Here is a 47,437-nt window from a genome sequence, read left to right as displayed (position 1 = left end):
ATTACCCATAAGTATATTGTAGTAGTGATAAGGAAATAGTGACCGGAAATACGGGATATCAGGCATGGTGGAGCAGAGAGTATGAGGTCCATGTTTAATAAGGAGTTCTTTAAGTGTTCCCAGTTTACGCACATTAACAGATGTACTTTTTCCCTCGTTATTAATATAGCTTTTTGCAATATAAAAAGACTCCGAATTTTTTTGACACAAAAAAAAGCAGGTTCTATGCGGCCTGCAAGGTATTTTTCTATTATTCAACGGTCAAACTCCCGGAGACGGCAGAAGTATGGAAATGCAAGCCTGTATTTATTGACAGAACCTATGAAATACGGTAGAATCAACCTTAAAAAAGAGTAATCCCCTACATGGGGAGATAGGAGTTGAGTTTTTTGAGTTCTGGTGATGGGATACAGCTATTGATTTTGATACTTCTGCTTTTGATGTCGGCTTTCTTTTCTTCGACGGAGACGGCGCTGACGACGGTCAACAAGATCCGGGTGCGGACGCTGGCGGAGAATGGCGATAAGCAGGCAGAGTATGTATTGAAGATCATAGAGGATCCGAGCAAAATGCTGAGTGCGATTCTGATCGGCAACAATGTGGTAAACCTGTATGCGTCTTCTCTTGCGACGGTTCTTGCCACCCACATCTGGGGTAACAAGATCGTAGGGATTGCGACGGGCATTCTGACGCTTTTAATCCTGATTTTCGGCGAGATCACGCCGAAGACGGTTGCGACGATACAGGCTGAGCGGATTGCATTTCGGTTCGCTAAAATCATTTATTATATCATGACGGTGCTGACACCGGTCATTTTTGTGGTCAACCAGCTCTCGTTTTTAGTGTTGAAGCTGCTTCGCGTGGATGTGAAGGCAAAGGGCGAGTCCATCACGGAGGATGAGCTGCGGACGATCGTGGAGGTCAGCCACGAAGAGGGCGTCATCGAGTCCGAAGAGAAGAAGATGATCAACAATGTGTTTGATTTTGGGGACGCCGTGGCGCGCGATGTCATGCTTCCGAAGGTCAACATGACGTTTGTGGACGTGGATGCGACGTATGACGAGCTGATGGAGGTATTCCGCAGTGAGAAATACACGCGTTACCCGGTCTATGAGGAGACGACGGACAATGTCATCGGTGTTCTGAACATCAAGGATATTTTCTTAAAAGGCGGGGAAGAGGGCTTTTCTGTCCGGAAATATCTGCGGAAACCTCTCTATACATATGAGTTTAAGAAGGTTGCTGAGCTGATGCGCGAGATGCGGAAAGCAGCGATCAGCATCGTGATCGTGCTCGACGAGTACGGTTCGACGGTCGGTCTTATCACGCTGGAAGATATGCTGGAGGAGATTGTCGGAGATATCCGGGACGAGTACGATGGAGACGAGGAAAAGTCCATACAGCGCATCGCCCCGCGGGAATACATGGTAGACGGTTCGGTCAAACTTGACGATCTGGATGAACGCCTGAATCTGGAACTCCAGTCAGACGAATATGATTCCATTGGCGGACTGGTGATCGGACTTTTGAACCATCTTCCACAGGAAAAAGAAGAGGTTGTGGTGGAAAACGTCCGCCTCGTCGTCGAATGTGTGGATAAGAACCGGATCGATAAGATTCATCTGTACCTGTTAAGCCCGTCGGAGGCGGCGTTAGCTAAACATACCGCCGATGGTGCCGCTTCCGGCGCAGAGGGCGAAGGAAAGCAGCAGGGATGAGGCAGTCTCCTTGAGGGACTGTCGGATCGCAAAAGACAGGGCTAGAAAAATAAGAAAATAAAGGGCGCCGGCACAGAATCCCCAGAGGAACCGGCGCCTTTTTGCTTTCTTTCCGGCGACGAGTCCTGCCAGAAAGCAGGCGAGAATGTAGATGCCGCGCACTCCTAGCGTGATTTCCTTTTCACCCCACTGAAACCGGTACATCCCAAACGCGAGCAGAAGCAGAAAGACAGCGGTTGCCGCGTAGGAGAAGAGGGAAGAACGGAGCAGAATCTGGATAGCTGATTTTTCCATGATAAAATACCTGTGTGCATTCTTTTTCTATTCGTATGAACAAAGAAGGACAAATATGCCTGCAGAATGAAACATTGTTACAAACAAGCGTTACTGTTCACGCATACGTGCCCAGTAACGGAATTTGCCGTGGCTTCGCATCTCAATACGGCAAATTCCTGCTGCCACCACGTTTTCTTACGGCACTTTCGGTTCCAAAAGTGCCTACCCGTGAACAGTTCCAAAAAAGCCGGAATCTGTGAGAAACACGGTAAATTGAAATGCTTGCACAAGCGGGCAACATATGATATAATCTGTAGGACTTTATATACTAAAAAAATGAAGGAGGACATAGAGATGAAACACGTAAAGACACTGAGCGCAAGCACACTGAAGAACAGCATGAAGAAAGGCGGCTGCGGCGAGTGCCAGACATCCTGCCAGTCTGCATGTAAGACATCCTGTACTGTAGGTAACCAGAGCTGCGAGAACCAGAACCGCTAATTGGCAGTACAAAACAAATGAGGCGTTTTCTGATAAATCAGAGCTTTTCATGAGTGGGAGAGCTGGAGTCTGAGAAAACGCAGAGTTGACACAGGGAGGCAGACAAGACGGAGCGCGGTCCGAGGAGAGGACTGCATATGTTCCGGGTTGTCTGCCTGCCTATGTCTTATAGAAGGAGAAAGACAGTGATTCATCAGTATATAAATAATGGATATTATATCGTACTGGATGTCAACAGTGGCTCCGTCCATTCGGTCGATCCGCTTCTGTACGATGTGATTTCCTTTTTATCGGAGCGGATTCCGGATAGCGAGAAGCCGTTTCAGATTGCCCAGTCCCTGAAAGACGAGACGGCGGCAGCATTAAAAGAGAAATACAGCCAGGAAGAGATCAGAGAGGCGTTTGAGGACATTCAGGAGCTCATCGATCAGGAAGAACTCTTTACCGCTGACATTTACAAAAACTTCGTTATGGATTTCAAGAAGCGCCAGACGGTTGTCAAGGCACTCTGCCTGCATATCGCGCATGACTGCAACCTTGCCTGTCAGTACTGCTTTGCAGAAGAGGGCGAGTATCATGGACGCAGAGCGCTGATGACATTTGAGGTCGGCAAGAAAGCGCTGGATTTCCTGATTGCCAATTCTGGAAACCGCCGGAACCTGGAAGTCGATTTCTTCGGCGGCGAGCCGCTGATGAACTGGCAGGTGGTTAAACAGTTAGTCGAGTACGGACGTTCCCAGGAAGAGGCGCACAACAAGAAATTCCGTTTCACACTGACCACCAACGGCGTTCTGTTAAACGATGAAATTATGGAATTCTGCAACCGCGAGATGTCAAACGTCGTGCTCAGTCTGGATGGACGAAAAGAGGTCAACGACAAGATGCGCCCATTCCGCAACGGAACCGGAAGCTACGACCTGATCGTGCCGAAGTTCCAGAAATTTGCAGAGAAGCGCGGAGACCGCGATTATTTCGTGCGTGGTACCTTCACACACAACAACCTGGATTTTGGCAAAGATGTTCTGCATTTTGCCGATCTTGGATTCAAGAAAATGTCGGTTGAGCCGGTCGTAGCACCGGATGAAGAGCCTTACGCGATCAAAGAGGCGGATCTTCCGCAGATTCTCGAGGAATATGACCGTCTGGCAGCAGAGTATGTCAAGAGACACAAAGAGGGACGCGGCTTCACGTTCTTCCACTTTATGCTTGATCTGACACAGGGACCGTGCGTGGCAAAACGTCTGTCCGGATGCGGTTCAGGAACTGAGTATCTGGCAGTTACCCCGTGGGGCGACCTCTATCCGTGCCATCAGTTTGTAGGAAACGAAGATTTCCTGCTCGGCAACGTGGATACGGGCGTGACCAACACGGCAGTCCGCGACGAGTTCAAGCTCTGCAATGTCTATGCGAAAGACAAATGTCGGGATTGCTTTGCCAGATTTTACTGCAGTGGCGGCTGTGCGGCCAATTCCTACAACTTCCACGGTTCCATCACGGATGCGTATGATATCGGGTGCGAGATGCAGAAAAAACGTATCGAGTGCGCGATCATGATAAAAGCTGCTCTTGCAGACGGCTCTGACGAGTAGAGAACAAGGAGAGAGAGGAATGAAGAACAAAAAAGGAAAAAGCTTCCTGGGGATGCTGCTCCTTCTGATTGCCATCGGCGTATTCGGCTATTTCGGCTATTCGACGATGAATCAGATCAAGCTGGGTCTTGACCTGGCTGGCGGTGTCAGCATTACCTATCAGGCGAAAGAAGAAAATCCGTCTTCCGAGGATATGGCGGATACGATCTACAAGCTCCAGCAGCGTGTACAGAATTACAGTACCGAGGCGGAGGTTTACCAGGAGGGTAATAACCGTATCAACGTAGATATTCCGGGTGTATCGGATGCCAACGCGATTCTGGAAGAGTTAGGAAAACCGGGTTCCCTGATTTTCGTGGACTCTGAAGGAAATCAGATCCTTGATGGTAAACAGGTTGCCAGCGCGAAAGCCGGCATGACCGAGGATAAGGCGACCGGTTCCAAGGCGTATGTCGTTTCTCTGACCTTTACCGAGGAAGGTAAACAGGCATTTGCTGAGGCGACCACGAATGGCGTCGGAAAACCAATTTATATCATTTATGATAACCAGATTATTTCTGCTCCGACCGTCCGTGAGGCGATCACAGGCGGACAGTGCCAGATCGACGGCATGGCGGATTATGAAGAGGCAAATAATCTTGCGTCCACGATCCGTATCGGTTCCCTGTCCCTGGAGCTGGAAGAGCTGCGTTCCAACGTAGTTGGCGCGAAGCTGGGCCAGGAGGCGATCTCCACCAGCTTAAAGGCAGGTCTGATCGGATTTGCCATTGTCATTGTATTTATGATTGCCGTATATCTGCTTCCGGGTCTGGCTGCATCTCTGGCTCTGTGCCTGTATGTCGGTCTGATCCTGATCCTGTTAGTTGCATTTGAGGTGACTCTGACGCTTCCGGGCGTGGCTGGTATCATCCTGTCGATTGGTATGGCGGTGGATGCGAACGTTATCATTTTCACCCGTATCAAAGAGGAGATCGGTCTGGGAACATCCGTCAAGAATGCGATCAAGGCAGGTTTCGCCAAGGCACTTTCCGCGATCATCGACGGAAACGTAACCACCCTGATTGCGGCAGCGGTTCTGTTCTGGAGAGGTTCCGGTACCGTCAAGGGCTTTGCGGCGACGCTGGCAATCGGTATCGTGCTTTCTATGTTCACGGCGCTGTTTGTAACCAAATTTGCCCTGAACTGCTTCTATGAGATGGGCTTTGAGGATGCGAAATTCTACGGATGCCGCAAGGATATGAAGACGCGTCCGTTCCTGAAATTCCGCAAGCTTTACTTTGCTCTGTCGCTCGTGATCATTCTGGCAGGCGTCGGTAGCATGGTTCACAATCAGTCTTCGATGGGTGTGCCGCTCAACTACAGCATGGAGTTCAGAGGCGGTACTTCTACAAACGTTACCTTTAACGAGGATATGTCTCTGGAAGATATTTCCTCCCAGGTGGTTCCGGTGGTAGAAAAGATTACCGGCGAAGCTGGCACACAGACCCAGAAGGTAGCCGGAAGCAACGAGGTTATCATCAAGACACGTACCCTGAACATGGACGAGCGCGAAGAGTTAAACCAGGCGCTGGCGGATCAGTTTGGTGTGGATAAAGAGAAGATCACAGCCGATAGTATCTCCGGTGCAGTCAGCCAGGAGATGAAGCGCGATGCGATTGTGGCGGTTACGATTGCGACGATCTGCATGTTGATCTACATCTGGTTCCGTTTCAGCAATATCACGTTCGCGGCGGGCGCGGTTCTTGCCCTGATGCACGATGTACTGGTTGTCCTGACCTGCTATGCGATGCTGCGCTGGTCGGTTGGTTCGACGTTCATCGCCTGCATGCTGACGATTGTCGGTTACTCAATCAACGCGACGATCGTTATCTTCGACCGTATCCGTGAGAATATGAAGCTTCTGGGCAATAAAGAGTCCGCTGAGACGATCGTCAACACCAGTATCAGCCAGACCCTGACGCGAAGCATCAACACGACGCTGACGACCTTCGTCATGGTCCTGATTCTTTACATTCTGGGTGTATCTTCCATCCGTGAGTTTGCTCTTCCGCTGATGGTAGGTCTGATCTGCGGTACGTATTCGTCCGTATGCCTGTCCGGCTCTGTCTGGTATGTGCTGAATAAAAAGCGCATGGAGAAGAATGCCAAACCGGCTGGCAAGAAGGCAAAGGCAGAGAAGTAAAAAGTATAGGAAAAAAGATGGAATACAAGATTTTATACAAAGATGGCCGCGCAAAACGCGCGGAAATGAAAACGGTCCACGGAACCATCCAGACGCCTGTTTTCATGAATGTCGGCACGGTGGCGGCGATCAAGGGCGCGGTTTCGACCGATGATCTCCGCACGATCGGCACGCAGGTGGAACTTTCCAATACCTACCACCTCCATGTCCGTACCGGCGACAAGCTGATCCGACAGTTTGGCGGTCTGCACAAATTTATGAACTGGGATCGCCCGATCCTCACGGATTCCGGCGGATTTCAGGTGTTTTCCCTGGCGGGACTGCGGAAGATTAAAGAAGAGGGCGTTTATTTTAACTCCCACATCGATGGTCACAAGATTTTCATGGGACCGGAGGAAAGTATGCAGATTCAGTCCAACTTAGGTTCGACGATCGCGATGGCATTTGATGAGTGCCCGCCGAGTCTTGCCGATCGGGACTATGTACAGAAATCAGTGGAGCGCACGACGCGCTGGCTGGCGCGCTGCAAGGATGAGATGGCACGCCTCAATGCACTGCCGGATACGGTCAACCGGGAACAGCTCCTGTTTGGTATCAATCAGGGTGCGATTTACGAGGATATCCGTATCGAACACGCGAAGGAAATCAGCAAAATGAACCTCGATGGCTATGCGGTCGGAGGTCTGGCAGTTGGCGAGAGCCATGAGGAAATGTATCGGATTCTGGATGCAGTCGTTCCGCACCTGCCGGAGGACAAGCCGACTTATCTTATGGGCGTTGGAACACCGGCAAACATCCTGGAAGCGGTAGACCGGGGCGTCGATTTCTTTGACTGTGTGTACCCGTCCCGGAATGGACGCCACAGCCATGTATACACGAACCATGGCAAATTAAATCTCCTGAACAGCAAATATGAGCTGGATCCGCGCCCAATCGAGGAAGGCTGCGGCTGCCCGGCATGCCGTTCTTACTCCCGCGCATATATCCGCCACCTGTTTAAGGCGAAGGAAATGCTGGGGATGAGATTATGCGTCTTGCATAATTTGTATTTTTATAATAAAATGATGGAAGAGATTCGCGACGCGATCGAACATCACTGTTATGCTGAGTATAAAGCAAAGAAACTTGCAGGCATGATGGGTGAATCGAACTAAAGGAGGAAATATACCACATGAGCAGCACAAGCGGAATGATCGTTTACCTTGTATTTATCATTGCCATCTTCTATTTTATGGCAATCCGTCCACAGTCCAAGGAAAAGAAAAAACAGGCAGAACTGATGGCAACCGTAGCAGTAGGCGACAGCGTTCTGACATCCAGCGGCTTCTACGGCGTGATTATCGATATGACCGATGATACTGTAATCGTAGAGTTCGGAAGCAACAAGAACTGCCGCATCCCGATGCGTAAGGATGCAATCGTTCAGGTTGAGAAACCGGAAGTCTAAGAAGAACGGTAAGAAAGTGAGAGGATCGCAGCTCCCGATGGGGGCGGCGGTCCTTTTTTTGTGTAACAGGAAATTCCTTGGAATTCCCTATTACACAAAAAGGCACTAACGTGCCAATGATGCGCACTCGCGCGAAGCAGAAACATGTCGCAAGCGACCGCGCTCGGCGCGAGAATGTGCCAAGGCACATTCTTTTTTATTTTACAGATAACCCCAGGTTATAGAATAAATTCCAAATTACTATATGGGGAATACCGGTTTTCCTTCGTCAGAAGATTGCAAAATAGGACGGAATCCGATATGATAAAAAGTAACCGTTTGAAACAAGGGAGGTATTTTATTATGAATTGCAATATTACTGTGATTCCGGGCGACGGAATCGGACCGGAGATTGTGAGAGAGGCATGCGGCGTGCTGGACAAGGTGGGCGCCGTCTACGGTCATACATTTAATTATACAAAAATCCTGATGGGCGGCTGTTCCATCGACGAGTACGGCGTACCGCTGACCGATGAGGCACTGGAGACCGCGAAAAAGAGTGATTCCGTCCTGCTCGGTGCAGTCGGCGGCAACGTGGGAAATTCCCGCTGGTACGATGTAGCTCCGAACCTGCGTCCGGAGGCCGGTCTTCTTGCCATCCGTAAAGGTCTGGGACTGTTCGCGAATATCCGCCCGGCATACCTCTACAAAGAGCTGGCAGATGCCTGCCCGTTAAAGAAAGAGATCATCGGCGACGGCTTCGATATGGTTATCATGCGTGAGCTGACCGGCGGTCTGTACTTCGGTGACCGTTACACGAAGGAGATTGATGGCGTGACGACCGCGGTAGATACCCTGACCTACAATGAAAATGAGATCCGCCGGATCGCAATCAAGGCATTCGATATCGCGATGAAGCGCCGCAAGAGCGTTATTAGCGTCGATAAGGCAAACGTACTGGATTCCTCCCGCCTGTGGAGAAAGGTAGTCGAGGAAGTTGCTAAAGATTATCCGGAAGTTACCCTGACCCATATGCTGGTTGATAACTGCGCGATGCAGCTTGTCATGAATCCGGGACAGTTCGACGTGATCCTGACTGAGAACATGTTTGGCGATATCCTTTCTGACGAGGCAAGCATGATTACCGGCTCCATCGGTATGCTGTCTTCGGCCAGCTTAAACGAGGGCAAATTTGGTCTCTACGAGCCGAGCCACGGTTCCGCACCGGACATCGCGGGCAAGGACATCGCAAACCCGATCGCAACTATTCTTTCCGCAGCGATGATGCTCCGCTATTCCTTCGATCTGGATAAGGAAGCAAAAGCCATCGAGGATGCCGTACAGCAGGTACTGACCGAGGGCTACCGTACCGTGGATATCATGGCGGATGGCTGCAAGCAGGTTGGAACCGTTGAGATGGGCAGGCTGATCTGTGAGAGAATTAAATAGAAAGATTGCAAAAATTTCATAAATGCGATAAAATCAAAGATAAACGTAAAAACCGCCCCTGTCACCAGGGGCGGAGGTCGTCGAAAGAGATAGAAGGAGACGAAAAGATGAAAAGTGATGCAGTAAGAAAAGGGATGCAGCAGGCACCTCACCGTTCTTTGTTTAATGCACTCGGTATGACGGAAGAGGAGATGAACAAACCTCTCGTCGGTATCGTAAGTTCTTATAATGAGATTGTTCCGGGACACATGAACCTGGACAAGATTGTAAATGCCGTGAAGCTGGGTGTAGCGATGGCTGGCGGCACACCGGTTGTATTTCCGGCGATCGCAGTCTGTGATGGTATCGCTATGGGACATGTCGGCATGAAATATTCTCTGGTTACCCGTGATCTGATCGCAGATTCCACCGAATGTATGGCGCTGGCACATCAGTTCGATGCGCTGGTTATGGTTCCAAACTGTGATAAAAACGTACCGGGACTTCTGATGGCAGCAGCCCGCGTCAATGTACCGACTGTATTTGTCAGCGGCGGTCCGATGTTAGCCGGTCATGTAAAGGGACAGAAGAGAAGTCTTTCCAGCATGTTCGAGGCAGTTGGTTCCTACGCAGCAGGCACCATGACGGAAGAAGATGTGAAAGAATTCGAATGTAAGGTCTGCCCGACCTGCGGTTCCTGTTCCGGTATGTACACCGCCAACAGCATGAACTGCTTAACAGAGGTACTCGGCATGGGCCTTCAGGGCAACGGTACGATCCCGGCAGTTTACTCCGAGCGAATCAAACTGGCAAAACACGCTGGTATGAAGGTTATGGAGATGTATGAGAAAAACATCCGTCCGAGAGATATTATGACAGAAAAGGCATTTTTAAATGCACTGACCGTGGATATGGCACTCGGATGTTCTACCAACAGTATGCTGCATCTTCCGGCGATTGCACATGAGGCAGGCGTAGACCTGAACATGGAGCTGGTCAATGAGATGAGCAAGCGCACCCCGAACCTGTGCCATCTGGCACCGGCAGGTCCGACCTATATGGAGGATCTGAACGAGGCAGGCGGCGTGTATGCGGTTATGAATGAGCTGTCCAAGAAGAACCTTCTGAATCTGGACTGCATGACCGTAACCGGCAAGACCGTTGGCGAGAATATCAAGGGCTGTGTCAACAAGAATCCGGAGGTTATCCGACCGATCGACAATCCGTACAGCCAGACTGGCGGTATTGCGATCCTGAAAGGAAACCTGGCACCGGATACAGGCGTTGTAAAACGTTCTGCCGTTGCACCGGAGATGCTGGTACATCAGGGACCAGCGCGTGTATTTGACTGTGAGGAAGACGCGATTGCAGCGATCAAGGGCGGCAAGATCGTGGCTGGCGATGTTGTTGTCATCCGTTACGAGGGACCGAAGGGCGGTCCGGGCATGCGTGAGATGCTGAACCCGACTTCTGCCATCGCAGGTATGGGACTTGGTTCCAGCGTAGCTCTGATCACAGACGGACGTTTCTCCGGCGCATCCAGAGGTGCATCCATCGGACACGTTTCTCCGGAGGCGGCAGTCGGCGGACCGATCGCGCTGGTTGAGGAAGGCGATATTATTTCCATCGATATCAACAATAACTCCCTGAACGTACTCGTATCCGACGAGGAGCTGGCAGAGAGAAGAAAGAAATGGCAGCCGAGAGAACCGAAGGTTACGACCGGATACCTGGCACGTTACGCAGCGCTTGTAACAAGCGGAAACCGGGGCGCAATCCTGGAGGTTCCGAAGACACAGAAGTAATCATTGCGGGCTTCAGACAGGTGCTTTTGAGACGGAAAGTACTGCTTGATGCCAAAAGGCAGTGGATGGGACGATTTATCAGGCTGCCCCTACGGAGAGCTTGACAGCGCGACAGACGCTTTCGGAAGCTTTGCGGGGATATGTACTCTCGGAGTTTTTCAGCCCCGCTTTTGCGGTTGATGAAAGCCCGGGAGTATATGCATTTAAAATGGTTTAAGGAAGGAAAGCAGGTTAGACAGATGAAGACATTGACAGGAGCAGAGATTGTCATTGAATGCTTGAAAGAGCAGGGGGTAGACACGGTGTTCGGTTATCCGGGCGGCGCGATCCTCAACATTTATGATGCACTTTATAAACACAAGGATGAAATCACCCATATTTTGACCTCTCATGAACAGGGAGCGTCCCACGCGGCAGACGGCTACGCGAGAGCAACCGGCAAGGTCGGTGTGTGTATGGCGACATCCGGTCCGGGAGCTACGAACCTGGTTACGGGTATTGCAACAGCTAACCTGGATTCCATTCCGATGGTAGCCATCACCTGTAATGTAACGACAGGCCTTCTTGGAAAAGACAGCTTCCAGGAGATCGACATTCTGGGTGTTACCATGCCGATCACGAAATATAATTTTATCGTAAAGGATGTCACGAAGCTGGCAGATGTGATCCGTCGTGCGTTCGTGATTGCTAAGAGTGGCCGTCCGGGTCCGGTTCTGGTGGATATCACCAAGGATGTGACGGCAGCGGCCTGCGAGTACGAGCCGAAGGAACCGCAGCCGATCGAGCGCGAGACAGAGCTGATCCGTGAGGAAGACATGGAAAAGGCGATCGAGATGATCAAGGCGGCGAGAAAACCGTTTATTTTTGTCGGCGGCGGTGCAGTGGCGTCAGATGCTGCCAATGAATTAAGTGCATTTACACATAAAATTCAGGCACCGGTGGGTGACAGCCTGATGGGTAAAGGTGCATTTGACGGAACCGATGTCCTTTATACCGGTATGATCGGTATGCACGGAACCAAGACATCCAACCTCGGTGTGGCAGAGTGCGATCTGCTGATCGTTGTAGGCGCGCGTTTCAGTGACCGTGTTGTGGGCGATCCGAACCATTTTGCAACCAATGCAAAGATTTTACACATAGATATCGATCCGGCGGAGATCAACAAAAATATACAGACCGATGCGAGCATTATTGGCGATGTCAAGATTATTCTGCGTAAGTTAAACGCGCGTCTGGATCCGATGAACCATGACGAGTGGCTGAGTCACATTGAGCGTCTGAAAGATATGTACCCGCTCCGCTACAATAAGGAAGTTCTGACCGGTCCGTATATCATGGAAGAGATCTACAAGGTAACCGGCGGCGATGCGATCATCTGTACCGATGTCGGACAGCATCAGATGTGGGCGGCACAGTATTATAAATACAAACGTCCGAGACAGCTTCTGACCTCCGGCGGTCTGGGCACCATGGGCTACGGTCTGGGTGCAGCGATTGGTGCGAAGATGGGCTGTAAGGATAAGACGGTTATCAATATTGCCGGAGACGGCTGTTTCCGTATGAACATGAACGAGATTGCGACGGCAACTCGCTACAATATTCCGGTTATCGAGGTTGTATTTAACAACCATGTTCTGGGTATGGTGCGCCAGTGGCAGACCCTGTTCTATGGAAAACGCTATTCCCAGACGGAGCTTTACGATCAGATGGATTTCGTCAAGGTGGCAGAGGGCATGGGCGCGAAAGCATACCGTATCACGAAGAAAGAGGATGTGGAGCCGGTGCTGCGCGAGGCGATCAGCTTAAATATCCCGGTTATGATCGAGTGCCAGATCGGCAGCGATGACAAGGTATTCCCGATGGTTCCGGCTGGAAAACCGATCGAGGAAGCGTTTGATGAGATTGACTTACGCATCGAATAGTTGTAAAATGGGGGCTATTATCACATTTTTGTGTAAGACAGGAGGAGATTTATTATGAGCAGAGTCTATAACTTTTCGGCAGGTCCGGCAGTGCTTCCGGAGGAGGTACTGAGAGAGGCAGCGGCAGAGATGCTGGATTACCAGGGAAGCGGTATGTCCGTCATGGAGATGAGCCACCGCTCCAAGGATTTCCAGGCCATCATTGATGATGCAGAGAAGGATCTGCGCGAATTGATGCAGATTCCGGACAATTACAAAGTATTATTCGTACAGGGCGGCGGCAATATGCAGTTCGCCATGGTTCCGATGAACCTGTTCAAAAATAAGGTGGGGGATTACATCATCACCGGACAGTGGGCAAAGAAAGCATATCAGGAGGCAAAGATGTTTGGTACCGCCAACGCGATTGCATCCAGCGCTGACAAGACCTTTTCCTACATCCCGGATTGTTCGGACCTTCCAGTGGATGAGGACGCAGATTACGTGTATATCTGCTTAAATAACACTATTTACGGAACCGTATACCACGAGCTTCCGAACACCAAGGGCAAGACACTGGTAGCAGACATCTCCTCCTGTTTCCTGTCAGAGCCGCTGGATGTGAGTAAGTTTGGTATTCTCTGGGGCGGTGTCCAGAAGAACGTAGGTCCGGCTGGTATGGCGATCGTCATCATCCGCGAGGATCTGATCACTGAGGATGTTCTTCCGGGAACACCAACCATGCTGCGCTACAAAACATACGCAGACAATGACTCTCTGTACAACACACCGCCTACATACACCATCTATATGTGCGGCAAGGTATTTAAATGGCTCAAGAAAATGGGCGGTTTAAGTGCCATGAAGGAGCGCAACGAGAAGAAGGCGAAGATCCTTTACGATTTCCTCGATGAGAGCAAGCTCTTCAAGGGTACTGTTGAGAAAAAGGATCGTTCCCTGATGAATGTACCGTTCATCACCGGCGATGCAGATCTGGATGCCCTGTTTGTCAAGGAAGCCAAAGAGGCAGGCTTTGTGAACTTAAAAGGTCACCGTACCGTCGGCGGTATGCGTGCCAGCATCTACAACGCAATGCCGATCGAGGGCGTTGAGAAATTAGTTGCTTTCATGCGTGAATTTGAGAAAAAACATACAAATTAGTCAATTTTAAAATTTATGCCATTGCTGCGGCGAAAGGGAGGGGGAATCCGTTCCTTTCTGCTGCAGCAGTGGACTTTTTAAAACAAAAACAGCCCGCGTATGGGAAGATTTGAAATTTTGAAAGAAAAGAGAGTTAAAAAATGAGAAAAATCCATTGCCTGAACCCGATTTCCAAGCTGGGAACCGGTTTACTGACCGAAAATTATGAGATGACTGACAACCTGGCGGAGGCAGAGGGCATTCTGGTCCGCAGTGCTGCTATGCATGATCTAGAACTTCCGAAGGGACTGCGTGCCGTTGCACGTGCCGGAGCGGGCGTCAACAACATTCCGCTTGACAAGTGTGCGGAGGCTGGTGTTGTCGTATTCAATACACCGGGCGCTAATGCAAACGGCGTCAAAGAGCTGGTGCTGGCTGGCATGCTGCTGGGAGCCAGAGACGTAGTCGGCGGCATCGACTGGTGCAAGGAGCAGAAGGACAATGAAAATATTTCCAAAGATATGGAGAAGGCGAAAAAGAAATTTGCCGGTCATGAGATCCGCGGCAAAAAGCTTGGCGTTATCGGACTGGGCGCCATCGGCGCAGAGGTTGCAAACGCAGCTGCAGCGCTTGGCATGGAAGTATACGGCTATGACCCGTTCATTTCTGTCAAAGCAGCGTGGATGCTTTCCAGAGACGTAAAGCACATCACATCTGTTGATACGATCTATCAGGAATGCGATTACATCACCGTTCATGTACCGCTGCTTGACAGCACCCGCCAGATGATCAACAAAGACAGCCTGGGACAGATGAAGGACGGCGTGGTTATCTTAAACTTTGCGCGTGACCTTCTGGTAAATGACGACGATATGGCAGAGGCGCTGGCTTCCGGTCGTGTAAAACGCTATATCACCGATTTCCCGAATGCAAAAGTAATGCAGATGCCGAACGTCATCGCAACCCCACATCTGGGCGCATCCACAGAAGAATCCGAGGATAACTGTGCCGTGATGGCAGTCAAAGAGCTGATGGATTACCTGGACAATGGTAATATCAAGAATTCCGTCAACTTCCCGAATTGCGATATGGGCGTGTGCACAACCGTAGGTCGTCTTGCACTTCTTCATAAGAACGTGCCGAACATGATCGGACAGATTTCCTCGATCCTGGCATCGACTGACATGAACATCGCAAACATGACGAACAAGAGCCGTGATAAATACGCTTATACGCTGGTTGATCTGGAGACCAAGGCAGACGCGGCGACGATTGAGAAGCTGAAAGCTATTCAGGGTATGATGCGCGTGCGCGTGATCAAATAATAAGTTTTATTGAAAACAGCCGGAGAAAGTGCGGTTTTGGGTGCACCTTTTCCGGCTGTATTTTTATGGATTGCAGAATGTTTTTATTGAAGAATCTCTGCATGGCTTTTTAACGTGATAATTATATGTATATATTGGTGAGAAACTGTCAGTGGCGGGTTATATTAAGCGACAGGATTGACTTGGTAAGAAAACTTTGTCATGGGGTGGAAAATTGATCGATACTAGGATCTTTCATTTCATAAACACGCGTCCATTCTTTGGTGCCTTCTTTCTTGACGGTCTCGGAGCGGTTTATCGCCAGAAAACGGATCAGTTCATAGCAGTCAATCCAGATTTCGTTGTTTCCTTCTTTCTGGGATTCGTCAAAAATGAGCTGCAATCCGAAATGCAGGTGCGGTTCAGCGATGTTGTTGGTGTTTTCAGTGCTGCTGTAGCCGGTGTGCCCGAGATAACCAATCACGTCCCCGGCGGTGACAAGGCTGCCCTCTTTTAGGTTTGACTGGTAGGGGTAGTCTTTGCGTAAATGTGCATAATAGTAGTATCGTTTCCCGTCAAAGCTGCGGATGCCGATGCGCCAGCCGCCGTACTGGTTCCAGCCGAGCGCCTCGACGCGCCCGGATTCCACAGCAATCACAGGCGTTCCCGTCTGCCCCATCATATCATGCCCGAGATGCCGTCTCCGGTAACCGTAGCTGCGGGAGACACCGAAATCGTCATAGTGGCTGTAGGGAAAGTTTTTCGCTAGTGGGAGAAACGCTTTCAGACCATATTTGGTAACCCAGACTTTTTCCTCACCGGAGGGAGTCAGGGGGACAGCGTCGGGATCGGAGAGAGTGGGGGCTGGGGTTTCGAGAGAAGTTTGTGTGTTGGATGAGGCTGAAGTTTCTGGTGAAGCTTGACTGGCTGAGTCGATTGTGTCTGTACCAGTTGTGGTTGCTGTTGTTGGTGGTGGTGTCGTTGCGTAGGAAGTATTGGCAGCCGGATCCCCTTCCTGTATCTGCGCGTCCGCCAGTGCAAAAGCCGGTGCTTCCGATTTCGGAATCTCAATTTCATACAGTCCGACCATTCCATCCAGAACCGCGCCGTAAGCCTCACGATAATAGGCAAAAGAGGTCATATTTTTCGTCAATTCTTCCACTGTAACGCCATTTTGGAGCTGTTCGGCAGCTTCCGTCATATCGGACGCCTGATAATGCGAAAAATCGCCCCCGTAGCGCGCCCCCAGGTAGGCGAGCAGATCGACCCAGTTCAGGTGGAGATCCTGCTGGCAGGTATCAACATCATAGCGGAACGCCTGTGTCATGGCGTCGGCGGTCACATCGAAATCCACCCAGCGGATAAAATGTTCCGACGCATTCCCGACCGTGACCTGACGGCTGTTCGGACGCTGGAAGGACCAGCTGACAAAGAGCGCCGCAATGGCGCAGATTTCCAGTGCAATGATAACAGAACTTCGTTTCAAGACAGATCCCTCCTGTGCGATAGTATTTAAATGCGAAGCCACGGCAAATTCCGTTACTGGGCACGTATGCGTGAACAATAACATTTTTGCAATCTGATAAGATTGTATGAGAGGATGGGAGAAAGTATGAGTCCATCTTTGGAAAAATTATGAGAAAAAGCGTTTGAGGCGAGGAAAAAGGATGGGCTGATTCAGGCAAACAGATTATACAAACAGATTATATCAGAGAGAAAAGTGATAGAAAAAATAGAAGAAAATAATAGATGACCTGCAGAGAAATAAAAAAGAGAGTAAATCATATATACAAGGAGGTACATGAAATGGAAAAGAAGGAAGAAAAGAAAAAGCCGTCCGGCTCATTCTCAGAAGTCTGGGACAAGCGCGGACAGGAGACGGATGCAGCCAATGATTTCCGGAAGAAAATCGAGATGGAGATCACCGAGGCACGCCCGGGCTATGCAGTTGGAGAGATTGTATTGAAACCGTGGCATATGAATATCTTAGGTATCGTGCACGGCGGCGTCCTGTATTCACTGGCGGATACCGTGGGCGGCACCGCAGCGATGACCGGGCGCGACTACGCAGTCCCGACCGTGGATGGCACGATCCATTATCTGAAAGCTGGAAAAAACACATCTAAAATCATCGCCCGGGCGCAGGAAATACAGAATGGTTATGCATTTTCGGTGTGCGAATGCAAGATTTATGATGATAAGGAGACGCTGCTGGCATCGGCGACGATGACGTATTATCATTTGAGGAAGAGGTAGAGCTGCAAGATACAATCACAGCTCTATCACACTCCCATCCTCCGGTACCAGCAAATTCCCATGATAATAGGCTTCCCCTTCAGCGCGGTACAAAGCAGCGCGTTCCGGATAAGTCTTATCTTCAGTGTGCCACAGAATCAAATGCCGCGCACCGAGGCGTTCGGCGAGTTCGCAGGCATCTTTGACGGTGCTGTGGTGTTTTTCATAAGGGGAGAAGATTTCCCGGTCACGGTAGAGGCAGAAGGCTTCGTGGAAGAGCCAGTCGGCGCCTTTGGCAAATTCTTCGCAGAGCGGGTTCAGCGGTTCGTCGCCCGGGCAGCAGACGATCTTGCCGTCTGGCAGCACAGCGCGGAAGCCGAACTGGCGCGCCTTGGTCGAATGAATGTCAAAGAAGGTGACCTCCATATCGAGAATCTGCCGGGTTTCTCGGTCAGAAATCGGGATGAGCTGGATCGGATCGCCGATCAGGTCGCAGAATTTCTTCTGGAGTGTCAGGCGGCAGAAGGTCTGAATCGTGTCGATCAGGCCGTCGTGGCAGTAAATATGAAAAATTCCCTCATAATTTCCCTTTTTGATGGCAGTGCCAATCATCCGGATCATCCAGATCACGCCGAGAATGTGGTCGGTGTGTTCGTGTGTCACGAAGAGATGATGGATGCGGTTTAATGGAACCTGCATTTCTTCCAGAATCCGCAGGATGCCATTGCCGCCGCCGGCGTCTGTCATGAAATATTCCTCGCCGGAGCGGATGGCGAAGCAGGTATTATAATAACGTGTCATCGTGGCGTTGCCGGTGCCAAACACGTAGAGAGTGTGTGGTTCTGTCATGAATGTTCCTCCTGTATTTATGTATGGAAAAAAATGTTTCTGTTCACGGGTAGGCACTTTAGGAACTGAAAGTGTCGAAAATATATTTTGACCCTGATCTGAATCTATGCTACTATAAATCTATCAAAAAGGCAAATGCAATGTAGATAATGTGCTGTTTACCCAAAGCGAGCGCGACGATAACGAGTCACGACAATATCCGGGCAGACAGCGCAGTTTGGGAGCTGATAACATGAGGGATTTAGCATATTTGAAGCTGCTTTCGCGGGAGTATCCGAATATCCGGGCGGCGGCGAGTGATATTATTAATTTACAGGCAATCTGTGGACTTCCGAAGGGCACGGAATATTTTTTCAGTGACCTGCACGGTGAGCATGAGGCGTTTATTTATCTGCTCCGCAGTTCGTCGGGTATTATCCGGGAGAAGATCCGCGAGACATTTGGACATATTATTTCGGAGGAGGACGAGGTACGGCTGGCGAACCTTATCTATTATCCGGAAAAAATGATCAATCAGATCAAACAGGCGAACGAATACACGGAGGACTGGCAGAAGACGGCGGTCTACCGTCTGGTGCAGATCTGCCGGGAGGTTTCGTCGAAATACACCCGTTCCAAGGTGAGAAAAAAGATGCCGAAGGAATTTTCGGGTGTGATCGATGAGCTTTTATATGTCGATAATACCGATGACAATAAGACGGAGTATTACAGCGAACTCATCAATACCCTGATTGACGTCCGGGTGGCGGACAGCTTTATTGTCGTGATCTGCAGCCTGATCCGGAGTCTGACGATCGATAATCTTCATATCTTGGGCGATATATTTGACCGTGGTCCGAGACCAGATATCATTCTGGAGGAACTGATGCATTTCCATGATGTGGATATCCAGTGGGGCAATCATGATATTTCGTGGATGGGCGCGGCGACGGGCAACCGGGCGTGTATCTGCAATGTTTTGCGTATGGCGCTCGGTTACAATGGATTTGATGTATTGGAGGACGGCTACGGAATTAACCTGCGCCCGCTGTCGATGTTTGCGGAGCGCGTGTACCGGGACGATCCGTGTACCTGTTTTCTGCCGCAGATTCTTGACAAAAATATTTACGATGCAGTGGATCCGAAGCTGGCGGCGAAGATGCACAAGGCGATCGCGGTGTTACAGTATAAGGAAGAGGGGCAGATCATCAAGCGCCATCCGGAGTACGGGATGGAAGAGCGGATACTTCTGTCAGCGATTCGTTATGACCGCGGCACGGTCACGATCGATGGAAAAGAGTATCCGATGCGCGACATGAATTTCCCGACGGTGGATCCGGCGGATCCGCTGCGGCTGACGGACGAAGAGGAAGAGCTGCTTCACACGCTGGAGCTGTCGTTCCGCCACAATGCGCGGCTGCATGAGCATGTCCGTTTCCTATATTCCAACGGAAGCATGTATAAATGCTGCAATTCCAACCTGCTCTATCACGGCTGTATCCCGATGACGGAGAATCGGGAATTTGACGGTCTGATGGTGGGCGGCAAGATGTACCGCGGCAAGGAATTGATGGATTTTATTGACACACAGGTTAAAAATGCCTATTTTCTTCCAGAGGACGCGCCGGAGAAGGAGGCGTGCCGCGATTTTATGTGGTATCTGTGGAATGGTGCGAAATCGCCGGTATTTGGAAAGGACAAAAACCGCAGCTTTGAGCATTATTTCATCGAGGATCCGGAAGTGATGAGAGAGACGATGAACCCGTATTACCAGCTCAGTGAGGAAGAAGAGACCTGCGATATGATTTTGAAGGAATTTGGGCTTCCGACGAAGGGCTCGCATATCATCAACGGGCATATGCCGGTGAAGATTAAGAGTGGAGAGACACCGATCCGGGCTGGCGGCAAGCTCTTCATCATTGACGGCGGGCTGTCGAAAGCCTACCAGGAGCGGACGGGAATCGCCGGATATACGTTGATTTTCAATTCGCACCATCTCGCGCTTGCGGAACACAAGCCATTTGACCCGGAGCGCGAGCGGACGCCGAAGGTATATATTGTGGAGAAAATGCAGAAGCGCATCACAGTGGCGGATACCGATGAGGGCAAGGAGCTGGCGGGCCGCATCGAGGATCTGAAAGAGCTCTTGAAAGCGTACCGGAGCGGACTTTTGAAAGAGCGCGTACGCTGAGGCAGTTGAAAGGGACGGGAACTGGAAGCTTGTTTCTTTCGGCTGGGTGAAACGGAAGAAACGGGACGGTTTGAGGAATAAGGAGACAAGATGAGAAAGACAGAGTTTTTACAGGAGCTTCGGGAGGCGCTGGACGGCGAGGTTTCGGCTTCAGTCATCCAGAGCAACATAAGCTATTACGATCAGTATATCAGCCAGGAGGCGGCGAAAGGGCGCAGGGAGGAAGAAGTGATCGAGGAGATCGGCAGCCCACGCCTGATTGCGAAAACCATTATCGACAGCAGCGAGGGCGCCGGGGAGACCGGCCAGGGCGGTTCGTACACTTCGGGAAACGCTGCCGGGAGCGGGCGCACAGCGTCCTCCTACAACGGCGGTTTTTCGGAGCGGGACGACAGCGGTCTGCCGCCGAACTTCCATTACATTGATTTGAACAAATGGTACTGGAAGGTGATTCTCAGCGTGGTGGTTATCGCGATCTTATTTGTGCTGTTTGCACTGGTCGGAGGTATTTTCACCATCCTGATTCATCTGGCGGGACCGATTCTTCTGATTTGGCTGATCTATACATTTATTAAGAATATTTGGAAATAGAAAAGAACCCCTGCCGCCGGCTGTGAGGGATGACCGGAGCGGGGGTTCTTTTCTTGTTTTCTCGCAAACATATGGAGGTTTATTGAGTTGAAAAATGTTGTATTATGGAACATTTCAGAGGGAGTTTCCATAATACAAAAAAAGCACTTGTCATGCCGTCTTTGGCAAACAAATGCTTTTTAGCTGGGCTACAAGGATTCGAACCTTGAAAATGACGGAGTCAGAGTCCGTTGCCTTACCATTTGGCGATAGCCCAATGAATTGAACGATTTGTATTATACTGTAAGGGAACAGATTCGTCAACTACTTTTTTCGCTTTTTTGATAATTTTTTTTGTTTGGGCGGCTGCTGTGGCAGAAACCGCGCCATGCGTCCGGCAAATTCTGCAATATTCTGGGTCTGTAAGTAGACAACGTGGTTCGAATCGGATATAATGAGTTTCATGACAGAATGTTAAGGCAGTATAGGACGAAACGGCAGATGGCGGATGCGCGGAGATGGTGCGGAGAGCCGGAAGCCGGAAAGGAAAAGAGAGCGATATGTATACATTTGACAGCCGGGTCCGGTACAGTGAGACGGATGAAGAGGGAAATCTTTCTGTGGTGGGAATCATGAATTATCTTCAGGATTGTTCGACGTTCCAGTCGGAGGATCTGAAACTCGGGATTTCCTATCTGAATGAGGAAAAACGGGCGTGGTGGCTGAGCGGATGGCAGATAGAGATTCTCAGACAGCCGCATTTTGGCGAGCGGATCCGTATTTCGACCTGGCCGTATGGGTTTAAGGGAATCTATGGCTACCGGAATTTCACGATCGAGGATGAGATGGGAAACCCGCTGGTGCGGGCGGATTCGACCTGGTTTTACTACGATCTGGAAAAAGGATGCCCGGTGCGGGTGCCGGAAAGCCAGTTGGAGGGCTACCAGATTGAAGATAAACCGCTTGCAATGCCGCCAGCGCCGAAGAAAATCCGCCTGCCTGAGACGTATGAGACGGAGGCGCCGGTCACGGTGGAACGCCATCATCTCGATACGAACCGGCACGTGAACAATGCACAGTATGTGGCGATTGCGCGTGAATTGCTGCCTGTGGACTTTGCACTCGGAGAACTGCGGGTGGAGTACCGGAAGGCGGCAGTGCTTGGGGATGTGATGTACCCGAAGCTGGCGCAGGTGCCGGAAGGATACGTGGTATCGCTGCAGGATGCGGAAGGTCAGGTGTATGCGAATTTGTGGCTGGCAAAGACTGGTTTGTAAAGAGTTTGTATGTAGCAGTGAAGAAACTGAATCATTGCAGCCGAAGAAAGATTCGGCGTGGATTGTCTGCCAGTGAATGAAAAATGCAACCGTTAAATAAAAAAAGAGATCGGCAGAAAAGAGAGGACGAATGACATGATTGAACTGGGAAGAGTACAGGAACTGATGGTAGTGCGGGAGAAAAACTTCGGCGTGTATCTGGGACAGAAGAAAGATGACGCGGCGGCGGTCCTGCTTCCGAAGAAACAGGTGCCGGAGGGCACAAAAGTGGGCGATAAGCTCAAGGTATTTATTTATAAAGATTCCGAGGATCGCCTGATTGCGACGACCTCGATGCCGAAGCTGGAACTGGGCGGGATGGCGGTTTTGAAGGTCAAGGATGTATCGAAGATCGGCGCCTTTCTCGATATGGGGCTGGAAAAAGATCTGCTGCTCCCGTTTAAAGAGCAGGTATATCCGGTTCGCGCCGGGGAAGAGTGCCTGGTAGCGCTGTATATCGATAAGAGCGGTCGTCTGGCGGCGACGATGAAGGTATATTCGTATCTTTGCAGTGATGCGCCGTACAAGAAGGACGAGTGGACCGAGGGACGCGTCTATGAGATCAATGAAAATCTGGGCGTGTTCGTGGCAGTGGCAGACCGCTATTTCGGTCTGATTCCGAACCGTGAGCTGTATGGAAAATGCCGTCTGGGCGAGGTTTTAAAGGTACGCGTGACGAAGGTGCGCGAGGATGGAAAAATGGATTTGAGCCTGCGCGAGGTGGCGTACCGTCAGATGAATGCGGATGCCGAGGCGGTGCTGGCACGTCTGAAAGAAAAAAACGGCGTTCTGCCGTTCAATGACCGCGTGGAGCCGGAGATTATCCGCCGCGAATTTAATCTAAGCAAAAACGCGTTCAAGCGTGCGGTTGGACACCTTTTAAAAGAAGGAAAAGTAGAGGTAAACGAAGATTCTATCCGTTTAAAATAAAAGACAAAGGAGAGATTTGACATGAAGAAAGTAATCAGCACAACCAATGCACCGGCAGCGATCGGCCCGTATTCCCAGGCAATCGAGGTAAATGGAATGGTATTTGCATCTGGTCAGATTCCGGTCAATCCGGCAACCGGCGAGATCCCGGAGGGAATCGAGGCTCAGGCAGAGCAGGTTTTAACCAATGTAAAGAATCTTCTGGCGGCAGCAGGTGCTTCCATGGAGCAGGTTGTAAAGACCACCGTATTTATCCAGAACATGGATGATTTTGGAAAAGTAAATGAAATCTATGCGAAATATTTCGAGGGTGCATGCCCGGCACGTTCCTGCGTCGAGGTATCTAAACTTCCGAAGGGCGTCCTGATGGAGATGGAAGCGATCGCAGCAAAATAAGAATGAATCGCATATTTGGAAAATTTCGCCGGAAAAACAAGTTCCAGTCTGTGAAAATCCCGGCGTGTGAGGGCAAAATGACGAAAAAATTCACTTTTTTTCGTCCGCCCTCTTTTTTTTTTCGTCACTTTGCTTTAAAATAAAGGGAAAGATCTGTCCAAGATTCAGATGGGGAACGGTTATAGTCCACAGGCACAGATTGCCGGAGGGGTAACAAACGGGTTTGGGGAATGACAGGTTGAAAGACCCGGAAACACAGCTGGACGGAGGATAAAAGAAAAGGAGAGAGGAATATGATTTCGAACCAGATACTCCAGACAAACATTGAGGGGTTAAAAGGAATTACGCGTGTCGATCTCTGTATCTGTGATACGGAAGGCAAGGTGCTGGCATCCACATTTACTGGCGCTGAGGAATATGAGAGTGCAATTCTGGCTTTCGTAGACTCTCCGGCGGACAGCCAGGTGATACAGGGATATCAGTTTTTCAAGGTGTTTGACGATCACCAGTTAGAATATATACTTCTTGCCAAGGGCGGAAGCGACGACGTATACATGGTCGGCAAGATGGCGGCATTTCAGGTTCAGAACCTGCTGGTAGCTTATAAGGAGCGCTTTGACAAGGACAATTTTATCAAGAACCTGCTGCTTGACAACCTGCTTCTGGTTGACATTTATAACCGTGCGAAGAAGCTGCACATCGAGACGAACGTCAAGCGGATCGTATTTATCATCGAGACGCAGCATGAGAAGGATGTGAATGCACTTGAGACCGTCCGCAGCCTGTTCTCGACCAAGACGAAGGATTTCATCACGGCAGTGGATGAGAAGAACATTATTCTAGTCAAGGAAGTGAAGCCGGGCGAGACGTACGACGATCTGGAAAAGACAGCCACATCGATCGTAGATATGCTCAATACCGAGTCCCTGACACGTGTCAGCGTGGCATTCGGTACGATCGTCAACGAGATCAAGGATGTATCGCGTTCTTATAAAGAGGCGAAGATGGCGCTGGATGTAGGAAAGATTTTCTACAGCAGCAAAAATGTGGTCGCATACAGCAAGCTGGGAATCGGACGTCTGATCTATCAGCTGCCGCTGCCGCTGTGCCGGATGTTTATCAAGGAAATTTTTGATGGCAAATCGCCGGATGAGTTTGATGAGGAGACTCTTACGACAATCAACAAGTTCTTCGAGAACAGCCTGAACGTATCAGAGACTTCCCGACAGCTTTACATCCACCGCAATACACTGGTATACCGCCTGGATAAGCTCCAGAAGAGCACGGGATTGGATCTGCGGGTGTTTGAGGATGCGATCACATTTAAGATTGCCCTGATGGTTGTAAAATATATGAAATACATGGAAAACCTGGATTATTAAGCCAAATTGCTGTGGCGGGGAGGAAGATTGCCTTTGCCGCAGCAATTTCATTTGGAGAATTGAAAAAGAGGATTTACGCATGATAGAGGTTAAAAATCTCACCAAGACGTACAAGACGGGGAATAAAGCCTTAAAGGGAATCAATATTCAGATTCAGGACGGCGAGTTTGTTTTCATCATGGGACGAAGCGGTTCCGGCAAATCGACGCTTTTAAAGCTTCTTTTGAAGGAGCTGGAGCCGACTTCCGGCCAGATTATCGTCAACGATATGGATCTGGAAAAGATGCCGAGACGCTACATCCCGAAGTACCGCAGACGGCTGGGAATGGTGTTTCAGGATTTCCGTCTGTTGAAGGATAAGACGGTATATGAAAATGTCGCGTTTGCACAGCGGGTCATCGGTGTGTCGTCCCGTGAGATCAAGAAAAATGTGCCGGAAATGCTCCGGCTGGTAGGGCTTTCTTCAAAATATAAAGCATACCCGAACCAGCTCTCGGGCGGCGAGCAGCAGCGTGTTGCGATTGCCCGTGCGCTGATCAACTCGCCGGAGATACTTCTGGCGGACGAGCCGACGGGAAACCTGGATGTACATAATTCCATGGAGATCATGGAGCTTCTGGAGGAGATAAACCGGCGCGGGACGACGGTGCTTGTGGTAACACACAGCCGGGAGATCGTAGCAGAGATGGGAAAACGTGTGATCACGCTGACGCGCGGCGTGCTGACGGGAGATCAAAAAGGCGGTATCTGGCATGAAAATTAGTACATTGATTTACTGCACCAAGGAGGGCATGCGCAATATCATCCGGAATATCTGGTTTTCACTGGCGTCGGTGGCGATTATTTCGGCATGTATTTTCCTGTTCTGTATGTTTTTTGGCTTGATTGCCAACGTACAGTATATGGTGCGGAATGCAGAATCTACAGTAGGAATCACGGTTTTCTTCAATGAAGATATGAGTGAGGACGATATACAGAAAATCGGGGATGAGATACGCGCCCGCGATGAGGTCAAGGAAGTAAAGTATGTTTCTGCCGAGGAGGCATGGGAGAATTTTAAGAAAGAATATTTTAAGGGAGTCGAGAATCTGGCAGAAGGATTTGCGGATGACAACCCGTTAGCCGGTTCGGCGTCCTACGAGATCTATCTGAAAGACATTGACATGCAGGATGACATGGTTGCATGGCTTGGCACGGTGCAGGGAATCCGGAAGATCAATTATTCGAGTGATACGGCGTCCGGGCTTTCGAGCTTCAACAAGATGCTGGGACTTTTGTCGGCGGTGATCATCGCTATTCTGCTGGCAGTTGCTATCTTCCTTATCAGCAATACGATCACGACGGCAGCTGCATTTAGACGGGAGGAAAACCGGATCATGCGCCTGATCGGTGCGACGAATTTCATGATCCGTGCGCCGTTCGTTGTACAGGGTGTGATGATCGGTCTGGTTGGCGCGCTGATTCCGCTGGCGATCACGTATTTTCTGTACCGCCAGGCGGTTGTATATATGATGGAACGGTTTGATATCTTGTCGAACCTGATTGAATTTATCCCGATTCAGACCATTTTCCCGAGCATGGTAGCCGTGGCGATGGCGCTGGGCGTGGGAATCGGTTTTGTCGGAAGTTTCTTTACGATCCGCAGACATTTAAAGGTGTAAGAAACATTGGCGGCTGCTGTAGGAGAATGCGGCGGCAGCGGAAATTTGCGGTAAAAAGGATGAGAACATGAAAAAACAGGGATTGAAAATACGTGCGGCTCTGTTCCTTGTGACGGCGGCGCTGGCGTCTTCCCCAGTGCTGACCTCGGTGGCGGCAGCGACGAAAAAGGATGTAAGCAGCGCCAAGGATAAGAAAAGCGCCCTGGAACAGGAGAAAAAGAAGACCGAGGAGGCGATCAAAAGCCTTCAGGGGCTGAAAAGTAACACCGAGAGCTATGTCAAGGAGCTGGACACGAAGATGAATGATCTGCAGTCGCAGGTCACGAAGCTGGAAAATAATATTTCCAGCAAGCAGAAAAGCATCGATGAGACGGCGGTAAAGCTGGAAGAAGCGCAGAAAACCGAAAAAAAGCAGTATGCTTCGATGAAAATGCGTATCAAATATATGTATGAGAAGGGCGACAGCAGCTACTTAAATCTGCTTCTGGAAGCCCGTTCGCTCTCGGAGCTTTTAAACCGGGCAGAGTATGTTTCAAAGATTTCGGAGTATGACCGGAAGATGCTCGACCAGTATGTGGCGACGAAAGAGTCCATCGCGGACAGTAAGAAAAAGCTGGAGACGGAGAAGGCGGAGCTGCAGGAGATGAAGACGCAGACGGAGGCAAAGCAGGATTCGGTCCAGCTTCTCCTGAATGAGAAAAATAAAGAACTCCAGAACGTCAACGCGCAGATCGGCGAGAAATCAGCGCAGGCGAAAGCGTATGAGGACGATATCAAGGCGCAGGAAGCCAAGATCGTGCAGATGGAGGCGGAGATTAAGAAGAAGGAAGCGGAAGAGGCGGCGAAAAAAGCGGCAGAGGAAGCTGCCAGAAAAGCCGCCGCAGCGGGAAAGACGAATAATTCGACCGCGAAAGGGAATACTGGCAGTACGACTACTACTTCGACGGGAAGTTCTTCGCTGCGCTGGCCGTGCCCTGCAAGCGGACGCATTACATCTGGATTCGGAAAACGTAAATCACCGACGGCGGGCGCGTCCTCGAACCATAAGGGCATTGATATCAGCGCTTCGACCGGCAGCAGCATCGTGGCAGCCGCCGGAGGAACGGTTTCGATTGCAACCTACAGTTATTCGGCTGGAAATTATGTTGTGGTCAACCATGGAAATGGACTTTCAACCGTGTATATGCACTGTTCCCAGCTTCTGGTATCGGCAGGGGATACGGTAAAAGCCGGACAGACGATCGCGAAGGTAGGTTCGACCGGATATTCGACAGGTTCTCATCTGCATTTTGCAGTCCGCAAGAACGGAAGTTATGTAAACCCTTCGAGCTATGTAAGTCCGTAGTGTGGAAAGTATCAGGTGGCTGCAAAAGATGAAATCCGGGTAACTGTTCAGTAGGTCTGCGCATTTACTGCGCTGACCGTACGAAAACATGGACCAGCAGGCAAAAATCCCATTGCCGTAGGCAATTTTTGATGGATTTTTGCGCGTGACTGTGAAGGTACTGAACAGTTACAAATCCGGAAGGAATAGACAGGAATCAGGAGGCATAAGAGATGGACAGTAAAAATAAATTCTGGCGCGGTGTGATGGTCGGTGTGCTGGTGACAGCACTGGTGTGTCTGATCACGGTCGGTGCTTCGGCGGGGATTTACATGTTTGGACGCCGTGTGATCGATAACCAGACACAGGTACAGGTACAGACTGAGGGAACACCGTCGCAGGCACAGGAGCCGGTCAATTTTGAGAATGTCACGAAAAAGCTGGAGCAGATACAGGATATTATCGATAAAAAGTACCTGTTTGAGGAAAAAATTGATACATCCGAGGAGGAAGCCGGCATTTATCAGGGCTTTTTGAGTGGTTTAAATGATCCGTATGCGGTTTACTATACGCCGGACGAGCTGACAAGCTTCCTGGATGAGACAAATGGTTCTTACTGCGGCATCGGCGCTCTGGTATCCCAGAATGTCCAGACCGGCGTCAGCACGATCGTGCGCGTCTTTGAGGGCAGCCCGGCCGAGGAGGCAGGCATCCTTCCGGGTGATGCGCTTTATAAGGTAGACGGCACCGAGGTGATTGGCATGGATCTGTCGCTTCTGGTCAATAATTACGTCAAGGGCGAGGAAGGCAGCCAGCTGACGATCACGGTTTATCGTGAAAATAGCGACGAGTACAAGGATATCACCCTGACCCGCCGACCGATCGATGTGCAGACGGTGTCAGGCAAGATGCTGGATGAAGAGATCGGATATATTTCCGTTGCGGAGTTTGACCGTGTGACTGCCGATCAGTTTAAATCCAAGATCGAGGAACTGCAGGGCGAGGGCATGAAGCGCCTGATCATCGATCTGCGGAACAACCCGGGCGGCGAGGTGACGACGGTTGTCTCAATGGCGGATTATATCCTGAAGGATGGCGGACGGATCCTGACCGTGGCAAATAAGAAGGGCACGGAGGAGACATACGACGCTGAGGATGGACACAGCCTGGAGATCCCGATGGTTGTGCTGGTAAATGGCAATTCCGCCAGCGCGTCGGAGGTATTTACCGGTGCGATGAAGGATTACGGCGTGGCGACGATCGTCGGAACGAAGACTTTCGGTAAAGGTATCGTGCAGACGCTGATGCCGCTTTCGGATGGAAGCGCGATTAAGCTGACGACCGACCATTATTATACGCCGAATGGAAATGATATCCATGGAAAAGGCATCGAGCCAGATCTCGAGGTGGAGCTGGATGAAGAGGCGGCGCAGGAAGTCGTGATTCCAGAGGAGAAGGATAATCAGCTGCAGAAGGCGGTTGAGGTTGTGAAGGGAAAGTAACTTCTTATTTACACGACCCCGAAACTTACGGCACTTTCGGTTTCAAAAGTGCCTATCCGTGAACAGTAACTTTAAAAGTATCGAGAAAAATAAGTGCGTTAGATCCTGAAACAGCTTGAAAAAGTGGCAGTTTCAGGATTTAACGCTTAAAGTCGTGTCTGTTTTGGCTTTTTGAGAAAGACGATGAGTGAAGAATCTGGTATTTTTGATACTATAGAAAAAGAGGGAGAAATAGAATTATGTATGTAATTGCAGGACTTGGAAATCCGGGAAGAGAATATGAGGGAACCCGCCACAATGTGGGATTTATGACGCTGGATGCGCTGGCAGACAAGTATAACATTGATGTCCGGGAGAAAGCATTTAAGGGACTGATCGGAAAAGGCATGATCGAGGGAAATAAGGTCATTCTGGTAAAGCCGCAGACGTATATGAACCTGAGCGGCGAGTGCATCCGTCAGGTGATGGATTATTATAAGGTAGATCCAGCGGAGTTTATCGTGATTTATGACGATATCAGCCTGGTTCCGGGCGGCATCCGGATCCGCAAAAAAGGCAGCGCGGGCGGCCACAATGGAATCAAAAATATCATCGCCCATCTGGGAACACAGGAATTTCCACGCGTGCGGATCGGTGTGGGCGAGAAGCCGGCGCGCATGGATCTGGCAGACTATGTGCTGGGACATTTTCCGAAAGAGGAAGCCGAAACGATGACGACGGCGTTTAAGGACGGTGCGGCGGCAGTCGTGGATATGATGACAGAGGGCGTTGAGGCGGCGATGAACCATTTTAACGGCGCGGCGCGCGGGGAGAAGGAGAAGCTAGAGAAGCAGAAGGCGGAGAGGAAGGAGGAAGTCAAGACACAATGAGCGATTTATTTGCAAATCCGTTAGAGGAGATGATCGAGTTCCAGGATCTCAAGACGGATTTACAGCGCGGACAGGGACCGCTTCTTGTCACGGGATGCCTGGATTCGCAGAAGGTGCATCTGCTGTCCGAGCTTTCGGATCTGACGCCCTGGAAGCTGATTGTCACCTACGATGATTCGAGGGCGCGGGAGATCTGTGAGGATTACCGGTGCTTTGATACGGATATTTCGCTGTACCCGGCGAGGGATCTGCTGTTTTATACGTCGGATATCCACGGAAACCTGCTGACGAAACAGCGGATTCAGGTCATGCGGCGGGTTCTGGAGAGTTCCGGCGGCGTGGTGGTCACGACGATCGACGGGCTGATGGAACATCTGCTGCCGCTTGCGTGGATGAAAGAGCGGAGTCTCACGATCGGGGCAGAAGATGTGGTCGAGGTCGGGAAGCTGACGCACGCCCTGGCAGAAATGGGATATGAGAAGGTTGCGCAGGTTGAGGGATCAGGGCAGTTTTCGGTGCGCGGCGGTATCATTGACATTTTCCCGCTGACGGAGGAGGTGCCGTACCGGATCGAGCTGTGGGGCGACGAGGTCGATTCGATCCGTACCTTCGACCCGGAAAGCCAGCGCTCGATCGAGCAGGTGGACGAGGCAGTGATCTATCCGGCGACGGAGATGGCGCTGACGCCGGAGCAGATTCAGGATGGAACCGAGGCGATCGAGAAAGACCGCAGGAAATACGTGAAAAAGCTCCGGGATGCTATGAAGACGGAAGAGGCGTACCGGATGGATTCGGCTGTCTCGGAGGTCTTAGAGGGGCTTCGCGAGGGCTTCCGGGTGCATGGGCTGGGAAGCTATATCCGGTATTTCTGCAAGGAAACGGTATCGTTTTTAAACTATTTTCCAGTCGATGAGCTGACGATTTTCCTGGATGAGCCGCTGCGCTTGAAGGAAAAAGCAGAGACGACCGAGACGGAGTTCCGGGAGAGCATGTCGCACCGTCTCGAGGGCGGCTATCTGCTTCCGGGGCAGACTTCCTTCCTCTATTCGGCGAAGGAGACGCTGGCGATGGCAATGCGTCCGCGCACTCTTTTACTGCTGGGGCTGGATCAGAAGCTCTCCGGCATGACGGTTAAGAAAAAATACAGTCTGAGCGTTAAAAATGTCAATTCCTACCAGAATGGATTTGAGCTTTTAATCAGCGATCTGGCGCGCTGGAAGAAGGAAAAATACCGGGTGGTATTGTTGGCTGGTTCGCGGACGCGCGCGAGCCGTCTGGCGGGCGATCTGCGGGAGTATGATTTAAGTGCCTTCTGCCCGGATGAGGGCGAAAACACCGTGAAACCGGGTGAAATCCTGGTGACTTACGGAAAGCTGCATCGGGGATTTGAATATCCGCTGATTAAGTTCGTCGTGATCACCGAGGGAGACATGTTCGGCGGCGGACGGGGGCGGAAAAAGAAGAAAAAGACCTCCTACCAGGGTAAGAAAATCCAGAGCTTTTCCGAGCTTTCGATCGGCGATTATGTGGTGCATGAGAGCCACGGACTCGGCATTTACCGGGGCATTGAGAAGATCGAGCAGGACAAGGTCGTCAAGGATTACATCAAGATTGAGTACCGCGACGGCGGTAATCTTTACCTTCCGGCGACACGCCTGGAGGGAATCCAGAAATATGCCGGTTCGGATGCCAGGACGCCGAAGCTCAATAAACTGGGCGGAATGGAATGGAATAAGACGAAGAGCAAGGTGCGCGGTGCGGTCCGTGATATTGCAAAGGATCTCGTCGAGCTTTATGCAGCGCGTCAGCGGAGCGAGGGCTACCAGTATGGACCGGATACGGTCTGGCAGAGGGAATTTGAGGAAATGTTCCCGTTTGAGGAGACGGAGGATCAGCTGGAGGCGATCGAGGCGACAAAAAAAGACATGGAAAGCCGCCGCATCATGGACCGCCTGATCTGCGGAGACGTTGGATACGGCAAGACGGAGATCGCGCTCCGGGCGGCATTTAAGGCGATTCAGGAGGGGAAGCAGGTTGTGTATCTGGTGCCGACCACAATTTTGGCGCAGCAGCATTACAATACCTTTGTGCAGAGGATGAAGGATTTCCCAGTGCGGGTCGATATGCTGTCGCGTTTCCGCACGGCGGGCGAGCAGAAAAAAACGCTGGAAGATCTGAAAAAAGGGCAGGTGGACGTCGTGATCGGAACACACCGCGTCCTTTCTAAGGATGTTGTCTTTAAAAATCTGGGGCTTCTGATCATCGATGAGGAACAGCGCTTCGGTGTGGCACATAAGGAAAAGATCAAGAAACTAAAGGAAAATGTAGACGTTCTGACGCTGACGGCGACGCCGATTCCGCGTACCCTGCATATGAGTCTCATTGGCATCCGGGATATGAGTGTCCTGGAGGAACCGCCGGTGGACCGCCTGCCGATTCAGACCTACGTCATGGAGTACAACGACGAGATGGTGCGCGAGGCGATTCACAGGGAGCTGGCGCGGGGCGGACAGGTATATTATGTCTACAACCGTGTCAACAACATCGACGAGGTGGCAAACCATGTGGCGGCTCTGGTGCCGGAGGCAAACGTCGTGTTCGCCCACGGGCAGATGCACGAACATGAACTGGAAAAAATTATGCTGGATTTCGTCGAGGGCAATATCGACGTTCTGGTGTCCACGACCATCATTGAGACGGGACTGGACATTCCGAATGCGAACACGATCATCATCCACGACGCCGATCGGCTGGGGCTGTCGCAGCTCTACCAGATCCGCGGTCGCGTCGGACGTTCCGGGCGGACTTCGTATGCGTTTCTCATGTACCGGCGCGACAAGCTGCTGCGTGAGGAGGCGGAAAAACGTCTGCAGGCGATCCGTGAATTTACGGAGTTGGGAAGCGGTATCAAGATTGCGATGCGCGATCTGGAGCTGCGCGGCGCCGGAAATCTTCTGGGCGCGGAACAGCACGGTCACATGCAGGCGGTCGGTTATGACCTGTACTGCAAGCTTTTAAACGAGGCGGTGCTGGCGCTTCGCGGTGAGAACGAAGCCGAGGATTTCGAAACGGTGGTGGACTGCGACATCGACGCGTATATTCCGCCGTCCTACATCCGCAATGAATATCAGAAACTCGACGTTTACAAGCGGATTTCCGGTATTGAGAACCAGGAAGAGTACATGGATATGCAGGATGAGCTGATCGACCGCTTTGGCGAGATTCCACGTTCGGTGGAGAACCTGTTAAAGATCGCCGATCTAAAAGCGCTTGCTCATCAGGCGGGCGTCGTGGAGGTCGATGTGAAGAAGCAGGATATCACGATCCAGATGTACCAGAAAGCCAATCTGGACGTCTCCGGCATTCCGGCGCTGATGGAGAAGTACAAGGGCACGCTGACCTTCAGGACGGGCGATGTACCGTCGTTCTATTACCGCGATGTGCGGCAGAAACATACGGACTGCGAGACGATGCTTGTGAAGGCGCGGGAGATTCTTTCCGGGCTCGCGGCGCTGGCGAAAGAGTAGTTTTTAATTGTGTAGAAAAGATTGAAAGTATATTTGAAATGAAAATATATTTTTAATATTGACATATATAATCAAAGATGATAATATATAATCAAATTAAAGCTTGTTTACTAAATTTAAAGAAGGGAGGGATTCCAATGCAGCAAAAATGTGGGATGCTCATTAATAATGTGAATAACGTTAAGAGGTGGTTTTATGAAAAAAATTATGAGTATTTTATTGTCGATAGTTATGTCAACTTCATTGGTAATCCCAACATTTGCGGAAGCGCCGCCATATTCAATAGATAAAGTGGCAACAAAGGTTGTGATTGATCAACATGAATTGAGAGATATTTATGATAAATATGCTTCGGTAACGGATGAAACTGTTGTGGAAGATATGTTAATGGAAGATTTTGGTTTTTCAAGATCGGAAGTTAAAGAATTATTGGAAGTAAGCAAAAGTGGTAGTGGAGGATCTACAGGTGCTTCGAGGGCATCTAGTATAACTGGAAGATTACCAGCAACAGCTGCTATAGGAACCGTTGTAAATATTGTGTATACAATTGATTTGCAAGAAATGAAAGATTTAGCGACAATAACTAATTTTATCGCAAGACAGGTAGGCGGAGCAGGAGCAGGGGTAGCAGTGGCAGCACTTGTTGCTAAAACAGTTTTAGCAGCTGCACAAAAGGGTGGCATAAACTATGCAAAAGTTACAATATCTTATACATATGGCTATAATAATGATGGAGTATTAGGGTGGACGCCAGGTTATACCAAGTATGAGTATTGGTAATAAAAAAGGGAGATGCAATGAAAGAGAATAGAGTATCAAATGAATTCCGTCAAGGAAGAGAAGCAACGTTTGCCGCTTTATTAATGGAACTGTGTCTTTGTGGGGAGCGAATTGCTTCCATAATGGGAATTAGAAATTGGTATGATCAGGTGGGAACTGTTAGAATTTTTCTTTGTATTTTGATTTTTTGTTATTATTATATAATTAAAAAACCAAGATTATTAGATACGCCTGAATGGTATGAGCTAATGAAAAAAGATAGAGTGATTTATGGAATGTGGATCTTGGAAATGATAATATTAGTTAGTAGTATTGGAACTTGAGTGAAAAACAAAGGGGGCGTCAGTTGCTCCCTTTGTTTCTATAAATTATGAGATTGGGAATTTTATGAAGAATAATTATTTAAGTGAACGAGAAATGAATGTTATGCAGGTTTTGTGGAAGTATGAAAAACCCATGACGGTGACAGAAATTGTAGAATCTGAAAAAGAATTGACAACGCCAACAGTCCATACTGTGTTAAGAAAATTGCTTGATAAGGGTTATGTTCAGGTTATTGATACAGTTCAGACTGGAAAAGTTTTTGCTAGGCGATATAAAGCGAAAAAGACTCAGGATGAAGAAATAGAAGAAAAAATAGAAAAATGTATGAAAAATTCTAGAAATCCTATGTCCTTTGTAAATACAATAACAGCAGCTTTGTTGAATGGAGCAGTAGATGAAGAGTCGGTTATTGACGAATTAGAACGTATAGTTCAAAAAAGAAAAAAAGAGATTTTATGAAAATAACATATACATCAATTTTATCGGCAATATGTAGTTCAATTTTGCTATTGGGTTTTTTGTCGGTTTATATATGGAAAAAGCAAGAAAATTATAGCTTGTATGAAGTAAAATTACTTATTTTTTGCACTGTACTAACAGGAGTAAGATTATTTTTTCCAATAGATATTTGCGGAATAAGTCATACGATAGGAATAAAAATATTATATCCAGAACTTTGTCGCTTTATGCGGGGGAAAATAGGATTTTTAAGTCATTTTTCTGTACTTTTTTTGATTAGTTTACTTGGAAGTTTTCTTATCTTAGTGCAAAAAAGTTTATCATATATATCATTTATAAAATTAATAAAAGAAATAAGACCGATAGAGTATATTCGTGTTAAAAAGTATAAAAAAGTGAAAAAAATACCAATATTGAAAGTTGATAGTATAGAAGATTCATTTATTGTTGGTATAAAAAATCCGTATATAATAATACCGAATATAGATGAAGAAACAAAAAAAATAGTACTCTTGCATGAAGTGGGACATTACATTAAAAGAGATTTATTTTTAAAGTGTTTTTTTGAAATATTATGTCTTTTATACTGGTGGAATCCGTTAGTATACATAGTTCGGTATTATTTTTCTAACATATTAGAAATAAGAAATGATTTAATTGTTTGTAATGAGTTATCTGAAATAGAAAAAATTCATTATGTTGAAATATTGTTAAAAATGTCTAGGACAAAAGCGTTAAAAAGGAGAGGAACACTATCTTTTTTTAATGGAAGTTTTTTGAAAATTAGAATTTCTTCTATATTGAATGAAGAACAAAAAAAACAGGTCAATATTAAGTTGTTCTTTTTCTTAATTGCTATTATATTGTCTGGTACAATAGTAATAGAACCAGTAGCTGATTTGAAGTTGCATGCACCGTATTTTGAAGAAGATGATATAGTCAAAAAAAATAACTTTTTTGTAAAGACAGAAAACGGGTATGAATTATATATGAATGGTACATATATAGGAACATTGGATGAAATACCAAATGAATTAAAGAATATTAATATTAGGAGGAAATAAAAATGAAAAAAACGATCAGAATTTTAGCAGTAATAATTGCTATGACATGTATTTTTTCAGGGACTGCGTTTGCACAAGAGAAAGAGGTGGCTGTTGAAAAATCGAGTTCAATAGCTAGAGCAGATGTTATAAAATATGTTTATAAAGTTGAAAACGGGAAATTATATAGAAGATTATATAATTATTCTAAGGATACGTGGCTGGGAGATTGGGAACTGTGTGACTAAAGTAATAATATGATAATTATATTTAATAAATATGTACACTACTTTTTACGCTTTGAATTTAAAGTAATGTAAAAATTTTATAGCGTGAAGTTTGAAGTTGAGAAATTGCCTTGACAAATAATAAATTTCGCTTATAATACAGAATATACTCAATAACCTTACAAAGGCAATGAAGGGAACAAGTAGAGATCCGCAGGAGAGCGCACAGAAAGCAGCCGGATGATGAGAGGCGCGCGTGAACCGGATATTCGAATACATCCCGGAGCTTCGCACCGAAGAATCTAAAATCGGATCCGATGAAAAGGCTGCGTGGAAAATGTGCGGCGGTTGATTTGGTAGGCTGCGACGTGAGAGACACACGTTATCCGGTCACGGTATCAGAGGGTACCGGCAGAGGCAGATGGGCGCGAGCTGTCTGCGAACAAAGGTGGTAACACGGGAATTTTGCCCCGTCCTTTTTGGAGGACGGGGCTTTTTTATTTTATAGAAAAATGTGTCTTGTGAAATCACAGACGTTCCAAAGTACCTTTATTGTTCTGTTTTGAGAATGATTTTCGGAGAGAAAATAAAGGATGAATCGGATGTATTTTTGAAAAAAGGAATCCCGTGGAGAAGCAAAACGAGTAAGCAAAATTATTTTTTATAAAAAGGAGTAAACAGGAAAATGCAGATTTACGAAGAATTAGTAGCCAGAGGTCTGATCGCCCAGGTTACAAACGAAGAAGAGATCAAAAAACTGGTCAACGAAGGAAAAGCCGTTTTCTACATCGGTTTTGACCCGACCGCAGACAGCCTTCATGTAGGACATTTCATGGCACTGTGCCTGATGAAACGTCTGCAGATGGCAGGCAACAAGCCGATCGCATTACTTGGCGGCGGCACCGGCATGATCGGCGATCCGTCCGGACGTACGGATATGCGCCAGATGCTGACACCGGAGACGATCCAGCATAACTGCGACTGCTTCAAAAAGCAGATGAGCCGTTTCATCGATTTCTCTGATGACAAGGCGCTCTTAGTCAACAACGCAGAGTGGCTGATGAATCTGAATTATGTAAACTTACTGCGCGAGGTTGGTCCGCATTTCAGCGTCAACCGTATGCTGACCGCTGAGTGCTATAAGCAGAGAATGGAGAGAGGTTTAAGCTTCTTAGAGTTCAACTACATGATCATGCAGAGCTACGATTTCTACATGCTGTACCAGAAATACGGCTGCAACATGCAGTTCGGCGGCGACGATCAGTGGAGCAATATGTTAGGCGGTACCGAGCTGATCCGCAGAAAGCTTGGCAAGGACGCACACGCGATGACCATCACCCTGCTGTTAAACTCCGAGGGCAAGAAGATGGGCAAGACCCAGTCCGGCGCTGTATGGCTGGATCCGAACAAGACCTCCCCGTTCGAGTTCTACCAGTACTGGAGAAACGTCGCTGACGCGGACGTATTAAAATGCCTGCGTATGCTGACCTTCCTGCCGCTTGAGCAGATCGATGAGATGGATAAATGGGAAGGCAGTCAGTTAAATACTGCAAAAGAGATCCTGGCTTACGAGCTGACCAAGCTGGTACACGGCGAGGAAGAGGCTGAGAAGGCACAGGCAGCAGCGAAAGCACTGTTTTCCAGCGGAAATGCAGCGAATATGCCGACCTACGAGCTGACGGAGGATGATTTTAACGGTGATGAGATCGATATTCTCTCCATCCTGCAGAAATCCGGTCTGGCTCCGTCCCGTTCCGAGGCAAGAAGAAATGTCGAGCAGGGCGGTGTGTCCGTAGATGGAAACCAGGTAAAAGATATCAAGGCAGTCTTCACGAAGGATCAGCTTTCCGGCGAAGGAATGGTTGTCAAGAGAGGTAAGAAGAACTTTAAGAAGGTTGTTCTGAAGTAGGATGTCTGGGGAAATTCACCTGCCTTGTTTGAGAGCAGAATGAAACTCAGTATAAAAATCAGAATCACGCCGCCGGCGATCTCTGCCCGGACTTTCAAGCAAAGTCTGAAGAGATGTCCGGCGGCGGTTCTGATCATGGAGAGAAACAGAGCAGATCAGAAACCATATCTTACATTCACTCCCACAAAAATTACCCAAATTTTACATAAACGATACTAAAACATGATTTCTGTAAATTCAGGAATCTTTTATACTGCGTACTGTAAGAAATCAAGGATAAAAAACTCTGAGAGAAAAAAGAGAGAGGAAAGAGGGATTTTATTATGAAGAAAAATATTCAGAAAACAATCGCAGTATTAGGAGCAGCCGTTCTGGCAACTGGAATGGTAGGATGTGGTTCCAGCAATACAAATACAAGTGCAGCAGACACAAGCGCAGACAGCAGCGCAGCTGAAAGTGGTGCAGCAGCAGATACAACCGAGAACAGCGCAGATGCAAAAAATTTGAGTGGTTCTATCACCCTGGCAGGTTCCACTTCGATGGAGAAATTTGCAAATGCACTGGCAGAAACGTTCATGGAGAAATATCCGAACGTGACTGTACAGGCTGAATTTACCGGCTCTTCCGCAGGTATCGAGTCCGTGCTGTCAGGTCAGTGTGATGTCGGTGATTCTTCCAGAGCATTAAAGGATGATGAGAAAGCAAAAGGTGCTGTTGAAAATATCGTAGCCATCGATGGTATCGCCGTTGTCGTTGACCCGTCCAACGCTGTAGATGGTCTGAGCAAGGATGACCTGACCGGCATTTACGACGGAAGCATCACAAACTGGAAGGATGTAGGCGGCAGCGATATGCCGATTGTCGTAGTCGGACGGGAAGCAGGTTCCGGTACTAGAGGCGCATTTGAGGAGCTGCTGGGTCTGGAAGATGCCTGCAAATATGCAAACGAGCTGGATTCCACCGGTGCAGTTATGGCAAAAGTAGCATCTACACCGGGTTCCATCGGATACGTTTCCCTGGATGTAGTCGATGATACCGTTAAGGCAGTTAAACTGGATGATGTAGAGCCGACGGAGGAGAACATCAAGGCAGGCAGCTATTTCTTGAGCCGTCCATTCGTTATGGCAACCAAGGGAGAAATTTCTGAGCAGAATGAGCTGGTACAGGCGCTGTTTGACTATGTATACTCTGCAGAAGGCGATGACCTGATTAAATCGGTAGGTCTGATTACTACGAAGTAAGAAACTGCATCGGAATTTGTGAATATGGATAAAATTACCGGTGAAAACAGGTAAGGATAGAAAAATCAGTAATTCACGAATATATATAATATTGAATAGATTCAAATAATATCGAGTCGCTTGCAGTCAAGCCGCAGAAAGGAAACTCTGCTTTGACCGAAAGCGGCTCGCTGTTCAATCCGAGACAGGAGAGACATATGCACGAAAAGAAATTTACCATTTTTGGAAGCCATGCCACGAAATCAGCGGTAGAGAGGGCAGCGGAAATTATTTTTACCGCCTGCGGCCTGCTGGCGGTGGTGGCAGTTTTTTCAATTACCTTATACATGATTATCAGCGGTACTCCGGCACTTTTTAAGGTGGGGGTTCCGGAAATCTTATTTGGAACCGTCTGGAAGCCGACTGGAAATCCGGCGTCTTTCGGAATCCTCTACGTTATTTTAACCTCCATCGTCGGAACCTTTCTGGCGATCCTGATCGGTGTTCCGATTGGGCTGTTTACCGCCATCTTTCTGGCAGAGGTTGCGCCGCCGAAGGTAGCGGCAGTGGTCCGCCCGGCAGTTGAGCTTCTGGCAGGTATTCCGTCGGTTATCTACGGACTCTTAGGAATTTTGATTTTAAATCCCCTGATGTATAAGCTGGAAATGAAACTCTTTGCCGGTTCCACGACGCATCAGTTTACCGGCGGTGCGAACCTGATATCAGCGGTTCTGGTTCTGGCAATCATGATTCTTCCGACTGTCATCAATATCAGTGAAGCGTCGCTTAGGGCAGTCCCGAAACATTTAAAAAGCGCATCGCTGGCGCTCGGTGCAACGCATATCCAGACGATTTTCAAAGTAATCGTTCCGGCGGCGCACTCCGGCATCATCACGGCGGTGGTTTTAGGCTGCGGACGTGCGATCGGGGAGGCAATGGCGATCAGCCTGGTATCTGGAAGTTCAGTCAATCTGCCGCTTCCATTTAACTCCGTCCGCTTCCTGACGACCGCGATCGTGGCGGAAATGTCTTATTCTGAGGGGCTTCACCGGGAAGTGCTCTTTACCATCGGTCTGGTGCTGTTCGTGTTTATCATGTTTATCAACACGGTGCTCAGCCGGATGTTTGTGAAGGAGGGCGGCGCAGATGACCGATAATAGAATGAAAAGTATTTACCAGAAGCGCACCCGCATCGGGGACAATATCTTAAAAGCGCTGATTTATCTGGCAGCTGGCGTGGCGATCGCGCTGTTAGTTGGCATCATGGGGTATGTGTTTGTGCGTGGTCTGCCGCAGGTTTCCTGGCAGCTTCTGTCCACGGTACAGAGCTCCCTCAAGGGCACCTTTGGTATTCTGGGAAATATCATCAACACGATTTACATCATTGTAATTACCCTTATCATTGCAGCGCCGATCGGAATCGGCTCCGCCATTTATCTGAACGAATACGCAAAGCCGGGAAAACTGGTGCGGACGATTGAATTTACAACCGAGATCCTGTCCGGTATTCCGTCGATTATTTTTGGCTTGTTCGGTATGGTCTTTTTCGGAATGACGCTGAAGCTGGGCTATTCGGTTCTGACCGGATCCTTCACGCTTACCCTGATGGTGCTTCCGCTGATTACGCGGAACACACAGGAAGCACTCAAAACCGTTCCGGACAGCTACCGCAGCGGCGCGCTGGGAATCGGTGCAACGAAATGGTATATGATCCGGACAATCCTGCTGCCGAGCGCGGCACCGGGTATTCTGACCGGCGTCATTCTTTCGATTGGACGTATCGTGGGAGAGTCGGCGGCGCTTCTGTTTACTGCCGGAAGCGGCTTCCAGCTTCCGAAAAACCTGTTTGGAAAACTGTTTGAATCGAGTGGCACGCTGACCATCCAGCTCTACCTGTCGATGCAGAAAGCAAAATACGATCAGGCGTTTGGAATCGCGGTCGTGCTTCTGATTATCGTGCTGGGAATCAACCTGCTGACGAGATTTTTGACCAACCGGTTTGATGTGACAAAATTAAAATAAAGTAAAAAATGAGGAAATGATATGGAGACAAAAATTTCTACGTCGGATTTGAATCTGTACTATGGAAACAATCATGCATTAAAAAATATCAATCTGGATATATATGAAAATCAGATCACAGCGTTTATCGGACCGTCCGGCTGCGGTAAGTCTACCTATTTAAAGACATTGAACCGCATGAACGATCTGGTGCCGAATGTGACAATCAATGGAAAGGTGTGGATCGACGGCGAGGATATTTACGATCCGAAGGTCGATACGACGCTTCTTCGCAAGAAGGTTGGCATGGTATTTCAGCAGCCGAACCCATTTCCGATGAGTATTTATGACAATATCGCGTATGGACCGCGGATCCACGGTATCAAGGGAAAGCCAGAGCTGGATGCGATCGTAGAGAAGAGTCTGCGCGGCGCGGCCCTGTGGGATGAGGTCAAGGACCGCCTGAAACGTTCTGCACTGGGACTTTCCGGCGGACAGCAGCAGCGTCTGTGCATCGCACGTGCGCTGGCGGTTGAGCCGGAGATTCTTCTTATGGATGAGCCGACCTCGGCACTGGACCCGATTTCCACGCTGAAAATCGAGGATCTGATGGGCGAACTCAAGAAGAATTATACCGTTGTTATCGTTACCCATAATATGCAGCAGGCGACCCGTATTGCGGACTATACGGCATTTTTCCTGGTAGGAGAGGTGGTCGAGTATGCGCCGACGACGGATCTGTTCTCGCATCCGCGAGAAAAAAAGACGGAAGACTACATTACCGGACGGTTTGGATGATAGGCGTAAGATTGAGGATTTAAAAATAAGTAGAAAATCAGTTTACTGTTCAGAAGTGGAAAATTTCTGGGCAGAAAACAGGGGAGATGGAGAGGAGATACGGGATGGCGACGAGAGAGGCATTTATACAGGAGTTAGAAGGGCTGAATCAGGAATTGAACGCGATGAGCCAGATGGTGCAGGATGCGATTGACAGTAGTTTTCAAGCGCTTACCGAGCATAATGAAGAGCTGGCACAGAAGGTCATCAAAGGAGACCGGGATGTGGACAATATGGAGCGAAAGATCGAGACACACTGCCTGATGCTGATGTTAAAGCAGCAGCCGGTTGCCAGTGATCTGCGCCATATCTCGACGGCGCTGAAGGTTGTGACCGATCTGGAGCGGATGGGCGATCAGGCGGCGGACATTGCCGATCTGTCCCTGCGTTTGGAGGATGCAGATATTAGTCTTGTAAGCAAACATCTTCCGGCCATGGTGGCAAATGTGAAAACGATGGTAAAGGATGCGATTCACGCGTTTACCCAGCGTGACACCGAGACGGCGGAGACATTCGAACAGAGGGATGATCTGATCGATGCCTTCTTTGAACGGGTAAAACGGGAAGTGATTGAGTTTCTGAAAAAAGACGGGGATAAATCCGATGTGGCAGTCGATCTTTTGATGGTTGCTAAGTATCTGGAGCGAATCGCCGATCACGCGGTCAATGTGTGCGAGTGGACAGAGTTCTCGGATACGGGGGCCGTGGGGGATGTGATGATTCTCTAGGTTTAATTAAAATCCGGGCATGAAAAATGAAAATTAGATGCCTGGATTTTTTCCATTCCGCATAAAATAAATAGAATATGTGGAAATAACGTGGAGTGCGATATATCATGCGTGATATAGTGCTGGAACTTTTAAGTTCATACGGATATGTGGGAATGTTTGCCCTGATTCTAATTGAGAATTTGTTTCCGCCGATCCCGTCGGAAGTGATTTTAACCTTTGGTGGATTTATGACAACATATACACGGATGAACATAGCCGGGGCAGTTCTGGCAGCGACGGCGGGCTCGGTGCTGGGGGCGCTGATTCTGTATGAGCTGGGGCGGCATATTCCCGTGCAGAAGTTTTATGCATTTTTGGGCGGGGCATGGGGAAAACGGCTGGGAGTAGAAGCGGATGATGTGAAAGATGCAGACGGATGGCTGGAGAGAACGGGACGGTCAGCCGTCTTTTTTTGCCGGTTCGTTCCGATCATCCGAAGCCTGATCTCGATTCCGGCGGGGATGGCAAAGATGGAACTGCTGCCGTTTCTCCTTCTGACAACAGCGGGCAGTCTTATCTGGAATACGGTACTCATCGGAGCCGGCGCGGTGGCGGGGGCATCGTGGGAACGTATTCTGGTGCTGTTAAAGACATATTCCCGCTTCGCCGTGATGGGAGCGGGAATCTTGGGATTTGCGGTGGCGTGTGTGTATTTTCGGAAACGATAACAACAGGAGAGTGAAAATTCATGCAGAAAGAGTTTATTCATTCAAGTAAAAATATATCGTGTCATTCTTTACTTCCAGCCGTGCCGTCCCATCGATCACCAGCTGTTCCAGATATGGGCGCAGGTGGCGTTCCTGACGGATGAGCTGGTCGTAGGTACCGATGTGCATTCCGATCAGGCGTCGGCTTTCCTGATAAAATTCATCACGCGTCATTGGTCTCTGCAAAAGCTTTGCCAGCTCTGCGAGACGCAGACGGACAAGATCCATATTTTTGTCCGCCAGTTCCCGGATATTGCCATCAAATGGACCTTTGTGCGATAAAATCCAGTGCTGGTAAGGCAGTTTTGTGATTGCTTCCTTGCTTTCCAGATCCAGACCGACGTGGTCGCAGTATGGAAGCTTGACGTGACGCAGGACATTTTCGGTTAAAAGCGCGTCTCCGGCAAAGCAGACGCCGTCCGGTGTGCCGATGACGATGTGGTCGAGGGAATGCCCTGGCAGATGGTGAACCGGGAAGGTTACGCCGCAGAGTGTCACGGAAGTATCCTCCGGCTGGATGATACAGTCAACCGGGCAGCGCTGCTCGGTGTCGATGGAAATCTTTTCCTCCTCGGAGCGCCCGAAATAATTGGTATACCGTTCCAGCGCCGCCTGGGAGGCGATCAGCCCGGCTTCGCCAAGCGACATAGCCAGTGGAATCTGAAAGGCTTCGCGCAGGCGTTTGCTGTTTCCATGATGGTCGATGTGCGCGTGGGAAACGATCAGCCCCGCCGGGGTCAGCCCGGCGTCTTTCAGAGAGCCGACCAGCTCGTCATATTCCTTTGAGTAACCATTGTCAAACAGGATGCAGCGGGTGTCGTCGATGCGGTAGATGCCGACGGCTGTTTTGCCAAGCAGGCAGTCTGTATTTCCAGAAACGTGTATGAGTTCCACGGAAAGAGTCCTCCTTTTATCATGAATAACACAAAAAGCGACGGCTGAGATATCTCCGCTGTCGCTTTTTAAGAATGCGTCTGATAGGAATCGAACCTACGCCTCAGGCTCCGGAGGCCGGCGCTCTATCCACTGAGCTACAGACGCATTACTTGTATGATACTATAATATTTAGAAAATTGCAAGTTTTTTTTCGGAAATACCGCTTGCCGAGTAACCAAATCACCGCTATAATATTAACAATCGAATAAGTCAGGAGGCGGTCGGGTGGGAGAACCGAAAAAGAAACCGGGACGCAGCCGGAAGAACGGAACGGATTGGGAACTGCGCCGCTATGTGATGCTGCTTGCGGCGGTAATTGTATTGATTCTGATTGGCGCGGTGGCGATGTTTTCCGGGAAAATAACAAACATTCTGGGGAAAAAGGATGGCTTACCGGCAGAAATGGTGGATACAGGCGGATCTGGAATGGTGATTGAGCCGGACACGAAAGAATATATTCAGGACTTTGGCGGATGTATTCTGACAGAGAATGGCGAGCCGGGGATCACAGAGCTGATGAATACTTATTTTCAGGCGGTTTCCGACTGTGATATGGATACGTTTGTGAAGTTGTTTACCTCACAGGATACGAGTGAGGAAGAACACTACCGTCAGGAATTTGAAGAACAGAAGCAGTACATTTCCGGGTACCAGAATGTGAAATGTTATACGACGCCGGGGCTTAGGGACGGTGAGATGGCAGCGTATGTGTATTATGAGATTTTGTATACGGGCGTGGAGACACCGGCACCGAGTCTGGTGCGGATCTATGCGATCCGGGCGGAGGACGGAAGCTGGCAGATCGATGACGGGAAAATGTCCGAAGAGCTGACGCAGTATTTTGAAGAGCTGTCGGTCAATGAGGATGTGCGCCTTCTCAGCAAGCAGACGGATGAAGCAATGGATGCGGCGATGGAGCAGGATGAAGCGCTGAAAGAGCGCGTGGAATTTATGAAACAGGGCGCGTCGTATATGCGGGATGAGACAGAGCCGTCTGCGTCGAATCCTTAAAATGTTTTACTTTGTCTAACTGAATGGAAAAATAAAGAGATTTATAGATAGAAAGAAAAAGAGGCAGAAAGAATGGATGTAAAAGATTTTTATTATGATTTACCACAGGAGCTGATCGCGCAGGATCCGCTGGAAGATCGTTCTTCTTCCCGGCTTTTAGTGCTGGATAAAAAGACGGGTGAGATGCAGCATAAGGTGTTTAAAGATATTGTCAATTATCTTCATCCGGGCGATTGTCTGGTGATCAATGATACGAAGGTTATCCCGGCGCGTCTGATCGGAAGCAAGGAGGGAACGGATGCACATATCGAGATTCTTCTTCTGAAACGTCGTGAGAACGATATCTGGGAGACACTGGTAAAGCCGGGTAAAAAGGCAAAACCGGGAACCGTAATTAATTTTGGCGATGGTTTGTTAAAAGGAACCGTCATTGATGTGGTAGAAGAGGGAAATCGTCTGATTCAGTTCTCCTATGAGGGGATCTTTGAGGAGATTCTTGACCAGCTTGGCCAGATGCCGCTTCCACCGTATATTACACACCGTCTGAAAGATAAAAACCGTTATCAGACCGTTTATGCAGAACATGAGGGATCCGCGGCTGCTCCGACTGCCGGACTTCATTTTACCAAGGAACTGCTGGCACAGATTCAGGAGATGGGAGTGAAGATCGCGCATGTGACACTCCATGTGGGTCTGGGAACCTTCCGACCGGTCAAGGTTTCAAATGTTTTAGATCATCATATGCATTCGGAGTTTTACCGCATCGAAGAAGACGCTGCTAATATGATTAATGAGACGAAGAAAAATGGCGGACGCATTATCTGTGTCGGTACGACAAGCTGCCGGACGCTGGAATCCGCAGCAGCCGAGGACGGCACGATCCGCGCATGCAGCGGCTGGACGGACATTTTCATTTATCCAGGCTACCAGTTCAAGATTCTGGACTGCCTGATCACAAACTTCCACCTGCCGGAGTCCACGCTCGTCATGCTGGTATCCGCACTGGCAGGCAGAGAACATGTGCTCACGGCGTATGAAGAGGCGATCCGGCAGAGATATCGGTTCTTTAGTTTTGGGGATGCTATGTTTATCCAGTAGAGAAAAGGGATGTATGAAAAAGACTCATAGTGAAAGGCTATGGGTCTTTTTATTTCGAAAAATGTTTGAAAAACGGCACACCGCGTTCTCGTTACTTTAGCCTGCAAATAAAAA

The 47,437-nt window shown here is 49.1% G+C and carries 42 protein-coding genes and 2 tRNA genes; 38 read left to right on the top strand and 6 right to left on the bottom strand.

Annotated features, from left to right (window positions below):
* Window positions 1–389 precede the first annotated feature (389 nt).
* Window positions 390–1,718: a hemolysin family protein gene (locus DXD12_RS14645; RefSeq protein WP_107001466.1), complete on the top strand. Its 1,329-nt coding sequence runs from the start codon at window positions 390–392 to the stop codon at window positions 1,716–1,718.
* On the opposite strand, the gene DXD12_RS14640 is transcribed toward DXD12_RS14645, so the two are convergent.
* Entirely contained in the window at window positions 1,653–2,012 is a 360-nt protein-coding gene (locus DXD12_RS14640) for a TIGR04086 family membrane protein (protein ID WP_107001467.1), read from the bottom strand. The genes DXD12_RS14645 and DXD12_RS14640 overlap by 66 nt on opposite strands.
* Window positions 2,013–2,348: 336 nt before the next feature.
* Between DXD12_RS14640 and scfA the strand changes: the two genes are divergently transcribed.
* From scfA to DXD12_RS14590, 10 genes are all read left to right on the top strand, one after another.
* Entirely contained in the window at window positions 2,349–2,495 is a 147-nt protein-coding gene (gene scfA / locus DXD12_RS14635) for a six-cysteine ranthipeptide SCIFF (protein WP_022359867.1), read from the top strand.
* A 185-nt stretch (window positions 2,496–2,680) separates the two neighbouring features.
* A complete protein-coding gene (gene scfB / locus DXD12_RS14630) occupies window positions 2,681–4,084 on the top strand; it encodes a thioether cross-link-forming SCIFF peptide maturase (RefSeq protein ID WP_107001519.1) in 1,404 nt (467 codons plus the stop codon).
* Window positions 4,085–4,103: 19 nt separating this feature from the next.
* Window positions 4,104–6,266 (top strand): protein translocase subunit SecD, encoded by a 2,163-nt coding sequence (gene secD / locus DXD12_RS14625; protein WP_117796027.1) that lies wholly within the window; start codon window positions 4,104–4,106, stop codon window positions 6,264–6,266.
* 17 nt (window positions 6,267–6,283) lie between these two features.
* The gene (gene tgt, locus DXD12_RS14620) at window positions 6,284–7,420 is read left to right on the top strand and encodes a tRNA guanosine(34) transglycosylase Tgt (protein WP_022359869.1); all 1,137 of its coding nucleotides are present in this window, start codon (window positions 6,284–6,286) and stop codon (window positions 7,418–7,420) included.
* Window positions 7,421–7,437: 17 nt separating this feature from the next.
* Complete coding sequence (gene yajC / locus DXD12_RS14615) at window positions 7,438–7,713, top strand: preprotein translocase subunit YajC (RefSeq protein WP_022359870.1); 276 nt, start codon at window positions 7,438–7,440, stop codon at window positions 7,711–7,713.
* Between the two features lie 342 nt (window positions 7,714–8,055).
* Window positions 8,056–9,141 (top strand): 3-isopropylmalate dehydrogenase, encoded by a 1,086-nt coding sequence (gene leuB, locus DXD12_RS14610; RefSeq protein ID WP_117796026.1) that lies wholly within the window; start codon window positions 8,056–8,058, stop codon window positions 9,139–9,141.
* A gap of 107 nt (window positions 9,142–9,248) precedes the next feature.
* A complete protein-coding gene (gene ilvD, locus DXD12_RS14605; protein WP_107001470.1) occupies window positions 9,249–10,925 on the top strand; it encodes a dihydroxy-acid dehydratase in 1,677 nt (558 codons plus the stop codon).
* Between the two features lie 239 nt (window positions 10,926–11,164).
* Window positions 11,165–12,847 (top strand): biosynthetic-type acetolactate synthase large subunit, encoded by a 1,683-nt coding sequence (gene ilvB, locus DXD12_RS14600; RefSeq protein ID WP_118638595.1) that lies wholly within the window; start codon window positions 11,165–11,167, stop codon window positions 12,845–12,847.
* Window positions 12,848–12,901: 54 nt separating this feature from the next.
* Entirely contained in the window at window positions 12,902–13,987 is a 1,086-nt protein-coding gene (gene serC, locus DXD12_RS14595; RefSeq protein WP_118629249.1) for a 3-phosphoserine/phosphohydroxythreonine transaminase, read from the top strand.
* A gap of 140 nt (window positions 13,988–14,127) precedes the next feature.
* Window positions 14,128–15,291 (top strand): phosphoglycerate dehydrogenase, encoded by a 1,164-nt coding sequence (locus DXD12_RS14590; protein WP_022359875.1) that lies wholly within the window; start codon window positions 14,128–14,130, stop codon window positions 15,289–15,291.
* 199 nt (window positions 15,292–15,490) lie between these two features.
* Here the strand turns inward: DXD12_RS14590 and DXD12_RS15700 are convergent, their stop codons facing one another.
* The gene (locus DXD12_RS15700; RefSeq protein ID WP_333549839.1) at window positions 15,491–16,756 is read right to left on the bottom strand and encodes a M23 family metallopeptidase; all 1,266 of its coding nucleotides are present in this window, start codon (window positions 16,754–16,756) and stop codon (window positions 15,491–15,493) included.
* A 320-nt stretch (window positions 16,757–17,076) separates the two neighbouring features.
* Here DXD12_RS15700 and DXD12_RS14575 point away from each other — a divergent pair, with 320 nt between their 5' ends.
* Window positions 17,077–17,526, top strand: a complete 450-nt coding sequence (locus DXD12_RS14575; RefSeq protein WP_182427970.1) for a PaaI family thioesterase — start codon at window positions 17,077–17,079, stop codon at window positions 17,524–17,526.
* Window positions 17,527–17,541: 15 nt separating this feature from the next.
* Here DXD12_RS14575 and DXD12_RS14570 read toward each other — a convergent pair whose 3' ends face one another.
* Entirely contained in the window at window positions 17,542–18,354 is an 813-nt protein-coding gene (locus DXD12_RS14570) for an MBL fold metallo-hydrolase (protein WP_118638594.1), read from the bottom strand.
* A gap of 232 nt (window positions 18,355–18,586) precedes the next feature.
* Between DXD12_RS14570 and DXD12_RS14565 the strand changes: the two genes are divergently transcribed.
* Together DXD12_RS14565 and DXD12_RS14560 are read left to right on the top strand one after the other, a co-directional pair.
* The gene (locus tag DXD12_RS14565) at window positions 18,587–20,524 is read left to right on the top strand and encodes a fructose-bisphosphatase class III (protein WP_022359879.1); all 1,938 of its coding nucleotides are present in this window, start codon (window positions 18,587–18,589) and stop codon (window positions 20,522–20,524) included.
* A gap of 90 nt (window positions 20,525–20,614) precedes the next feature.
* Window positions 20,615–21,115, top strand: coding sequence for a DUF1700 domain-containing protein (locus DXD12_RS14560; protein ID WP_118638593.1), 501 nt, complete (start codon window positions 20,615–20,617; stop codon window positions 21,113–21,115).
* A gap of 183 nt (window positions 21,116–21,298) precedes the next feature.
* Here the strand turns inward: DXD12_RS14560 and DXD12_RS14555 are convergent.
* A tRNA-Gln gene (locus DXD12_RS14555) sits at window positions 21,299–21,371 on the bottom strand.
* Between the two features lie 283 nt (window positions 21,372–21,654).
* Between DXD12_RS14555 and DXD12_RS14550 the strand changes: the two genes are divergently transcribed.
* The 22 genes from DXD12_RS14550 to DXD12_RS14445 all read left to right on the top strand — a co-directional run bounded on the left by DXD12_RS14550 (window position 21,655) and on the right by DXD12_RS14445 (window position 44,239).
* Complete coding sequence (locus DXD12_RS14550; RefSeq protein WP_117796136.1) at window positions 21,655–22,371, top strand: acyl-ACP thioesterase domain-containing protein; 717 nt, start codon at window positions 21,655–21,657, stop codon at window positions 22,369–22,371.
* Between the two features lie 135 nt (window positions 22,372–22,506).
* The gene (locus DXD12_RS14545; protein ID WP_118638592.1) at window positions 22,507–23,340 is read left to right on the top strand and encodes a S1-like domain-containing RNA-binding protein; all 834 of its coding nucleotides are present in this window, start codon (window positions 22,507–22,509) and stop codon (window positions 23,338–23,340) included.
* Between the two features lie 21 nt (window positions 23,341–23,361).
* Window positions 23,362–23,736, top strand: coding sequence for a RidA family protein (locus DXD12_RS14540; RefSeq protein ID WP_118293414.1), 375 nt, complete (start codon window positions 23,362–23,364; stop codon window positions 23,734–23,736).
* Between the two features lie 293 nt (window positions 23,737–24,029).
* Window positions 24,030–25,118 (top strand): helix-turn-helix domain-containing protein, encoded by a 1,089-nt coding sequence (locus DXD12_RS14535; RefSeq protein ID WP_107001479.1) that lies wholly within the window; start codon window positions 24,030–24,032, stop codon window positions 25,116–25,118.
* Window positions 25,119–25,197: 79 nt separating this feature from the next.
* On the top strand, window positions 25,198–25,881 hold the full coding sequence (ftsE, locus tag DXD12_RS14530; protein WP_118638591.1) for a cell division ATP-binding protein FtsE: 684 nt from the start codon (window positions 25,198–25,200) through the stop codon (window positions 25,879–25,881).
* On the top strand, window positions 25,871–26,779 hold the full coding sequence (gene ftsX / locus DXD12_RS14525; RefSeq protein WP_118638590.1) for a permease-like cell division protein FtsX: 909 nt from the start codon (window positions 25,871–25,873) through the stop codon (window positions 26,777–26,779). The genes ftsE and ftsX overlap by 11 nt, the downstream gene beginning before the upstream one ends.
* Window positions 26,780–26,846: 67 nt before the next feature.
* Window positions 26,847–28,124: a M23 family metallopeptidase gene (locus tag DXD12_RS14520; RefSeq protein ID WP_118638589.1), complete on the top strand. Its 1,278-nt coding sequence runs from the start codon at window positions 26,847–26,849 to the stop codon at window positions 28,122–28,124.
* Between the two features lie 212 nt (window positions 28,125–28,336).
* Window positions 28,337–29,605 carry a S41 family peptidase gene (locus tag DXD12_RS14515; RefSeq protein WP_022359888.1) on the top strand — a complete coding sequence of 423 codons (1,269 nt, stop codon included), beginning with the start codon at window positions 28,337–28,339 and terminating at the stop codon, window positions 29,603–29,605.
* A gap of 239 nt (window positions 29,606–29,844) precedes the next feature.
* Complete coding sequence (gene pth / locus DXD12_RS14510; RefSeq protein ID WP_118638588.1) at window positions 29,845–30,474, top strand: aminoacyl-tRNA hydrolase; 630 nt, start codon at window positions 29,845–29,847, stop codon at window positions 30,472–30,474.
* Window positions 30,471–34,001 (top strand): transcription-repair coupling factor, encoded by a 3,531-nt coding sequence (mfd, locus tag DXD12_RS14505; RefSeq protein ID WP_118638587.1) that lies wholly within the window; start codon window positions 30,471–30,473, stop codon window positions 33,999–34,001. Before pth ends, mfd begins: the two co-directional genes overlap by 4 nt.
* Window positions 34,002–34,196: 195 nt before the next feature.
* Complete coding sequence (locus tag DXD12_RS14500) at window positions 34,197–34,781, top strand: hypothetical protein (protein ID WP_107001484.1); 585 nt, start codon at window positions 34,197–34,199, stop codon at window positions 34,779–34,781.
* Between the two features lie 17 nt (window positions 34,782–34,798).
* Entirely contained in the window at window positions 34,799–35,104 is a 306-nt protein-coding gene (locus DXD12_RS14495; protein WP_107001485.1) for a hypothetical protein, read from the top strand.
* A 64-nt stretch (window positions 35,105–35,168) separates the two neighbouring features.
* Window positions 35,169–35,564 (top strand): BlaI/MecI/CopY family transcriptional regulator, encoded by a 396-nt coding sequence (locus DXD12_RS14490; RefSeq protein WP_107001486.1) that lies wholly within the window; start codon window positions 35,169–35,171, stop codon window positions 35,562–35,564.
* Window positions 35,561–36,628, top strand: a complete 1,068-nt coding sequence (locus tag DXD12_RS14485; protein WP_118638586.1) for a M56 family metallopeptidase — start codon at window positions 35,561–35,563, stop codon at window positions 36,626–36,628. The genes DXD12_RS14490 and DXD12_RS14485 overlap by 4 nt, the downstream gene beginning before the upstream one ends.
* A 2-nt stretch (window positions 36,629–36,630) precedes the next feature.
* Window positions 36,631–36,855 carry a hypothetical protein gene (locus DXD12_RS14480; RefSeq protein WP_107001488.1) on the top strand — a complete coding sequence of 75 codons (225 nt, stop codon included), beginning with the start codon at window positions 36,631–36,633 and terminating at the stop codon, window positions 36,853–36,855.
* A 664-nt stretch (window positions 36,856–37,519) separates the two neighbouring features.
* Window positions 37,520–38,743, top strand: a complete 1,224-nt coding sequence (gene tyrS, locus DXD12_RS14475; protein WP_118638585.1) for a tyrosine--tRNA ligase — start codon at window positions 37,520–37,522, stop codon at window positions 38,741–38,743.
* Window positions 38,744–39,066: 323 nt separating this feature from the next.
* Window positions 39,067–39,984, top strand: a complete 918-nt coding sequence (locus tag DXD12_RS14470) for a phosphate ABC transporter substrate-binding protein (protein ID WP_118638584.1) — start codon at window positions 39,067–39,069, stop codon at window positions 39,982–39,984.
* 197 nt (window positions 39,985–40,181) lie between these two features.
* A complete protein-coding gene (pstC, locus tag DXD12_RS14465) occupies window positions 40,182–41,120 on the top strand; it encodes a phosphate ABC transporter permease subunit PstC (protein ID WP_118638596.1) in 939 nt (312 codons plus the stop codon).
* The gene (gene pstA, locus DXD12_RS14460) at window positions 41,110–41,985 is read left to right on the top strand and encodes a phosphate ABC transporter permease PstA (protein ID WP_118523811.1); all 876 of its coding nucleotides are present in this window, start codon (window positions 41,110–41,112) and stop codon (window positions 41,983–41,985) included. Before pstC ends, pstA begins: the two co-directional genes overlap by 11 nt.
* A 21-nt stretch (window positions 41,986–42,006) precedes the next feature.
* Window positions 42,007–42,762 (top strand): phosphate ABC transporter ATP-binding protein PstB, encoded by a 756-nt coding sequence (pstB, locus tag DXD12_RS14455; protein ID WP_118481980.1) that lies wholly within the window; start codon window positions 42,007–42,009, stop codon window positions 42,760–42,762.
* A gap of 104 nt (window positions 42,763–42,866) precedes the next feature.
* Window positions 42,867–43,529, top strand: coding sequence for a phosphate signaling complex protein PhoU (gene phoU, locus DXD12_RS14450; protein WP_118638583.1), 663 nt, complete (start codon window positions 42,867–42,869; stop codon window positions 43,527–43,529).
* A 107-nt stretch (window positions 43,530–43,636) separates the two neighbouring features.
* Window positions 43,637–44,239, top strand: a complete 603-nt coding sequence (locus DXD12_RS14445) for a DedA family protein (protein ID WP_118638582.1) — start codon at window positions 43,637–43,639, stop codon at window positions 44,237–44,239.
* A 33-nt stretch (window positions 44,240–44,272) separates the two neighbouring features.
* Here DXD12_RS14445 and DXD12_RS14440 read toward each other — a convergent pair whose 3' ends face one another.
* On the bottom strand, window positions 44,273–45,172 hold the full coding sequence (locus tag DXD12_RS14440; RefSeq protein ID WP_182457100.1) for an MBL fold metallo-hydrolase: 900 nt from the start codon (window positions 45,170–45,172) through the stop codon (window positions 44,273–44,275).
* 75 nt (window positions 45,173–45,247) lie between these two features.
* A tRNA-Arg gene (locus DXD12_RS14435) sits at window positions 45,248–45,319 on the bottom strand.
* 120 nt (window positions 45,320–45,439) lie between these two features.
* On the opposite strand from DXD12_RS14435, the gene DXD12_RS14430 reads away from it, so the two are divergent.
* Together DXD12_RS14430 and queA are read left to right on the top strand one after the other, a co-directional pair.
* Entirely contained in the window at window positions 45,440–46,225 is a 786-nt protein-coding gene (locus tag DXD12_RS14430) for a hypothetical protein (RefSeq protein WP_118494285.1), read from the top strand.
* A gap of 72 nt (window positions 46,226–46,297) precedes the next feature.
* Window positions 46,298–47,323, top strand: a complete 1,026-nt coding sequence (gene queA / locus DXD12_RS14425) for a tRNA preQ1(34) S-adenosylmethionine ribosyltransferase-isomerase QueA (RefSeq protein ID WP_107001497.1) — start codon at window positions 46,298–46,300, stop codon at window positions 47,321–47,323.
* Window positions 47,324–47,437 lie beyond the last annotated feature (114 nt).

The organism is Clostridium sp. TF11-13AC, assembly GCF_003481065.1.
Taxonomy (GTDB): domain Bacteria; phylum Bacillota; class Clostridia; order Lachnospirales; family Lachnospiraceae; genus Otoolea; species Otoolea fessa.
The sequence above is the reverse complement of the archived record's forward strand: the minus strand, read 5'-3'. Positions and strand labels throughout refer to the sequence as shown.

What these genes read in the sequence shown, in the direction of transcription:
- DXD12_RS14640 (WP_107001467.1), bottom strand. Translation starts at nt 2,012, where the DNA reads ATGGAAAAATCAGCTATCCAGATTCTGCTCCGTTCTTCCCTCTTCTCC.
- scfA (WP_022359867.1), top strand. Translation starts at nt 2,349, where the DNA reads ATGAAACACGTAAAGACACTGAGCGCAAGCACACTGAAGAACAGCATG.
- secD (WP_117796027.1), top strand. Translation starts at nt 4,104, where the DNA reads ATGAAGAACAAAAAAGGAAAAAGCTTCCTGGGGATGCTGCTCCTTCTG.
- tgt (WP_022359869.1), top strand. Translation starts at nt 6,284, where the DNA reads ATGGAATACAAGATTTTATACAAAGATGGCCGCGCAAAACGCGCGGAA.
- yajC (WP_022359870.1), top strand. Translation starts at nt 7,438, where the DNA reads ATGAGCAGCACAAGCGGAATGATCGTTTACCTTGTATTTATCATTGCC.
- leuB (WP_117796026.1), top strand. Translation starts at nt 8,056, where the DNA reads ATGAATTGCAATATTACTGTGATTCCGGGCGACGGAATCGGACCGGAG.
- ilvD (WP_107001470.1), top strand. Translation starts at nt 9,249, where the DNA reads ATGAAAAGTGATGCAGTAAGAAAAGGGATGCAGCAGGCACCTCACCGT.
- ilvB (WP_118638595.1), top strand. Translation starts at nt 11,165, where the DNA reads ATGAAGACATTGACAGGAGCAGAGATTGTCATTGAATGCTTGAAAGAG.
- serC (WP_118629249.1), top strand. Translation starts at nt 12,902, where the DNA reads ATGAGCAGAGTCTATAACTTTTCGGCAGGTCCGGCAGTGCTTCCGGAG.
- DXD12_RS14590 (WP_022359875.1), top strand. Translation starts at nt 14,128, where the DNA reads ATGAGAAAAATCCATTGCCTGAACCCGATTTCCAAGCTGGGAACCGGT.
- DXD12_RS14575 (WP_182427970.1), top strand. Translation starts at nt 17,077, where the DNA reads ATGGAAAAGAAGGAAGAAAAGAAAAAGCCGTCCGGCTCATTCTCAGAA.
- DXD12_RS14570 (WP_118638594.1), bottom strand. Translation starts at nt 18,354, where the DNA reads ATGACAGAACCACACACTCTCTACGTGTTTGGCACCGGCAACGCCACG.
- DXD12_RS14565 (WP_022359879.1), top strand. Translation starts at nt 18,587, where the DNA reads ATGAGGGATTTAGCATATTTGAAGCTGCTTTCGCGGGAGTATCCGAAT.
- DXD12_RS14560 (WP_118638593.1), top strand. Translation starts at nt 20,615, where the DNA reads ATGAGAAAGACAGAGTTTTTACAGGAGCTTCGGGAGGCGCTGGACGGC.
- DXD12_RS14550 (WP_117796136.1), top strand. Translation starts at nt 21,655, where the DNA reads ATGTATACATTTGACAGCCGGGTCCGGTACAGTGAGACGGATGAAGAG.
- DXD12_RS14545 (WP_118638592.1), top strand. Translation starts at nt 22,507, where the DNA reads ATGATTGAACTGGGAAGAGTACAGGAACTGATGGTAGTGCGGGAGAAA.
- DXD12_RS14540 (WP_118293414.1), top strand. Translation starts at nt 23,362, where the DNA reads ATGAAGAAAGTAATCAGCACAACCAATGCACCGGCAGCGATCGGCCCG.
- DXD12_RS14535 (WP_107001479.1), top strand. Translation starts at nt 24,030, where the DNA reads ATGATTTCGAACCAGATACTCCAGACAAACATTGAGGGGTTAAAAGGA.
- ftsE (WP_118638591.1), top strand. Translation starts at nt 25,198, where the DNA reads ATGATAGAGGTTAAAAATCTCACCAAGACGTACAAGACGGGGAATAAA.
- ftsX (WP_118638590.1), top strand. Translation starts at nt 25,871, where the DNA reads ATGAAAATTAGTACATTGATTTACTGCACCAAGGAGGGCATGCGCAAT.
- DXD12_RS14520 (WP_118638589.1), top strand. Translation starts at nt 26,847, where the DNA reads ATGAAAAAACAGGGATTGAAAATACGTGCGGCTCTGTTCCTTGTGACG.
- DXD12_RS14515 (WP_022359888.1), top strand. Translation starts at nt 28,337, where the DNA reads ATGGACAGTAAAAATAAATTCTGGCGCGGTGTGATGGTCGGTGTGCTG.
- pth (WP_118638588.1), top strand. Translation starts at nt 29,845, where the DNA reads ATGTATGTAATTGCAGGACTTGGAAATCCGGGAAGAGAATATGAGGGA.
- mfd (WP_118638587.1), top strand. Translation starts at nt 30,471, where the DNA reads ATGAGCGATTTATTTGCAAATCCGTTAGAGGAGATGATCGAGTTCCAG.
- DXD12_RS14500 (WP_107001484.1), top strand. Translation starts at nt 34,197, where the DNA reads ATGAAAAAAATTATGAGTATTTTATTGTCGATAGTTATGTCAACTTCA.
- DXD12_RS14495 (WP_107001485.1), top strand. Translation starts at nt 34,799, where the DNA reads ATGAAAGAGAATAGAGTATCAAATGAATTCCGTCAAGGAAGAGAAGCA.
- DXD12_RS14490 (WP_107001486.1), top strand. Translation starts at nt 35,169, where the DNA reads ATGAAGAATAATTATTTAAGTGAACGAGAAATGAATGTTATGCAGGTT.
- DXD12_RS14485 (WP_118638586.1), top strand. Translation starts at nt 35,561, where the DNA reads ATGAAAATAACATATACATCAATTTTATCGGCAATATGTAGTTCAATT.
- DXD12_RS14480 (WP_107001488.1), top strand. Translation starts at nt 36,631, where the DNA reads ATGAAAAAAACGATCAGAATTTTAGCAGTAATAATTGCTATGACATGT.
- tyrS (WP_118638585.1), top strand. Translation starts at nt 37,520, where the DNA reads ATGCAGATTTACGAAGAATTAGTAGCCAGAGGTCTGATCGCCCAGGTT.
- DXD12_RS14470 (WP_118638584.1), top strand. Translation starts at nt 39,067, where the DNA reads ATGAAGAAAAATATTCAGAAAACAATCGCAGTATTAGGAGCAGCCGTT.
- pstC (WP_118638596.1), top strand. Translation starts at nt 40,182, where the DNA reads ATGCACGAAAAGAAATTTACCATTTTTGGAAGCCATGCCACGAAATCA.
- pstA (WP_118523811.1), top strand. Translation starts at nt 41,110, where the DNA reads ATGACCGATAATAGAATGAAAAGTATTTACCAGAAGCGCACCCGCATC.
- pstB (WP_118481980.1), top strand. Translation starts at nt 42,007, where the DNA reads ATGGAGACAAAAATTTCTACGTCGGATTTGAATCTGTACTATGGAAAC.
- phoU (WP_118638583.1), top strand. Translation starts at nt 42,867, where the DNA reads ATGGCGACGAGAGAGGCATTTATACAGGAGTTAGAAGGGCTGAATCAG.
- DXD12_RS14445 (WP_118638582.1), top strand. Translation starts at nt 43,637, where the DNA reads ATGCGTGATATAGTGCTGGAACTTTTAAGTTCATACGGATATGTGGGA.
- queA (WP_107001497.1), top strand. Translation starts at nt 46,298, where the DNA reads ATGGATGTAAAAGATTTTTATTATGATTTACCACAGGAGCTGATCGCG.